Here is a 57,671-nt window from a genome sequence, read left to right as displayed (position 1 = left end):
GATTATCAAAATACTCGAGTTATTCCACATTTTATTCAAGATAAAGAAGATAAAAAGTTAGCACGAGAAGCATATCATTGTGTTTGTGTTGCTCGTTTTGATCAGGTAAAGCGTTTACCTCTTTTAGTTAAAATGTTTAAGCAAATTGTCTTAAATGTACCATTAGCAAAGTTAAGTTTGTATGGCTTCGGAGCTGATGAAATTAATATTAAAAATACAATTCAAGAGTGTGGTTTAGAGGATCATGTCTTTATACAAGGCTTTACTACAGATGTGAATAGCGTATTCCAACAGGCAGATTTAATGCTTTTTGCTGGTTCATCTGAAGGATTTTGTATGGCAATTTTAGAAGCGTTGTCAAATGGTTGCCCTGTTACTTCCTTTGATATTAATTATGGCCCATCTGATATGATTATTCATGGTGTGAATGGAATTTTAATTGAGAACAATCATGAAGAAGCATATATTCAACAAGTCTCAAATTTATTACTCGATCGTGAGAAATTACATCAATTACAGCAAAATGCCAGATCATCTGTAGAGAAATTTAATCGTGATCATATTTTTAAATTGTGGAATGATTTATTATCAGTATCAATTAAAAATTGAGCCGTGTAATTTGTTGCAGAAATGAATGGATCATATTTATGATAGCTCAAAAGGTTCTATGACCATATTTATTTCTATTTAAATTAGGCTTTGTTGCATAAAGCTTTGAAAGACAGAGCTAGCCTATAAGATCTAAATTTAAGATACAATTTAGATATAGGGGCAATCTAATGCTATGACTATGTAGAGTACTGCTACGCGTGCATGAATCTCATTTACCAGACTAGAAAAATTCTTTGTTGTTAATTTATCTCCTAAGCGTTTGACTGTTCCCAATATTTCATTCCGCTCTATAGACCTCGCTTTCCGATCTTTCCAAGGCTTGGCATTCTTTCTTGGTAGAATGATTGCCTATGCATCTCGATTTAAAATAACTCGTTTGTAGTGCTGTGTGTCATAAGCACCAATCGACTGAATCAATTCGTTCTTAAAAGGGGCTTTGTGAAAGTAAAGTTCCAAGTACTCGTACATCACTGACATTATTCGTTGTGAACTGTAAAGCCCATATCTACAGAGCTTTAGCATCGATTCAAGTATAAAGTTTAAACCACTGACGATGATATTCCGGTTGATGCTTTTTACGTTTCCATTCAGCCTGACCAAGAAAATTCAGACTCGTTGAGTCCATGAATAAATATAGTCTATCACTACTTTTTTGATAACTTATCACAATATCAATCAGGTCTTTAAGCATAAATCAATGAACGCTTGGCGCTTGTATGCACCCAGAAATTATATTGCACCATCACTTATATTGATTGAACAATAAGACTTACGATAAATGTAAATAAGGGTTGAAATTTTACCATTTAGTTAATATATTAATTTTTATGAGATATCTAAACTATTTAATTTGAACAAAGATTAAATGCATGACAAAGGACATAACGGAGTAACAACATGGATATGTTGAAAATTAAAAAGGCGATATTCAATACTGTATGTAATCGATACAGGTGATCGCATACCCCGTGGTTTATTCGAAACACAAGTTTGATTAAAAATATTCAAACAAGTTGATTCTATCTTTATACAGTGATTATGTTTTTGCTGATTTTTTTAATTGTATATCACTGCATTGCTCAAAAAATCTCGTTAAAGCAGTGACCACGGTAAAAAAGTAAAACATGGGGAACACAGTGATATGGTGCTTTTGTGAACCTCGAGCTGACCCTTCTATTATGGTAAAAAGAGTTTTGTAGGTTTTATAAAAGCAAAAGTGCTGTGGGTATTTCAAATAGTAATACCAATGCACCGACCATTGTTGTTGCTGAAAAAGGAGTCGAATTGCTCATGCAACGGACTTAAAGTTTCATCGGTTTTCATAGAAAGATCATCCTTTGGGATGAGTTCCAAGCCTAGATTCACCGTTAAAATAGTGTTGATCAGGCTTAATATATAAGGAAATATAAATGAACACAGCTTTAATCATTGATGGACAAAAAATACAGGGCGAAGGTGCAACATTTGCCGTGATTAATCCTGCCAATGAAACTGTACTGACAGATGTGGCTAGTGCAAGTCTCAAGCAAGTGAATGACGCAATAGAGTCAGCTGCCCAAGCATTTAAAACATGGAAAAATACTGAGGATCAGGTGATTCATGCGCTTTTTCACAAAATTGCTGCCGATATTCGTGCAGAAAAAGATGAGATTGCACAGCTCATTACTTTAGAGCAGGGCAAAACCTTAGCCATGGCACAGTTTGAAGTCGAAGCAGGTGCTGGCTGGATTGAATATTTAACCAGTTTAGACATTCCTGTGGAGACCATGACAGAGCCAAATGGTAAAACCATTAAGGTGTATAATCGTCCGCTTGGTGTAGTGGCATCGATTACACCGTGGAATTGGCCATTTATGATTGCCGTTTGGCATATTTTTCCTGCCCTCAAAACCAAAAACTGTGTAGTCAATAAACCTTCTGAATATACCCCGCTGAGCACGATTAAACTGGTTGAAATTATTAATCGTCATTTACCGCAAGGCGCATGTAATATTATTTTAGGTCAAGGCGAGGTTGGACAAGCATTAAGTGAACATGCTGCTGTAGATAAAGTGACATTTACAGGTTCTACACGCACAGGACAAAGTATTTTGAGTCATTCTGTACGTTCATTAAAAAGTGTTGTGCTTGAATTGGGGGGTAATGATGCAGGTATTGTGCTTGAAGATGCCGATATAGAGATGGTGGCAGAAAAGATTTTTGGTTCAGCATTTTTAAATGCAGGTCAAACCTGTGCGGCACTTAAACGCTTATATGTGCATGAAAATATTTATGATGCTCTAGTTAAAAAATTAGTCGAGATCGCAAATCAGCAAGTCATTGGTGATGGTACAGATGCTGCTGTCAGCTTTGGTCCTGTGCAAAATAAAATGCAATATGACAAAGTCAAAGCCCTCATTCAGGATGCTGTTGCACAAGGTGGAACAGTTGTGAGCACAGCGCAAGCTTTACCAGAAACCGGTTATTTTATTGCGCCAACCATTGTGACCAATGTCCATGAAGGCATGGCTTTAGTGGATCAGGAGCAATTTGGTCCAGTTCTACCTGTACTAAAATTTAGGACTATTGATGAAGTATTACAGCGTAGCAATGCCACAGAATTTGGTTTAGGTGGTTCAGTATGGAGTCAAAATTTAGAACTTGCTGAAAATATTGCCAGTCAAATGGAAACAGGGACAGTCTGGATTAATAGTCATTCTGATTTATCTCCTGCAGCCGTTTTTGGGGGTTGGAAACTGTCTGGTTTAGGTTATTCATTTGGTTTAGACGGTTTATTGTTATTTACCCATAAACAAGCGGTTCATATTACGTCATAAAGTTTGATCAGTCCTTTGCAGGAAGCAAAGGACTTTTTGGCGTATATCTTGCTAATCATATTTCCGAACAGGATCGGTGGAAATTATGCTTAATCATCAGTTTATAACAGATTTTACTCAAAATTTTATTCAGCAAGTGAGTCGAGTCTTTGATTTTGATGGCTACTTGTTGTATTCGATTGACAACATTCACCATGCTTATAACTATCAAAATTTTAATATTCCTGCACAATCATTAACAGAATATTTAAATCGTGAAGTCGAAAATGATCCTGTATCATTTATGAAGCATTATCAACATAAAGATCATAATGTTGAACTACTGAGTGAATATACCTGTGATGATCACTATGCGGATTTTATGCAACGTTGGAAATTAAAAGATACTGCTGAAATTTTTTTTAGAAAACGTAATGGTGAACCTATTTTAGGTTTAAGTATTATTCGAGAAAAGAATAGCCAAATCTTTACTGTACAAGAAAAAAATATGTTGGATGCTTTTTGTGAACTATCCAAAAAATATTTTTTTAATCAAACAGATCAGTTAGAAAATAGCGCAATATATGATGTTTATCATTTTACTAAAAAAGAAATCGTAGTGCTTGAATTAATATTAAGAGGTTTAAATAATCAGTCAGTTGCGCAGTATTTAAACTGTAGTTTGGCAACAGTGAAAACCCATGTACAGCATATTTATCAGAAAACAGGAATAAATAATCGTCAAGAGATTATGCTGAAGTTTTTAAAATAAAAATCATCCTTTAGGAGGATTTTTTATCGATTGAATTGCATTACTTTAAATCTATCGTCGTGTTTATTATGGATTTTGACACAATGCAATTTAATCAAATTACACAATCATTAAAAAACTTCGCAACGTTCAATGTTGCAATTGCTGCACTTGCTTTAGGGGTTCAACATCATGCATGGGCACATGGTCAAACAGCCGAAATGGTGTCCTTATATCAAAACATGAGCGATTTTGGCGCAGACGTTAAAAAAGATGATTTTACCAATACCTATACCATTGCAAAGGGGTCTTTAATTGTACGGGCAAAAGCAAATTCAGATACCGTTTTGGTCAATGGTAAAGCTTTCAAAGTCAGTGTGCCGTTGGTTGAAAAAAATGGTCAGCCCGTGGTGAGTAAAGAATTTGCTTCAGAGATTTTTCAGTCAGGTTTAGATCAAACATTTAAAATTGAATCAGTTGCACATCCACTTAATAGCTTAACATCACAAGAGATTACTCAAACATTTAAAGCCATTACACAGTCAGAATATGCTTACCCAAATATGCGTTTTTCAGAAATTAAGTTGAAAGACCCTGAAAAAGAAAAAGTATGGGATGCTTTTATCGGTGGCAAAGCGTTACAAGAGGATCGAATCGCTGAGTTTACTTTGTTAAAAGGTAAGCAAGTGATCGAAGGTTTAGTCGATCTAAAAACACAAAAAGTCACGCAATGGAAAGTTTTAGACAATACGCATGGTATGGTGTTATATGACGATATGGTTGCCGTACAAGAGATTGTCACGCAAGATAAAAATTATAAAAAAGCGCTCGAAAAAAGAGGGGTTAAAGATATTTCTAAAGTTGTGACGACCCCTTTAACAGTCGGTTATTTTGGTGGTAAAGATGGTTTAGACCGTGAACTCAATGTTTTAAAAGTGGTGTCTTATTTAGATACGGGTGATGGTAATTATTGGGCACATCCGATTGAAAATCTTGTTGCAGTGGTCGATTTAGACAATAAGAAAATTGTGAAACTCGAAGAAGGTGCAATTATTCCTGTGCCGATGACGGTAAACTCTATTGCAAATAAAAATGATAAGAACCAATTTAAACCTTTAAATATCGTTGAACCTGAAGGTAAAAATTTTTCCATTACAGGACAAACCATTCATTGGGGACCTTGGTGTTTCCATGTGGGCTTAGATTCACGGGTGGGGCTAAAAGTTTCAACCGTAACTTATAAAGACAAAGGCGATAAACGTAAAGTCATGTATGAGGGCAACCTTGGGGGTATGGTTGTGCCTTATGGTGATCCTGATATGGGTTGGTACTTCAAGTCTTATCTAGACTCTGGTGAATATGGTATGGGGACACTGACGTCCTCAATTGAAAAGGGTGTAGATGCACCTGATAATGCAGTACTGCTCGATGCTGTGATTGCTGATTACACAGGTCAGCCACGTGTCATTCCCAATGCGATTGCAGTTTTCGAACGTTATGCAGGCCCTGAGTTTAAACATCAAGAAATGAATCAACCGAATATTAGTTCTGAGCGCCGTGAATTGGTGGTGCGTTGGATCAGTACGGTAGGTAATTATGACTATATTTTTGACTGGGTATTTAACAACAACGGTATTATTGGCATTAATGCGGGTGCAACAGGGATTGAAGCAGTCAAAGGCGTTAAAGCACGTACAATGCATGATGCAACAGCCAAAGAAGATACGCGTTTTGGTACGCTGATTGACCATAATATTGTCGGGACAACCCATCAACATATTTATAATTTCCGTTTGGATATGGATGTAGATGGAGGCAATAACAGTTTCGTTGAAATGGACCCTGTCGTGGCTAAAAATACCCGAGGTGGTCCGCGTAGCAGTGCGATGGAAGTCAACGAACGCATTGTCAATACTGAACAAGAAGCTGCCCAAAAATTTGATCCATCGACGATTCGTTTAATTTCCAATCTCAACAAAGAAAACCGTATGGGCAATCCTGTATCTTATCAAATGATTCCATTTGCAGGCGGCACACACCCCATTGCCAAAGGTGCGAACTTCTCGCCAGATGAATGGTTGTTTAAACGTTTAAGCTTTATGGACAAGCAAATTTGGGTCACGAAGCGAGATGCCAATGAACTATTCCCTGAAGGTAAATATTCAAATCGTTCTGTCAAAGACACAGGTCTTGGCGAGTTTGTTGCCAACAATGACAATATTAAAGATCAAGATTTGGTGGTTTGGATGACGACAGGAACTACCCATGTCGCACGTGCAGAAGAATGGCCAATTATGCCAACGGAATGGGTATATACCATGTTGAAACCTTGGAATTTCTTTGACAGTACACCCACCTTAAAAAATGACAACGAGCAACAAAAACAACAAATGCAGCATTAAAACTAATGTGCGTTCTGAAAGGATCAGCTTGGTGCTGATCCTTTTTTTAGATTGATCACAATGAGAAAAGACATGAACACAAAAGTATATGCACTCAGCATTTTTACATTGTTGGGGAATGCTGCTGTACAGGCTGACAATGCGCAGATCAATGAAAACTTAAGCATCAAACCGAGTATAGACATGATGTATGGTGCGATGTACAGCAAAAAAAGTTATAACAATCCTGAAGCGCAAGATGATATTTCATGGCAAGAAGCCTATGCGTCTTATGGTGTTGAAGGGCAATATCGCTTAGGTAAAAATGAACTGTATGCCACAGTGAAAGGGCTCAGTTCAGCGACCTTTGGTGATGGCGATGCAGCAGGTTTTAGCGATGGCAGTGAGCGCAAAACAACGGTAGGTGAATGGTCACTGGGCTGGCGAAACGGTGCAGCAGATAAAGCCAAAATTGATCTGAGTATAGGTCGTCAAAGTGTGCAAATTGCAGATGGTTTTTTAGTTGCTGGTGATGCCTTAAATATGGGCAAAGGCATAGCCGATGGTGAACTCAATCGGGGTGGTGGTTATTATATTGCAGCGCGTAAAAGTTTTGATTTTACAACGGTTTTACATTATCAATTGACGGACAGTTTAAAAAGCCATTGGTACTATTTAAAATCGGATAATCAAGCCCAATATCAACCGACTTTATGGGCAACCGATTGGCAGTATCAATTTAAAAATTATGATTTTGGACTGACGTATTTACAGATAGCAGAGCTTGAAGATCCACAGCATGAATCTGTACGTGATGATTTAAAAGATATTGCTGTTAGAGCAAAGACACAAATCAATGATCAGCTTGCTTTTAGTAGCGAATATGTCTATCAAGATCAGCAACATGAAAATGCATGGTATATGGCATTGAATTATCAATTTGAGCACATGCCATTTCAGCCGACTTTGGGGTATCGCTTTTCATCATTTTCAGAAAATTATGATGCATTGTTTTATGGTAATACTGACGCAGGCTTTGGTACATGGTTTCAAGGTGAAGTTGCAGGAAATTATGCGGGGCCATTTAGCAGCAATGCACGTATTCATCAGGTTTCATTGCAAGCTTCCGTTAAGGAAAATTTACATTTAGGCATGTTGGCGTATCAATTTGATACGATTAAAAAAGACACAGAAAATCTAGATGCACATGAGCTTGATATCTTTGCGGTTTGGTCACCGACTCCGCATATCAATGTCATTCCTTTATTGGGGATCTTTAAACCGAAAAAAGCACTTTTAAATGGCGGATCACAAGTAAATGGTACACAGAGCAATACATATGCTCAGTTATTGCTACAGTATGTTTACTAGTTATAAATATAAAAATTAACTCATCGTCATCAAACATCCAAGCAATTTCAGTTGCTTGGATGTTCAATCAAATCAATTATGTCGCAACAGCATCTAAAATCAGCTCAACACCTGTTGCTGCCTTGATTTGTTCTAGCATGACATCTTGAGCAAGTTCGACCAGTTTGACACCTTCAGTACTTATATCCATCATGCCTAAATCGGTGATAATACGGTTGACTACACCTTTGCCTGTGAGGGGTAAACCGAAGTCATCTACTCCAGAATGATTGGAAATACAGGTCAAACCCTTGACCGCTGTATTTTTAAAAGCGTCGATGAATAGTTCAGGAATACACATAAACCAAAGCCACCTGCCAGTTCAGCACTTGCAACCCATTTATTCATGAACGAGATCATCCCTAAAATTAAGCATCCACTTTGGCATCAGCTGCATTGTCATCTAATTCAGCAGCATGGAGAAAGTGGGTATGGTGTGGTGCACGTTTATTTTTAGACCATTCTTCTAACATTTCGTGCTTCATTTCTTCGGTGATCATTGCAATTTTTTGCGGTGCTTTTTCATCGTCATATGCCAATTCCAAACGGTGACCATTCGGATCGAAGAAATAAATCGAATGGAAAATACCATGATTAGTGATGCCTAAAACATTGACACCATTGCCTTCTAAATGCGCTTTTGCTTCTACCAACGCAGCACGATCTTTCACTTTTAATGCAATGTGCTGTACCCATTTCGGTGTATTTTCATCACGTCCCATTTCAGGTTGTGTCGGTAGCTCAAAAAATGCCAAAACGTTGCCATTACCTGCATCTAAAAATAAGTGCATATATGGGTCAAATGCTTTGGTTGAGGGCACATAGTCTTCTGCAAATGCTAAGATAAAATCCATATTGAGATTTTTTTTATACCATTCGACCGTTTCTTTTACATCTTTACAGCGGTAAGCCACATGGTGAATTTTTTCGATTTGAATCGTCATCATTTATATCCTTATAAAAATTTTAATTTGCTTCAGCTTGTGCTTCAGGTGCTGCACGTTGAAATGCATGTAATGTGTTGCAATGTGCATAGATCGATTCAATTTTCGGATATGCAGATAAATCAATATTGAAGCGTTTCGCGTTATACACCTGTGGAATCAGACAACAATCTGCCAATGTTGCCTGTTCACCAAAACAGAATTTGCCATTTGAATGGATTAATTGAGCTTCAAGTGCTTGAAAACCTATCTCAATCCAATGCGCATACCATGCAGATTTTTGTGCATCGCTCAGCTCTAAGGTCTGTGTGAGGTACTGTAAAATGCGCAGATTGTTGAGTGGGTGAATGTCACAGGCAATGCTTAAACTAAATGCACGTACTTGGGCGCGTTGTTGTAAATCCTGTGTGAGTAGACTAGTTTCTGTGTATTTTTCATCTAAGTATTCAATGATGCTGAGCGATTGTGTTAGGGTAAAATCATCATCACAGAGGGTCGGTACAAGTCCACTCGGATTAACTTGACGATATGCAGCACTATGCTGTTCACCGCCATGATTGACCAAGTGTATAGGGATTAATTCTGCATCTAAGCCTTTTAAATTCAGTGCTATACGTACCCGATAGGCGGCTGAACTGCGAAAATAGGTGTACAGTTTCATTTACGCTATCCGTCTTATTCTGCAAAGTTAAATTGAATGGCAGGCAGAATTTTGCCTGATACAGCACCAAAGCCAATACGTACACCTTCTTTTTCACAGAAACCTTTCATCGTGACTGTATCGCCATCTTGAATAAAGGTACGTTGTTCACCATTGGCAAGTGTTAATGGTTTGGTCGCATTCCATGTGATTTCGAGCAGAGAACCGTAGGAGTTTGGCGTTGGTCCTGAAATGGTTCCTGAACCCATTAAATCACCCACTTGCATATTACATCCTGCAATCGTGTGGTGAGTTAACTGCTGTGCCATTGACCAATACATATATTTGAAATTGGTTTCACAAATGACATTTGCTTGCGTTGCACCTTCCGCTTGAATTTCTACAGACAGATGAATGTCATAGCTGTTGTTACTGTGGTCTTCACGTAAATAAGGAAGGGGCTGAGGCTCTTGTATTGGAGAATGTGTTTTAAAAGGTTCAAGCGCTTCTAAGGTCACGATCCATGGGGAGATTGAGGAAGCAAATGTTTTTGCATTGAATGGACCGAGTGGCACATATTCCCATTGCTGTAAATCACGAGCAGACCAGTCATTAAACAGTACCATGCCAAAAATATGATCCCATGCATTTTCAATTGCAATCGGTTCACCTAATGTGTTGGCTTTCCCGACGATAAAACCTGTTTCTAACTCAAAGTCGAGTTTACGGCAGGCTGAAAATTGTGGGCGATCCGCTGTTGGTAATTTAATTTGACCTGATGGACGGACAATGTTTGTGCCACTCACAATCACTGAACTTGCACGACCGTTATAGCCTACAGGTAGCTCAGACCAATTGGCTAAAAGTGCATTTTTAGGATCACGGAACATACACCCCACATTCGTTGCATGTTCTTTGGATGAGTAAAAGTCAGTATATCCCGGTATATGCACAGGAAGATGTAGGCTTACATCAACTTGTTTAAAGAAAACCTGCTCACGTAATGGTTCATTGTCACTGCTTCAGGTTCGTTTACGTGGGTTTGGATCATTTGTATCGTACTGACTATTTTCCTTTATGTTTTTTATTTCTATGGGCTACGTGGTAGCCAAAAGTACCGCAGCGTTGTATGTCCTGAATCTGATTATTCTGCAATAAAAATGCCCACAACGCTTGTGATGGCATCCGAAACAAAGTCTTAAATTTAGTATATATATGACAAGGAGTTCAATATGCATTTTCTAGCACAAGAGCCAAGAAAATCGCTTTACTATCAGTATGAAGTTTTTCCACACTTTCATAGTCAAACAGAAGTTGTGACAGACGAACAAACGGTTACTGTGGTTGGAGCGGGTCCAATCGGGATGACGACAGCACTATTGTTAGCAAAACAGGGGGTCAAAGTCATTTTATTGTCTGCTGAATTACAACTGTCTGAAGGTAGTCGCGCACTGGTTTATACCAAACGTTCGATGGAAATTTTGCAAGCAGCAGGTGCAGCAGAACGGATCATGTCAAAAGCTTTACCTTGGACACATGGTAATTCAATTTATAAAGGCCAAGTTGCTTTTCGCATGGCATCACCCACCAATGAACATGATCAGTTTGCACCCTTAAATAATTTACAACAAAATTGGTTAGAGCATTTTTTATTAGAAACGATTCAAGAACAAGACAATATTGAAGTACGTTGGGGAAATAAAGTCGTCGATCACGTACAAGCACAGGATCAGGTCACTTTAACGATAGACACGCCTGAAGGAACATATCAGCATACTTCCAAATGGGTTGTTGCAGCCGATGGTGGTCGCTCCCCGATTCGTGAAAGTATGAAATTGTGGATGGAAGGAGCGAGTTATGAAGGTCGTTTTGTCATTGCGGATATTCGTATTCAATTGGATTATCCCACTGAACGTTTAGCTTTCTTTTCACCTGATTGGAATCCTGGGAATACGATTTTAATGCATCGTGAACCCGACAATATCTGGCGTTTTGATTATCAATTAGATCCATCGATTAGCCCCGAAGAAGCATTGAAACCAGAAAATTTACATAAAGCTGTCAACGATCAATTAAAAATGATTGGGCAAGATCATCTTGAGTGGGAAATGGACTGGAGTACAGTTTATTCAGCACGTGCATTGACCTTAGATAATTATGTACATAACCGTATTATTTTCGTGGGCGATGCTGCACATTTATTACCAATTTTTGGAGTGCGTGGTGCAAATACAGGTTTTCAAGATGCACAAGATTTAGCTTGGAAATTAGCAGCCGCAGTAAAAGGTTGGGCACCTGAGAAAATCTTACAAAGCTACACTTTTGATCGTGTTGGGGCTGCACGTGAGATTATTGCTGAAGCAGGAAAATCAACGCGTTTTATGGCACCTCCTACGGATGGTTTCCGTTTACTGCGTAATGCTGTACTTTCATTGTCATTAGAACATGAGTTTGTTCGTCCACTTTATCATTGGCGTACCTCACGCCCGCACGCATATACACATTCACCGCTCAACAGTCTGTGTGATGACAATGCACAAATGAATGAGTTGACCGAAAACGGGGCATTGATTCCAAATATCAAATTTGCAGATCATTCATTTTTGTATGATGCAATTTCAGGTAAATTTAGCGTAATTGTATTTACTGAAAAAGGTCAATTACCTACAGCCTTGTCACAAGAAGTTCTGGCATTAAAGCAACAGGGTATTCCTGTACAAATAGTTGCCTTAGCACTTGATCAACACATGGTGGCAGAGGCAGATGTGTGCTTGAATATCCATCCTGATATTGCAACAGAACGTTTCTTTGCATCTGTCGGTACCGTTTATTTGGTTCGTCCGGGGCATCATATTAATGGGCGTTGGCTGAGCTATCGTGAAAATGCATTAACGCAAACATTTAAACAGTTTACTGACGTTGTAGAAGGAGCAGTAGCATGAGTATTTCTATTGAACATCTAGAAAAAGTGTATGATCACTTGGCTGAAACGATTGATGCTGTACCGTTAGAAAAACGTGAATTATTTTTAGTGAAATTGGCATTACTCAGTGCCAATCAAATTCAAGATAGTGCTATTTTTCAACAATTGATTCATCAAGCAAAGCAGTTTGAAGACTAAGATTTTTCGGCTGTGCAAAGCATTAATAGATTCATTTGATGTTGCTTTGCTTATGCTTGCTTAAACTGTTGCACAAAAAAGCCAGATGTTGATCTGGCTTTTTTAATTTTTATTTTAATATTGATTATTTTTCAATGAGATGATCAAAGCTAAATCGACCTGCACCATGCAACATTAAGAAAAATAAACCACCAGCCATGGCAAAGTTTTTCATAAAGTTAATACTATCTTCTGCACCACCATGGAATAAAAATGCAGTAATTAAACTAAATACAGCTAAGCCGAGTGCTGCAAAACGTGCCTGAAAACCAAATAACAAGGCTAAACCACCACCGAATTCAACCAAAATCGTGAGTGGTAACATTGCTCCCGGCACTCCCATAGACTCCATATAACCTACGGTTGCGCTATATGCTGTGATTTTGCCCCAACCCGCAACGATAAAGATATATGCGAGAAGTGCACGTGCAATCAATGCAAGTGTTGCATCAGTATGGGCTTGATGGACGATATTTTTGAGAACAACATTTGGATTTAACATGATGAGACCTAATTCGTATTTTTTAACATGAGCTCATGATAGTACGCTGTGATTTTTGGATAAATATGCAAAAATCAGACTTATCGTTTTATAAATGAAACGATAATAGATGTTTTTATTTACTTTTTAATACTGACTTTCATAACACAGACTGCTAGGATTTGAGCACGACTTGGCTTAGCTTTTATTTCATGAATCTCATTGATTTTATTTTACATGTTGACCAGCATTTATTTGAATTTATAACAAATTACGGTTATTGGGTTTACGGAATTTTATTCCTGATTATTTTCGTAGAAACTGGTTTAGTGGTGATGCCATTTTTACCGGGGGACAGCTTACTTTTTGCCGCAGGGGCATTGGCTGCATCTACAGGGGCAATGGATCCTGTTTTATTGGTGATTTTACTGTTTATGGCGGCAGTATTGGGCGACACATTAAATTACCACATTGGTAAATACATTGGACCACGGGTATTTGAAATCGAATCTCGCTTTATTAACAAAGAACATTTGATTAAAACTTCACAATTCTTTGAAAAGCATGGTGGTAAAACAATTATTTTTGCTCGTTTTATTCCTTTTGCCCGTACTTTTGCGCCGTTTGTTGCTGGTGCAGGCAGTATGAATTATAAATATTTCCTGACGTATAATGTCGTAGGTGCTTTCTGTTGGGTGGGTTCATTTATCACATTGGGCTATTTGTTTGGTGGGCACCCATTGGTCAAAGATAACTTTACTCATTTGGTCTTCGGCATTATTTTCTTAAGTATTTTACCTGGTTTAATCGGTTTTATTCGTCATAAATTTTTCAATAAAGATAAAGTTTAAAAAAATTGAATCACCACAGGCAACATACATAAAATTAAAAACAGTGCTGATCCTTTATAGATACGATCAGCACTGACGCCTTTTATATTTCCTGCCAACACTGTGCGTCCCCAATAAATCCAAAACAAAGAACAGGGGATTAGACATAACACAAATACGCTCATCACTAAAAAATAATGTAAGTAGGAATCCCATGTTTCTACAGGAAAAATACCTGCGGCAAATAAAATCGTTTTTGGGTTTTTTAATGTTGTAATAAATAGTTGTGATGGCGTTAATGTCTTGTGTAATTGACTATGTGTTTTTAAATGTGAAGCTTTCCATAAATGAAATGCCAACCATAAGACGTAAATCGTACTGGCGAAATGTAAAATATCAATCAAAAATGGCCAAATTGGCAAAGTTAAATGAATCAGCAGTGCCCAAATACTGATGCCATATAGATAACCTAAAAGTTGTGCAGGGACTAAAGCAAATGTTTTTGCAATACCTTGATGATGTGCTGAACTGACTAATAATGCATTGGTGGGGCCCGGAATGAGCAGCACAGCCAACATCGCAGCAATAAATAGCCAATTTTCAATCATATAGTGCTTTCAAATAATTTTACAGGGACATACCTTAAACGAAAATATAAAAGCATAACAAGTTTTAAGATGGATTTTGCTTGAATTTTAACCCCTTTATTTAAAGGGATATGATTTAACATTTTATTTTTTATATGATTAATCTTGAAACATTTTGCTAAACATTAAAATGCATACTATGCCAACTGTGGCTCAGTATGCATATATTTGTTACTTTTTCACTTCTTGACGTTTCGGCACATAAGGACAATTTTTAAACTGTGCTGCTTGAGAAATCGCATCCTGCTGGCCATACAGATTAGCAAGCTCAGTGTTCTTGGTATTTGAAGATTGTCCCATATTGACTGAAATACTTGGACCAAAACCCCAACCGCCACGTCCCCAACCACCACCAAGTCCGACACCAACGCCCATACCTGTACGTTTTGCAGGTTGTACACCATTGTTGATGTATTGTTGAATACGTTGGAATTCAGAATTTAACTGTCCACAATTCATCGCTTGATATTGTGTTGGTGACACATAACTTGGTTTGACTGTGGTGGCACATGCGGTTAAAACAGACAGCCCTATACCGAAAGCTGCCCATTTCATTGCATTTAAATAGCTCATTTTCATGCGATATCTCGATCTTATTTTTGCTCAATCTCATTGAACAATGATTGATATGCCTGCGTCAATTTATGATCTGTAGCAAAATAGATGAGAGGTAAGTTTTTATGATGTGACTCTTTCATAATGACTGAAGGCGGCAACATATTTTCTAATACAGGAAGGTTTTCATCTTTGAGCTGCTGTACCACTTCACGTGGTAATTTTGCTTGCGCTTGGAATTGATTGACAATAATTCCTTCAATTTCCAAACGATCATTGTGGTCATCTTGGGTTTCGATGACATTTTCAATCAAAGTTTGTAAGGCGCGTTTAGAAAATACATCGCAGTCAAAAGGAATCAGTACACGATCTGCTGTAATCAATGCCGACAACGTGAAAAAATTAAATGCAGGTGGAGTATCGATAAAAATACGCTCATATTTTCCAGTAAGGGTTTGAATCGCATCACGTAATTTATAGATTTTATGTTTGGCTTCTAATGCATGTTCCAGACTGCCCAAGGTTGGACTTGCGGGTAATACATCTAAATTTGCAAAAGGTGAGTGGTGAATATACTGTTCGAAGCCTTTATTTTTTGATTTTAATAATGACCCGATGGCATTGCCAATCAAGCCTTTTTGTTGGTTATTGCCCAAAACATCTTGGAAGAAATTTTCGATATTGGGTTCAAGTGCGGTTTTGTCTGCTGAATAAGTTGCATCATCACCTAATAGATATTGGCTCGAATTTGCTTGTGGATCTAGATCAATCACTAAGGTTTTTAGACCAGCATTGGCACTCATTGCCGCCAAATTTACTGTAATACTCGACTTACCTACGCCACCCTTTTGGTTAAACACCACACGTGTGATCATAATTCCCTCAAATTCATTATTTTTTGACTTGTATACAGTTTAACCTAGACTGCATACAAGTAGGAAATAAATGTCTGACAATCAACCAAAAACAGGCTTAATTAAAATCAAGGCAAGGATAGAAACAAAGGCAATAGCACCCAATACCAAACCAGCACGACGTTGTGCCAATAGAATGGCTTCATCTTTTTTATAAGCTTTAATTTGCGATGATAACAACACAAAAAAGAGTAATATTTTTGCGTAAAACCAAGTTTGTACTTGGAAATGATTCATAACCAATAAAGCCACACCTGTGATTACGAGCAGTGTATAAGAAAAGTGCTGTACAGCAACGAAGGCAACACGACCTTTGGGGTTTGGTTGTTGGTTTTGTGTGCCAACAAATAGTGTAAATGCACGTAAAACAAAGACCAGCATTGCCAGTGCTGCACTCGACATGTGGATGATTTTAACAATTAAATGCGTATCCATACTCTACCTTATGCTTTTGGTGCATGTGCACATTCAGGGCTAGCAGGCGCTTGACCTTGCCATTCACTTGGAAGATAAGCGTGGATGGCTAAAGCATGAATTTTACCAGGACTGAGTAAATCTTTAGCTTCAGCATAGATTTTTTGATGACGTTGTACCAAACGTAAACCTGCAAAAGCTTCACTGACGATGATCACTTTGAAATGTGACTCTTTTCCTGGAAAATAGCCACCATGACCAGCTGACTCATTGACGACTTCTAAATGGGTTGGATTTAAAGTTTGTAACTGTTCAATCAATTGTTGTTCAAGGCTCATTTCACACTTCCTCAAGATTTAACTTAAACGGAGTATAACGGATTATATTTTTTGCCCCTAATCTCTATATGAAAGATCAGAAAATGAGCTTAATTGCTTTAAAGCCTATTTGTTTTTAGGCAGAATTAGCAAAAAAATAAGTCATCTGTGTTAATTTTATGCAAATGAGCGATTTTATAACAAAAAATTGTTGACCCTGATTTTTCTTAATGTATTATAAGCCCCATGCGGGAATAGCTCAGTTGGTAGAGCATAACCTTGCCAAGGTTGGGGTCGGGAGTTCGAGTCTCCTTTCCCGCTCAAAATTTTTTTATTCAGTTTTTTATTTAAAAAATTGGACAGACTCCGCGGGAATAGCTCAGTTGGTAGAGCATAACCTTGCCAAGGTTGGGGTCGGGAGTTCGAGTCTCCTTTCCCGCTCCAAAATTTTTTTATTCAGTTTTTTATTTAAAAAATTGGACAGACTCTGCGGGAATAGCTCAGTTGGTAGAGCATAACCTTGCCAAGGTTGGGGTCGGGAGTTCGAGTCTCCTTTCCCGCTCCAGATTCAAAAAGCCCTCATCGAAAGATGGGGGCTTTTTTATTGTTGATTTTATTCATATTTTTCTAGCTGGTTCAAATTGTTTACTAGAGTCTACTTATAAATTTTATTAGCCGTTCCCATGTTTGGTGACCAAAATGTGACCATTGTGTGCCACACTTTGTATAAAGTACTTTAAATGACCTCAAATTTCACTCAATCACTTGTACTTTTTAGCCCCCCTAAAGCTAAAATACTGGGTCTATAAAATAGAATTATATTCCCAGTTTTAACTTATTTTACGAATTTGTGACCAATCACTTTTCTAAAGTGACCATCGGTGACCAAAATTTTTCCCTAAAAAAGCTCATTTTTAGATATTCATCTAGGTTTTAAATAAAGCAATTCAAATTTGATAGATAAATTTTAACGATCGTTCAAATTTAATGTCTGCTTTTGTGACCAATCACGATTTCAAAGTGACCATCGGTGACCAAACTACTCTTCATTTATTTGATTAGTAAGATTTTTTTCAAAAACAAATAAATCACCTACTTGAATGTCTAAATATTCACAAATACGGTCAATCGTTTCTAAGTCGATGCGAGTTAAGTCACCGTTGTATAGCTTATGCAAAGTCGTTTTATTGATGCCAGTCCCTCGGATAAGATCTGCAACCCTCATTTTTCGTTCAGCTAACAAAATTGGTAATTTACAAATAACCATTAATTTTTCCTCTAATACAATGAAAATTTAATTGCATTTAATTAAATTTGAGGTTATTTTACGTTTAAGGATGAAAAACTACTTACATCCGATGAATTAATATGGGAATACAATTATGACATATACATACTTAACGGCACAGCAACTCGCTGAAAAAATTCAATACGACGCTCGCACCATTCGCAATCAACTTAAAGATAGCGTCTTCATTGAAGGTGTTCACTATATTCGTCCTTTTGGTGGTCGCAAGATTCTGTTTGTTTGGGAACGTATTGAAACTGAAATGCTTAAGTTCACAGGACTGAGTATGGATGCTCTTCAATAATTCATTAGAGGATCTATCACTATGGCTACTATCCGTGAACGAAATGGCAGACTCATTGCAGACTTCCGCTATATGGGCATTCGATGCAGAGAGACAACGAGTCTTGAAGATAATCCCTATAACCGAAGGGTATTAAAGAAGCGTCTAGAACAACTAGAAGCGGAAATAACGCTAGGTACTTTTGAATACGAAAAGTATTTCCCTAAAAGTAAAAAAATTGATGATTTCAAAGAAAAACGAAGTCAGCAAATTGCAGTGCAAACACGAGTACCACTTTTTAAAGATTTTACAGCTTTGTGGTTTAAACAGAAACAAATCGAATGGAGAGGTTCTTATCAACAAAAAGTGGCGATTGTCATTAAAAATTACTTGTTACCAGCTTTTGGTAATCAGGTATTAACAAAAATCAAGAAGTCAGACTTGCTGAACTTCCGTGCCTCTCTCGCCAAAGTGACACACGGAAAAGATCAAACAAGTCTGAAAGCATCAAGGATCAATCAAATCATGACACCTTTGCGTATGATACTGAATGATGCGGCCGAACGGTATAGTTTCGAGTCGCCTTATAAAAATATTAACAATTTGAAAGAAAGTAAAATTGAGGTAACTCCATTTTCTCTCGAAGAAGTACAGCAGATTCTCACGACTGTGCGTGACGATTTTAAACCGTATTACACCATCCGATTTTTCACAGGTATGCGTACCAGTGAAATTGATGGATTACAGTGGAAAAATGTGGATTTTCAACGTAGAGAAATCCATATTCGAGAAGCACTTGTAAATGGTGTGCTCGGTGGTACCAAAACGTATGGCTCTGATCGAACGATTCAAATGAGTGAACGTATTTATCAAGCTTTTAAACAACAAAGAAGTTTGAATAATGGTAAATCGGATTTTGTCTTCTGTAATCGAAATGGTGGTCCTTTAGACTACCGTCTTGTTAACAAACGTGTTTGGCATCCTCTGTTACGATTTCTAGAGCTCAAATCACGTCGTGCATACCAAACACGCCATACTGCTGCAACGCTTTGGCTATCTGCGGGTGAAAACCCTGAATGGGTTGCACGACAGCTTGGTCACTCAACCACAGAAATGCTATTTAGGGTCTACAGTCGCTATATTCCTAATGTTACACGCCGCGATGGTAGTGCATTTGAAGCAATGCTTGAAAAACTCAATGAAAAGGAGTTTTCACATGAATAGCAAATCATTTTTTGGTGGTGTTGTTGTGAGTCAAGAAGCTGATGATGTTGCTCGATTATTGATTCAAGAGTTACATATTCCAAAACTGCATAATTTGGCTTTCTTACTCAATATCAATAAATGCTTTGATGATCATCAAGCATTACGTCTATGGCTACAAAAGTTGATGGATGAAGAGTTTATTAATTTTGATGACTTGGCTCTACAAGCCCGCATTCGCCTTAGTAATTTAATTTAGACATGCCAAAAGATTTGAGGTCATCTGAATCAGGTGACCTTCGCCTTCTTATACTTAAAAATGGTGAAAAAATGAATAAAGATGCCTCTATTTGGATGCCAATTTATATTGGTGATCTGCAATCAAAGTTTGCAAGAATGAGCCCAGAACAAATTGGAGCCACATTTCTTTTAATGATGGATTTTTGGAAAAATGGTCCAATTCCGAACCAAAGTGCCATTTTGGTCAGCATTACTAAACTTCCTCAATCCAAAATTAAATTATTGATTCAAACCATAACCAGCTTAGGGATGTTTGAAAGTACGGCTGATCATTTACAATCTCGTTATCTTTCTGCATTGAAAGAGCAGGCGACTTTGAATCAAAAAATGAAATCAGATAAAGCCAAACAAGCTGCTCAAGCACGCTGGAGTAAATCCTCAAGCCATGCTCAAGCATCGCCGAAGCTTATGCCAAATGATGCTCATGTAATGTCTGAGCAAAGTTTAAGTAGTACTTTGGCAAAGCCTGAGTTATACCCTTCACCTTCACCTTCACCTTCACCTTCACCTTCACCTTCACCTTCACCTTCACCTTCACCTTCACCTTCAGACGTAGAAGGTTGTAATCAAAGTAAAAACTGGGTTTAGGAGGGAAACATGAAGTGCTTTCTCAATTTAATCAATGACTCATCATCTCCAGCAGAGCAAGTCTGTCCTATTCATGGTCAAACAATATGGTTGATTGCAGGACATTTGATTTGTAAGGAGTGTGCTAAAACTTTGGTGTCTGCAGCACAACAGTTACATGAAGATGAAATTCGTCAAAATTTAATTGATGTCAAAATCAAAAAATCTGGTTTATTAAAACGTTATGTAGAAAGTGGATTTAAAAACTATCAGTGTTTGTCTTTTGGTCAGGAAAATGCAGTAAAAAATTGCCAAAATTTTGCTCAGCAGATTATAGCAGGGCAATATCCTAATTTAATTTTATATGGACATCCTGGTACTGGGAAAACACACCTAAGTGCATCAATCATTCGCAATATTATTTTAAATAGCCCTTTAACAGCTCGATATTATACCAGTGCTCAGATTGCACAATTGATGATGGATACATGGAGTGATCCTACAAAATCTGAAGCTGAAATCATCCAGCATTTGGCTGGTTTTGATCTGTTGGTAATTGATGAATATGGCTTACATGATCGTCATGAAAAGCGTTTAGAAATGGTACATAAGATTTTATACAGTCGTTATGACAGTATGAAATCAACGTTATTGATTTCTAATTTTGATATCAGAATGTTGGAAAAAGATTTAGGTGTACGTTTGTGGTCTAGATTACATGAAAATTCACTATTTTTAATTCCTTGTTATTGGGAGGATTGGAGAAAAACATGTGATATAAGATATTGATTTATATTTATTTAAATGTTTTTAAAGAGACTTTAAATGTAATTATTATTTAACGTTAAAATAGTCATAGTGAGAGTGAAATTGAGTTTAGTCATTTGATTTTTCATTCTCGCTATTTTTTAGGCATAAAATATGAATAAGACCCTAAGAAAACTAAGAGTTTATTTTTAATTGTAGGTTTAAAAGTAAAGTGCACTATTGTATTTTTAATGGGTTGAGAAAATTAGATGAATTAAAAATCAAATTTTAATTCTGATAGACATAACCTGTCATTTAGAAAATTTATACTTAGAAAATTGTTAATAAATATATTTTATTAATTTTTATTGATTTTTTTTAAAAATATTGTATTTTAAAGAAAAATTTTTGCTTACTTGAGTTGGAATGCTCATATGGTATTTACACAGCATGATGAAGGGAATCATGAGCGTTTAGCTGATCGTTTAGCTAATATTCTGACCAAATTAAATGATGGACAACATTTGCAAATCAAGACTTTAGCAGAAGAATTTAAGGTCAGTACAAGAACAATTTCTCGAGATTTTGATCGTTTAAGTGCTTCAATACCTTTACTGAGAGATGAAAAAAGTAAAAAATATTATTTACAAGAGAACTATTTAGGTAAAATTACGGCAAAAGACATCATTAATTTTGCTCAGATTTCTGGAATAAGTGATTTATATCCATCATTGGATACATCTTTTTTACGGGAAATTTTAGATAGTCGTGCGCATAAGATTTATAGTACTAAAAATTATTCTGTCGAAGATGCTAGTCAATTTAAAGAGCTTTTCAAAATTATTAGAGAAGCCATCCAAGAGCATTACGAAATTAGTTTCTTGTATAAAGGTGTAACTAAAAATGTTCAACCTTATCGTTTAATCCATCATCATGGAAATTGGTACTTAGCTGCTGTATATAAAAATAACTTAAGAGCATATCGTTTAAGTCGAATTGAGATGTTATCTCATTCATCTGAAGTGATTTATTTTGTCATAGATCCTGCTGTTATATCACAATTGGATAAAGAAGATACCATTTGGTTTGGGTTAGAAAAAATAGAAGTTATTTTAACTGTTCATGCTGAAGTTGCAGAGCATTTTCAAGCTCGTTCTCTTTTACCTGAGCAAAAAATCATAAAGAAATTGAATGATGGTAGTTTGCTGTTATCGAGTCAAATCACTAATGCAAAACAAATTTTACCTTTAGTTCGTTATTGGATTCCTCATCTTAAAATTATTAGTCCTGAAAAATTGCAAGATGAAATGGAACAAGAGGTTAAGAGGTATTTGGGTATCTAATAAACTTATTATTTGAAAATGAGGAAATTATTGAATGCAGATAAATTGTTTTAAATAAAAGAGGAAATATAAGCTTTATTGAGAACAAGGCTGAATGATGTGTGCTGTCATCCGTTCACTTAGAGCAACGAGATCAGGTGAATATTGTTGTGTACCTACTAATGTCCCTGCTTTTGCTTTGTTGTAACAATTTGAAAGGGTCTGCATAGAAATGCCAAGCTATCGCGCTGTTTCTGAGACATTACCTTTGTTTGCTTCAATGGCTCTTATTGCTTCAGCCTTAAATTCTGTCTTATAAATCTTTTGTTTTTTGCTCATGGTAAACTCCTAATGAGTGTGTAGTTTACCAAGTTAAAGTCTCTGTTTTTATCAGTACACATCATTTTATTAAAGTATTATTAATCTATTTTAGGTGGTGACATAACCTGTCTAACCCTCATGTTACTTTTGCATAAGAATAAACAGGTAAGCGTATTATTTACCTTGTTTAAGTATATAAAATCAGAGGGTTAATCATGAAGTTATTAAAATTTTTTGCACTTGTGATAATGAGTTGTTTTGCACTTCAGAGTTACGCAGCAAGTTTAGATGTAACAGATACATTGTATCATTTTGCAAAAAAATGTAATACTCAAGGTAAGGCTGCTTATTTTTTAGATGATACAGGCAGATGGCAAGCTTATTCAGCAAATCAAATATATCAAGAATATAAATATATGCTTGATATGTCTTCTTTTGGATCATTGAATAGTGACTCTGCACCCTCTGTATCAAGTAATGATGTACAGGTATATTTGAAGAATACTAGAGCAAAACGTTTAGCTGCTGCTCAAAATCATTTGATGTGTAAGTAATTAATTTTTTTTAAGTTATGTTTCTTTTTGGTTTCTAAAGATGAAACTACTATTGGTTTGTCCTGCATTAGAAGTGATAAATTAAATGTTAAAATGTTTAGCAACCTTTAAGATATTTTTACGTAGTGATTGTTTATTCATCGATATTGGGCAGAAAAACTAGTTATTTCTAGCTTCATTATAGAGTCAGCAACTCGCAGCTCATATTTTGAATCGCCTAAAATTTAATTTTAGGCTTTCCAATACAAGCTAAATGCAAACAGAACTTAAAAACACCCAGTGCTCTTTGCTTATTTTTAGAAAAAAGCTGCAACCGAACATAGTTATCACGCAAAGTGGGTGCTAATACTTTTTGAGTTCTTAATACTTTAAATAGTAAAGGTTGATTTTTACGTGTAATTAAATCACTTAAATCATTACCGGTAATATTCCAGTATTCCGTTGGGAATAAATTGTGAATTTTGCTATAAAATGCTTCAAGCTGATCCACCTTTTTGCGTGGAAAATGAATTCCTGAGTGAGATGCTGTAACACGCTCTAAAAATAACTGCAGCGCCTGAAGAATCAGTGTTGGATTGTTTTCATATTCACCCTGAAGTTTGTCGAAAAAATATGTATAGATTTTAATTTCCTCCTGTGTATCGACCTTTGCAGGTTTTAAGCCGTTCAGACGTGGCAGTCCTTTTTTTGAGGTCAGTTGCCTGAGCTTTTTGGCATTATTGAACCAATAATCAACGAGTGCAAAAGGCAGACCATATTCGGCAGCGACCTGTTGAGAATCCTCTAAGGTTTCGAGTCGATTTAAGCATTGATAAAACAGTTTAAATGATACTTTTGACTGCGGTGTACCTGCAAAAAATTGAAAATAATCATGTGGTTTATAATTGAGAACTGAAGGATCTACAAAAATAGATTCGAAATTGCTTTTTGACCATTCATTCTGTTGATTTAATAAAAGCTGACTTAATTTTTCAGCATACTGATCAAAATTAAAGGGTTTATTGGGATGAACAGAATTAAGAAATTTAAAACAAGTTAATGCAGGGTTATAGCCCATGATTTTCATGGCTAATTCAGCAGAGATATCAGGTTGATGTTTGAGTAATTTTGTACCTGCAATAAAATAGCCGAGGTGGATGTAGCTTCTAAAAGTTTCAGTTGGGTCAATATGCCCCAGAAGATGGGCGATGATGAACCAATGGTTTTGGTCATGTGAATTGCGCAAAAGTTCTTGCCGAATATGATGATATTCTTCTAAAGAATAATCTGTGAGCCTTTCCACCCAAGGTGAATATTCACAATTTAAAATCAGAGCAAAATGATTTGCGGCACTATGCCTGAATGAATGAAAGGAATAATCATGGCTTTGCAAAAGTTGATTGAATAGTGTAATCAAAGGCACAGTCACAGTATTTTTTTGCAACTTGGTCTGTTGATTCCACTCAGCAAAAATGTAATCGTTTTTAGTACCTGACAGACGTTTTTCAATCATAAATTGGTGGAATAGCTCATATTCTTTCTGCTTTAACAAACAGTAGATTGGAATAATACGCTCAGAACTGTCCGTTTTTAACTGATGCAAATTCCCTTGTTTTTTTGAACCGTAAGGCTGAATCCAAATAGATAGTTTTTCCAATCCTTCCACATCACGAATGCGTAAACCCAAAATTTCATTGATACGCATCCCTGTACGATAGGCCAATATATAAATTAATTTAAGATATTGATATTGGGTATGTTCAATGAGATGTTCGGCATTCTGTTGATCTAGTGTATTAAGTAACAATGTTAAAGTTTGATGTCCAATGATTCTTGACCGAGGGCGTGTTTGTGTGGCAATCATTTCAATTTCAAAAGAATCAGCATTAAATACAATTTGTTGAAACTTATGGAACCTTTTGAGCATTTGGATAATTTGCGATTTAGATTTTTTAGCTTCGTTTTGACTCGGTTCTTCTTCTGTTTCAGTAATAGACTCATCTGGAATGAGTGTATTACTGATGATTTGTTCGTAAAGCTTATTAAGCAAGATATTCGGATCATCTTCACTACTTATATATTGTAGAGAATGGCTTAACCATGGCTCAGCAATACGTGTGTAATAGGTATAAATGGAATGCTCAGATAATGGATTATTGTTTTGGAATGACTTTTGAAATAGAGCAGCATCGACATTTAAAAGTGCTAAAAGAGGTGAAATTAAAGCGTTAGCGGGTTTATATAAGCTGATTAACCACAATACGATTCTTTGACTATATTCATTTAAGTTAGCATGATTCAACATGATATATTCAATGATTGAATGTTCAGTCGCTTGATCACTTTGCGTAGAACGAATAAATTTTAAAAGATCTTTATGCAGTTTAAGTGTTTGTTTCCTGGCTTGATCGGATTGGACAAATGCAGGTTGAGCGGGTGCTGCACTAGATTTATGCGGATCTGGAGGTTGAGTATTTGTAATAAATTGAGGGCGATAAAAGTTTTGAAACTCGTGTTTGGATAATCCACAGGTTTGTATATTTTCAATTAAGCATTGTGACAAAGCAGGGTCAATATCGGCATCTTTCAGTTGAGTCCAATGAAAGTTAGAATGATCTCTTAATAATTTATATGTTCTACGATTAAAACTAGAATTCATCTTTGAAAAAATGAGCTGTAAATATTCGTCAACGGTTAGATTGATTTTACGAATCTGCCGCGTATTAAAATGAATTAACCATAAACGGGTAATATGATCAGGAATAAAATTACGAGACTTTCGGATGGTTTTTTCATCGATAAATAAATCCCCATAGCCCGGTGAGAGGGGAGTTAGAAATATAATATTAGTTTGATCAATACTTTGAATATGGGTTGGATTTTTTAGATATTCTAGCAAGGCATTTAATGAAGATACTTGATTGAGTCCAGCAAATAACATGGATGAAATCAGTATATTTGCAATAATTTCATCATCTGAAAAAGATTGATGATCCTCAGCCAACTCCCAATAATCCCAAAGCTTTTCGATGATCTCATCAATTTTATACCCAGATTGAAACCATTCAGCATTTCTGACCAAGGCATCCCGTTGCATAGTAAAAGGAAGATAAGGTATTGGAAAAGGATCTAAGCGATTTTGATTTTTCTTTGAAATAAAATTTTTAAAAAATTGATGCGCTTGGATTTTCCAGGCATTACAAGTTGCATGCTGTTGGATAAATTTATAAATTTCATCATATTGATGCTCAAATTGTTCTAAATGTTTCTGATACAGTTGAGTGATATAGGGATGTAGTATTTTCTCAACATCTACTTCAATACGCTTTTTATCATCGAGCCGTTTTTGTTTTCGGCGATCTTCTGCAAATGATATTTTTTTAATTTTCTTAGAGGATGACATCAATATTAATCTCTGGAATTTGAAAAGCCGCTTTCATTTGTTGTAATACATCTGCAATTTTTGAATATTGTGAAAAGGATAAACTAGAAAAAGGATGTGCTGCCTCTTGCTGCATTTGTTCATGACCGAAGAGTGCTAAAATTTCAGGTTCAGAAATTTTATCTGTTAAAAATGCACGTGCAGTATGTCGATGCCAATTGGCATGATTTAAACCGAGTTCTAAATGAAAATTTTTGACAATAGCGGGGCTAAGACTTTTCCATACGCCATCTATACATAAAGATAATAGTGGCTTTTTACTGTCGAGAATATCTTGGATATGTTGACCCATTTGCATCTCATTTTTCCCCAAATAATGTTTTATATTATTGAGAAAGCATACGAAGTTTTGAACTTCTTGAACTAAGAAATCACAGAGTGGAATGATCCGACCATCACCTTGTCGTCCTCCCACTTCTTTGTCTGAAACATAGAAAATCTTCCTTTTTAAATTAAAGTTTTTCAGAAAACCTGGAAAATCAGCAACAGGTCGGGCAGATGTAAATAGCAGTAAAATATTCCACATCCAAATGCTGTAGTGATTAAACTTTCCGATCCAATCCTCATCTGCACATTGATACATCTTCGTGGCAAGCACATTGAAAATATGTTGAATAATATGAGCTCTTGGTGCTTTTCGACTTCCAAAATTTAAAGATGAATCTAGGCGAATTTCTGCATATCGTTTTCCTAGATCTTGATTGAGTTGTTGAATAATAGAAATATATTTTTGCTGAATTTTGAATATATTGTGATGACAATATGAAATAGCGGAAGCTTGATTGGCATCAATGCCTAAGAGAATATTTGCGAGTTGTTGATCTCCTGTGAGCTCGTAAATTCTATGGTGTAATAAAGAATTTGTTTTCAATAGTGATAACTTAGGAATAAACAACTTGTTTTTTAATAGATTAATTTTTTTATAAATGGCTTCAATTTCAATCTTTTCGCCAGCCCGTAACCCGTCTATAAGCTCGTTGGCAATGGGAAGATCAAAATAAATAGTATCATTTAATAAGCCTTTGAAAGGGAATTCTTTATTCTCAAAAATGGTAAATTTTGTGGAAAGGTAATATTGCTGATTTTTATATATCAGGGTTTGTCGTGTTGTTAGATTTTTAACCCGACGACTCTGTGCTTTGATCCAATGATCCGCAGAATTTCCGGTCAGAAACATGAGCAATAAAATCAGACTTTCTTTTTCGCCACGAAGAAAGCCTTGATATAACTCTTTTAGTAAATATTGAATACTGGATGGATTGGGATACAAGCTACTACTTGTCAGTAAATGTTCTTTTCTCTGAATATGTTTAGCAATAACCAAATGAAAGTAGTTTTGGCTACTGGTTGAATAATTTGCGATGGGTGAAATATGACTTGGATTTGTGCTAATCACTCTCGCTTCTGGTTCATCAAGTTGATTTTCAAGATTAAGTGCTTTGCTTTTAGAGACGGTGACTAGGTCAACAGTTTCTTCAATCAGTTGATCTTCATCTAAATAACGCGTTTGGATTTGTCGTTGAACATTTGCACGAGCAATTTTAGCCTTATTCTGTAGAACATAATTAAAAGGAATGCGAATGTCATTGATGAGGTGTTGATCAAATTCATCAAGTTGATCTGAATCAGTAAGAGACTCAAGATAAGTAACAAGGTCTTCTAATGAAAGTGTGGGTTCGGGTAAATACTCCGCAAAGAGTTTCAGATAATTATCAGTATTTTGGTGCTTACGTGAATGGCTTAACACCTTATTGGCATTGCGCATACGATGAAATAAGCGTTTTACGGTATTGAAATGTTCTGTGTAAGCTTCTTTAAATAAATCAGGTCGAAGCGCAGGTAAAGCCATTAAATAAATTGCAGCTTTGATCGATAACACATTCCATATCATCGCTTTATGGTGAGAATCGTTTAGCTGAGCGATAGAGTTAACATACCAAACAATAGGGGTATCACTGACTTTGCGTTTTCGGGTAGGTGCAATTATTTCAAGTGAAAATTCATCTTGAAATTGAATATCAAAATCAATTTGTTCGAGTTGTAATCCCGTTAAATAGCCCTCTGTGTTGACCGAACTAAGAAGATTAGCGACATACTGAATATGTTCTGCAGTTTTTAGATCTTCATCCGTAAACAGTTTATTCAAAATATGTTTTAAGGAAATAATCAGGCTATTGGGATCTTCAAAATCTAAACTTTCTTGGGTCATGAGGAGGTCCAAATTAAGTCAGGTGTTAATACAAAATTGGGATCATTCAACATCGCTTTTGCTATCGCACTATTTTTCTCTAAATCATCGAGTGTTTGCTTACGACGCTTTTCGATGCTTTTGATTTGTCGTTGTAATTGCTGATCTGATACCTTGAGCTCTTTGGCTAGTACCTCTAGTCCCATAGTTTTATGTGCTTTATAGGAGTATTGTTTATTGAGCTTCAGTAAACACTCGCTTGGAATATATTGATTAATAAGGGCTTGTAGTCGTTTAGGATTGAGTTTTGTTAACTGATAGGGGTATTTGCGCAGATCATTTAAAAACTCATTCCCTACATAGACTTTAAGTGCATCTATATCTTCTGCATTTTCAGGATATTGATAAACATGAAAATGAATAAATCGATCTGATTGACTAAAATAATAAAAACGTGTGAGATGATGTACGCAAACGTAACTATCATGCTGAGGGGCTTTGCAAACAGCCAAATATAGGTTTGAATCAAATGATGATTCTAAGTTGAAATTTAAGCCTTTAAATAATTCTGTATAACAATTATAGATCCCAGTAAAGTCTGGATGAATTTGGTGTTTAATCAGACTGATTTTTTTATCTTTAAGTATTTTGTGTTCACCTAAAATTTGATTTAAATCTATTTGAAAGGCCATCTCAAAATCCATATCTCGTTATTTACTTATATATGGATACGATTGTTTTATATACAAATGCAAGTAGTGTTTTCAATATATAGTTATTTTTTACAATAAAAATACAATATCTTGTGTTTTTTATAAAATATGATCTTTGTACAGTATCGAATATCAATCTTTTGAATCTATGATGTGTGCTGATAAAAACGGAGGCTTTAACTTGGTAAACTAGACATACTCATCAGGAGTTGACCATGAGCAAAAAACAAAAGATTTATACGGCAGAATTTAAAGCTGACGCAATAAAAGCCATTGAAGAAAACTAAGGTAATGTTTCCGAAACAGTACGACAACTCGGTATTTCCATGCAAACTTTGTTAAATTAGTACAAGAGAGCAAAGGTTGGAATAATTAGCCGGCACACATCAACATATATTCTCGATCTAAGGATAGTTTACTACTTGGTATAATATTGTGATGAAATTAAAGCTTTGACAGTTACGATTTCTGCTTGGCCTTTTGGTTTAAGAAATGCAAATATAAGTTTTCTACTTTTGCTTGTGCCCATGGTGTGATACGCAAGAATCACAATGATGATTTAGTATTTGGATATATGCGAAAACATCTAATTTCAATTTTACGACTCAAACCTTCGAAGCCACCATAGTAATCAAGCAATTCATCGAAAATATCAGCAAGTTTTTTATCATGTGAAAGGGCATTGGGGATGCTCGTATTGGATCAATCGTAGTTAGGAAGGCATGTATTATAACCTAGGTCAAATTGAAAAATTCTCAGATGGAGTATTGGTGATGATCATCAAAGGAACACCTTCTGTTAAGTCCGCACATATCAGTAAATATTGGATAGGCTCTAAGATTTTTTCTATAGAGTACGTAATATCAGTTATTAGATCAAGAAGTTCTTTAATAACAATGATATAATATTAAGGAATTATTATGCTTTAATACACGGTGCTTTTAAGTAAAGTTTAAGATTGTCTTGTTTGGCTTATCCATTGGGTAAAACTCACTCCAAAACCTCTTTTTTTATGGTTCTACATGTTTAGGCATAGGAATACGCTTATTCTTTATTTCAGTAGGAGTAGTTATCCCCTTGTCTTAGGTTCAAGTTCTTATTGAGGATTTGTTGATATATCAGACTCATTTTTTGACTGGTAGTAGTTGTACTAGATTTTTGGAGCTTCATTTCAATGGGTATAAAGAAGTGTATCTAAAGCCTTAATGAAATTTCGTTAAGACTTTATTTTTAGCTTATATAAAATTAAAAATTTGTATAAGATAATTAAGTTGTTAATTTAATTATATTTTTATTATTTTAAATAATTTTAAGGAAAATAAATGAAAGAGTTATTGAATACGCAAAAATCATATATTCAATATTTGAATGATATTGAAAACCTTTTTCAGGGAGATAATTTTGATTTCAATCTATTGAAGCAGTTAAAAGATCAGATATATGAACAAGAGCTACTTTTACCTATTATTGGTGCTTTTAGTGCAGGGAAAAGTAGCTTGCTCAATAAATTTTTGGGACGAGATGTATTACCTGTTGGAATTGCACCAGAAACAGAATTAGCAACAGAACTTCGCTATGGTGTAAATGAGCATATTCTAGCAATACGCTTAAATGGTACAGAAGAGAAATTTGATATTAGTGACTTTGATGTAATTAAAATGAGGTCAGCAGAATTTTCTCATTTGAAATTATATTTGAACAATGAGTATTTAAAAGCAGTTGCACCATTTGTTGTTGTGGATATGCCAGGCTTTGGTTCTTCATTAGAAAATCATAATAAGGCGATTAATTATTATTTGCCAAGAGGAGCACATTTTGTTGTGGTTGTAAGTGTAGAAGAGGGAAATATAACTCGCTCTATGCTAAGACAATTACAGGAATTACAAAATTTAGAACGCAATTTTATGGTCTTGGTGAGTAAAGTTAATCTCCGTGCGGAACACCAAGTAAATGAAGTTTTAGATTTGGTTTCTGAACAATTACAGATATCATTTAGTAATGATTATCAAGTTTTACCTGTTGGTGAAAGTTCAGAGGAACAATTTAGAGAAATTTTAGCCAAAGTAGAACCAGAAAAAATATTTAAAGATATTTTTATTAAGCATTTGAAAGATCTGACTTTTGATATTTTGGGGAAAATTAATATTGCAAAATCAGCGATGAGTAATAGTCATGATGATAATGAAAGGGTGATTCAAGATTTAAGCTCTGGCATGCAGCGAATAGAGGAAAAACGTAATCGACTGATTGAGGATTTACAAGATCGTTATTCAGAACGAGTAGTGAATAATTGTGTGGAACATGTGGGACGGAAGTTAAGTGACAATATTGATGAATTACTAGTAGCAATAAAAAATAATAGTGATCTCAATCAGACGATTATTGAAATTGTTAGATTAAGTTTTGCAGATAAGCTCAAATCAGAGATTGGAGAATTGAGTGGGGATATTATCGAAGAATTTAATATAGAACTGAGATCATTAAATACGTTGATGACCAATTATGCAGGTTCAGAGTGGGTAGATGATTTATCTGAAAAAATTAAAGGTAAAATTGAAGCCACAAATAGCCTCTTGACTAAATTAAGTGAAACTTTTTCTACAAAAACAGATTCAGGTAAAGTCTTTAAAACCATTGCAACTGTTTTAGCAATTACAACTGGTACACTTGCTCCATTGATTGAGCTTGTGATTGTATTTTTGCCAGAAATTGTTGGTTTTTTTGGTAAACAGCAACAACAACGAGAAATTAAAAATAAGATTCAATCTGAAATTATTCCATCTATTAAACGGGAGTTACGTAAGGAATTACCAAAAGTTATTAACGAACAGTTAAACCAAATGATTGAAAATATTAGTGAATCATTTGAAACAGATTTATCTCAAAAACGTGAAGTCATCAAGCAAATGCAAAAGGAACGAGATGAAAAATTACATAATATTGAAGAAGAAATCAATAAGCTAAATGCAATTGAAAAAAGTATCATTTCATTATCTGAAAATACAATTTATGCATAAGGAAAAATCATGCTAAGTAAAAAAAATATCTATCAAGATTATTTAGATGATCTTATTCGGCTGTTATCAGATACTTCTATTGTTATAGATACTACAACTAAAATGAAGAAAAAAATTGATAATATGCAATTTTTTATGCCTGTCATTGGTGAGTTTAATTCGGGTAAAAGTAGTGCTCTCAATCAATTTTTAAAAACCGAAGTTTTACCTGTTGGTATTACCCCAGAAATAGAACTTGCAATAGAGTTATATAGTGCTGTTGAAACCAAGATGTGTGTCCAGAAAAAAGATGGGAATCTCATTACATATGCTGAGATTGAATGGGAAAGCATTAAAGCAGATGCCGAACAGACACAAGTTATACAGCTTTATTTCAATAATATAATACTTGATAAAATAAAGCCTTTTATTTTAGTCGATATGCCAGGAATCAATGGATCTTTACCAGAGTACCATCATTTTATTAATAATGAGTATTTGCAAAAAGGCGTTTATTTTCTAGTTGTTATTAGTGTTGAAAATGGTGCGATAAGCAAATCATTATCTGCTTATTTAAGCCAGTTAAAAAAACTGGATAAGCCTTTTGCTATTCTGATTAATAAAATAGATCTTAAATCTGAAAATGAAATAAAGGAGATTGCTGAATATATTCGTGAACAAGTCACTCATGAATTTGGTAAAAATTACCCGGTGACTATATTAGATAAGGATAATAAATCACAGTTGTCTAATTTTATTTCATCACTGGATATAAATAAAATTATGGATGACTTATTTTTAAATGACTTGAAAGACCATGCACATGAGATTTTAAATAAAATAAGTGCTTTAAAACGTGGTTTGAAAAATAGTAGTGAAGAAAATCAAACTGATATTTTTAAGTTAGATGCTGATTTTCAGCAGTTGCAGTATAATTATGAGCGAATATTGGCAGATGAAGATAATTTTGATGCGGTTAAAATTACCCAAAGATGTGCAAAAGATTTAATTAATCAATTAAAGCAAAAAAGCAATGATTTAGCTTATCTTGCTATTGAAGATAAAAATCAACAAGCATTTTTAAATGAAGTATTTAGAATTGGTGAAAAAAGCATTAATAGTACATTAAAACAGCAGCTTGAGTATGTCAATGAAGAGGTTGCAGAAAGTTTTAGTTTGAACCTCACAAGTTTTCAGTTTTTAAAAATGCAGAATACAAATTTTGAATCTAAAGGTTTAAAGAAAATTGTTTTTGGCATATTAAGCAAATTGTTGGAATATATTGCAATGATTATTCGCCCACTAAAATCTTTTATACAAGATTATCGTGTTGAGCAATTTAATATTAAATTTCAACAAGATTTGATTCCTGAAATTAAAGCTCAGATAGAAATGCTTTTACCTGAATGTATTGAAAAAGAATTTCACCAGTGTATTCAACAAATCAAAAATAAACTTGAAAATGAATTACAAAAGACTAAAAGCATTATTGAAAACATTGAACAGGAAAGACAACAACAGAATGTTGATAGCAATGTAGCGATAGCTCAATTGAATGAGGTTGAGCAAAAAATCAAACAACTTACTGAAAATGTTTTATATGTAGGGGTGTAATTATGAGTAATGTGGGTACAAAATTAATTCATAGTAGTGAAACTTTAGATGAAATTACACAAAAATATGACAGTGCATTGAGTTTGGACATTGCCAATTTAAAGACACGTCATTCGATTGACAAACCTGATGCTTTAAAAAAAGCAATTCAGGATGCGCAACAGAAAGACCGTTTAATGTCAATTGGTATTGTTGGGCGAGTAAAGGCAGGGAAGTCTTCATTATTAAATGCACTGTTTTTTGATGGAAAAGATATCTTACCAAGTGCAGCAACGCCAATGACTGCCGCATTAACAACATTGAGTTATGATGAACAATTCTCAGTTGAAATTGAGTTTTATCAAGATGAAGATGTTCAAAATATTCAGAAAGCAGCAGAGTTTTATGAAAAAAGATTAAATGAAGAAATTAAAACTCTAACCGAGCAGCGTAAGCCTAGAGAAAATGAAAATCAGAAAGAAGTTAAAGAAAGAATTCAACGAAGTGCAAAAAGGAATTTAATACAATACGATACGCAGGCCGCAGCATACGATCAGTATCAACGTATGAAAGCATCGGGATTATTACATAAGAACTTGAGTGATTATTCGAAAGTCCCAGCAGATAGTGTTGAACAATTGGCAAACAAATTAGTCAATTATGTTGGTGCAGATGGGCAGTATATGCCTTTTACCAAAAGTGTAAATATTTATCTGCCTTTTGAACAATTAAAAGATATTCGTGTGATTGATACACCAGGATTTAATGACCCTGTACAATCACGAGAGGCTCGTACCAATGAATTATTGAAGTCTTGCGATGTGATTTTTATTGTCAGCCCCGCAGGGCAATTTTTAAGTTCGCAAGATTTAGACATGATGGGGCGAATCACCAAAAAAGAGGGTATACAGGAAATCTTTGTCGTCGCAAGTCAGATAGATACACAATTATTTGGTAGTGAAAAGAGAGATACTTTACAGGAAACTTTAGAAAATATTAGCGATAAATTAGGTCAGCACATGGTGACGACTTTACGTAAGTTTAAAAAGGACAGCCCTGAAATTGGGATAACTTTTGATGGGTTGATTGAATCAGGGTATGTTTTATTTTCTTCAGGCATTAGTCATGCATTATCAAAAAAAGAAATCCAAATGGAACAATGTAATGACGGTGAAAAAACAGTATGGTCGAACCTGGAACGCTTTTTCCCAGACTATTTTAGTCATTCAGATATTCAACTGTCATTAAGCAGCTTGGGTATATTGGCAAATATCGAGGTTTTAAGTCGAAAACTTAGTGATGTACGTTTGGAAAAAGAACGTATTATGCAACAACATATAGAAAACTTGGTAAATACGAAACAAAATGTTTTAAACGATTATATTAAAGGTTTAATAAAAGCGATTGATGAAAAGGCAGATGAAATCAATAAGGCAGATATGAATGACCTTAAATCTCAGATTAAGGAAAATGAAGATAGTAAGTGGCGAGTAAAAGAAAAAGTTGATGATGCTTATGAAGATTTAAAAATTTCTTTGGAAAAGGAAATTTTAGATAAGATGATAAAAGTCATTGATACTTGCTATAAAACCGCAAGTAGTGGTATGGCGAGTAGTACCAGCGAAGAATCAGAAATACATACCAGAGAAAAATCAGGTATAGGCTCTTGGTTTGCAAGAAAATTATGGGATGGTGGTAAAGAAAGTTATAGTGTACAGGTCACGAAGGTCATGACCATACAAATTGTAAGCAAAATGGAAGAGTTTTTGGATAGCGTTCAAAATCCTTTAACTGTGGAATCAAAAGAGATTAATCAGCGTTTTAGAAAAGATTTATATGCAAAGCTTTTTAAAGCATATCGTGGCGCTTTAAATGATGAAAGTAAAGCCAATGAGACACTGGTTCGTAAAACCTTTGAAGATATTACCAACAAACTGCCTATTTTAGATTTTGGTTCAAATATTAAAGTTCCATCAGGATTTAGAGGAAAAGGCACATTAAAAGGTAGTGAAGCTGAAAGCTATCTTAATGATGCTTATTCAGAAGTAGCACGCTTTAAAACTAAGTTTAAAGATGAAATTGATAAATACAAACGCAGTCTTATACAAGGATTACCCAAAGATATTGCGACAAAGTTTGTTCAGACCTATGACGAAGAGTTGCAAAAACTCAATGATGAAATTAGCAATAAACGTATGAGTCTTGACCGCCTTGACCGGTTTAAAGGTGAATTGGCTAAAGTTAGAGTATAAGGGAAGGACGTAAAATGAACGATTCTAATAACTCATCGTTAGTCTTAACTTATGTAGAAAAACTTTCTCGCTTTTTTCTTTGGCGTAGAAAGTATTTTTCTAACTTGGTAAAGGAATGTATTGTAGCTTTACAAAGTTCTTACCAAAAGTTAAAACAGAATTATGAACAGACACAACAAAAACTGGAACAAACATCAGTAGAGTTGGTATCTGAACAAACCCTGAGAAAGAGTTCGGAGCAACTCGTACAGCAAAAGCAAGCAGATTTAGAACGTTTAAATGCGTTGCAACAACAAATTGTACAAGAATTATCGTCCGAACAAATGCTGAGAAAAAATTCGGAGCAACTTGTACAGCAAAAACAAGCTGAGTTGGAGCAATTGAATGTGTTACAACAGAAAATTGAACAAAATTTGCAGCAGAAAGTGCAAGAATTAACAACGTTAAAAATTGAATATGATAAAAATTTAAAAAATTATTCTGCTTTACATAATAAACATATTAAAGAAATGCAGGATAAGCAAGTTATTACCCAATTGCTTTCTGCAAAGTGGGTGAAAAATAATGGTTTATCCTACTTTAGAGATTTGATTGAAAATCACTATATTAAATTTGCCAATGAAGTTGCTTTAGAAAATGAAACAGAAGCATTTTTAAAGCTAAAATTTATTGAACAAGAACTAGAGCTTATCAATAGGTGTCATTTTATTTATGTAAAAAACATTATTGGCATTTCTGGTGGGTTTAGTAGTGGTAAATCTTCATTTATTAACAGCTTTATTAAAGATAAAGCTATTCATTTGGCTGAGGGAATAAATCCCGTTACAGCAATTCCAAGCTATGTGGTATGTAGTCAAAATCATAAAAGTATTATTAAGGGATATACAAAAAATGGGGCAAATATTGAATTAGATGAAGGTATGTATAAGCAACTTAATCATGATTTCATTAAAAATTTAAAAATTGACTTAAAAGGAATTATGCCATTTATGTCAGTTGAAGTAGAAATGGGTTATCAACAATTTAAGTTTGAAAACATTTGTTTTATTGACACGCCAGGTTATAACCCAAGTGATAACGGCTTTACTGCTAGTGATAAAAATATAGCCTTGAATTTTGCTCAACAATCAAATAACTTAATTTGGGTGATTGGTTTAGATGCTAATGGAACAATTGGTACATCAGATATCGAATTTATTAAAAAAATTCAAATGGAAAACGCAATTTATTTTGTATTAAATAAAGCAGACCTAAAATCAGATAATGACATAACAGATATTATAGATAATATTTATGATATTTTAGAAGATGAGCAAATTGAATTTGCTGGTATTAGTGCATATAGTTCTTTACATATTGAAGAAAAACAGTATAGAAAACTTTCCCTGCTAGAATTTTTAGAGATGAATAATCATCAAATGAATGTACAAGCTAGGATTGATAAGTCTATTCATGATGTGTTTAATATCTACGTAGAAGCCTTAAATAAATCGATTCAAAAATATCGAGAAAACAACCGTGAACTAAAATCAATTACGCTTGATATCCTTGAATCTGGTGATTTAGATTTATATGACAAAATAAATCAACGCTTTGCAAAAATTTTACCTGCATTAGATACAACACATTTAGAAAATGCATTAAAGACATCAAATAACTTAGAGCATGAGTTTAAAAATGCGGCACAATTAACACTTAGAGAGGTTATGAATGGTACTTAAAAACACCCTAACCTTGTCAAAATTTCAGATTATTAGCAAATAGGTGTATCGAGTTTAGACTTAGGTAAGCATCCACTGAACCCCACTTGAACTCAAGCAGGCTTCCATTTATGAGGCAACAAGTCTTCGATGTCTTTCATTTTATGTGTCGGCAATCTTTTCAGCACATCACTGAGATAGGCATACGGATCAAGACCATTGAGTTTAGCTGACTGAATGAGTGTCATGATATTGGCTGCACGTTGACCACTACGCAGTGATCCTGCAAACAACCAGTTTTTCTGCCTAAAGCCCACGGACGCATCTGATTTTCCACCCCTTGCGAAGCAGTGCTTCTCATACAAATAGGCAAATTGCCATCATCCAAATAGCGGCTTAAGGCAGACTGAACCGTACCCGGTTTGTCGGAGACCACTTTTCTTGAGAGAATGTTCCGATGGAAAAATCAAACTACACCCATGAAATCAAAGAACGTGCAGTTCAACTTGTTCTTGAATCTGAAAAAGATTATCCATCGAATTGGGCTGCGATCACTGCTATTGCGCCTAAAATTAGTTGCACTCCTGAAACTCTACGTGTTTGGTATCAAAAATATTTAGATAAACAGAATCCAATCAAAGTACAGCAGCTCTCAGACCAAGAGCGCATTAAACAACTTGAACGCGAAAATAAAGAACTGCAACGAGCCAATGAAATTCTACGCAAAGCAGCCGCTTTTTTCACCTAGGCGGAGCTCGACCGCCCACACAAATAATGGTGGATTTCATCCATAGCAATAAAGACTTATATGGTGTTGATGCGATTTGTAGGATTTTACCAATCGCAACTTCGACCTATTATCGAACTTTAGATCTCGCGGACAATCCAGAACATCGAGTGAAACGAAATTTACATGACGTTCATCATGCTGAACAAATTCAACGAATTTGGAAAGAAAGTTCAGGTCGATATGGTGTGCGTAAGGTCTGGCAACAATTGAAACGCGAAGGTTAGAGGTGTTCAATATCTTTCCATTCGCTATACCAATCGTTTAGAAGCAGCAAATTTACGAGCATCAGTCGGTACAACTGGTGATTCATACGATAATGCTTTGGCCGAAACAGTGAATGGCTTATACAAAACAGAGGTGATTGAATATTTAAAAGCAGATTGGCAAGGTTTAGCAGATATACAACTTGCGACACTAAACTGGGTAGATTGGTTCAATAAAGAGCGTGTACATAGTGCACTGGGTTATGTATCACCTTTTGATTTTGAAGCAATGTACTATGATAAGATTAACCTGTTAGGTCAAGTGGCCTAACATAAATAAAAAGTCTCCGACAAACCTGGTACGGTTCAAGCACAGGATATACAGAATGAGCAAGGTGAAAGCGGAAACAGTCAGACTAACTCGAATATCATTTAAGGAGGAGTTTCAAACCTTAACACAACAGGAACAGAAGGACAATCAACACGTTCTACAAGAACTGGACGAAGCACAGACGTTAATGGATCTTCTGCGAGTAATGAGTCAAGTTTGGGATCTGACAGCAACAGCCAAGAGGGTAGTAGCTCGACAACCGCTACAGAAACAGAAGTAACCAAGAATGAACCTGAAGCATTAGTTCCTGTACTTCAGAATATTATAGATCAATTACGAGAAATAGAACAACGTAAACCATTCAAGCTGCGTGATATGATTAAAGCCTACTTTAACCAAAAAGTAGTGAAAGGTAATCCTCTTGTTTCATTGAAAGATTTTGCAACTCAATTAAAAGAAAATTTGGATGGAATGTTGCAACGTTTTTCTAATAAAGAAATGACTGAAAAACAAATACAACAGTTAAATGATTTCCTGAGTTTGAATGATGCTTTGAGTCAAATGATCAAAGACACTTTTAAAGCTTGACCTGAGCAGTATCGCCATTTAGATTTCACCAATTATCTTGTGAATGATCAGTACATTCGATGACAATACTTTAAATCAGGTAAGGTTTACTCCTGAGAGCAGGAATATTATAAAAAAATTTTAAAAGAGCTTCAGAAAATTGAGAAATTACAGGTTGAATAAAAGCTATCTATACCTAGTAAATTTAAAAATATCTTTAAAATTAGCAAGAAAGGAAGTTGCGATGTTAAATCTTAAGACGGTATGTACATTGGCTCTATCAGAGATATTTTTGACTGGTTGTATGTCTACAACAGTAAGTGGCATACAGGTTCTATGACTAAAATTAATGCTACTGATGATGAATTAGCAGCACTAATCGGTCATGAAATTTCTCACGCATTAAGGGATCATGGTCGAGAGAAAATGAGTAAGAAGCTTTTAACAAGTTTACGGATCCTAGCTGCAAGTTCAGCTGGCTTAGGAGATATTGCTGTTTCAGGTACTAGTCTTGTTGGAGATTATGGAATCAATTTACCAGGATCTCGTAAGTTAGAAACAGAAGCTGATTTATTAGGCTTGGAAATTATGGTGCGAGCTGGATATAACCCTCAAGGTACAGTCAGTTTTTGGAATAAAGTTTTAGCTCAAGAAAAAGCAGGGACTAAAGTAGACTTTCTTTCAACTCACCCAGCATCTGAGAAACGTATAGTTGCAATTCAAGAGCACATTAACCAAATGAATAAATAGCACATGTATAATTCTAATGAGTGTTGAATCAAACCAATTTTTATTTTAAATGAGTATAATCAACGACAAAATTTGACGCTAAAAAATTCAACAATCTATATTTTTGGGTTGTAGTCATATACATTAATCTCCTTAGGGGAGCGATGCTATGATGACCACATTAGATTATTACAATAAAAATGCTGAATTATTTTGTACGCAAACAATAAATGTTGATATGGAATCTTTATATCAACCGTTCCTACGTTATCTGCCTGAACATGCCAAAATATTAGATCTAGGCTGTGGTTCTGGACGTGATAGTTTGGCTTTTAAAAATAAGGGCTATCAAGTTGAGGCGACAGATTATTCTGAAAAATTGGTAGCACAAGCTAAAAAATTAACGGGTATTCAGGTCCGTTTAGAAAGTTTTTATGAATTAAATGATTGGGAAAAATACGAAGGTATTTGGGCATGTGCTTCATTACTGCATTGTGAAAGAGGTCGTTTAACAGAAGTTATCGGAAGAATTTTAAATGCATTAAAACCTGATGGTATTTGTTATATGTCCTTTAAATATGGTGAGACAGAGCGAATTAAAGATGGACGCAGTTTTACGGATTTAGATGAGCAGCAAGCCCAAGCTTTATTGGATCAGTTAGATGGCATTGAAAGCCTAGAGCAGTGGATCACAGTAGATAAACGACCTGATCGTGATGAAGAATGGCTGAATGTTCTTTGGAAAAAGAAATAAAATAATAAGGAAATTATCTTAATGTCTGAATTTTATGAAATAGAGCCATCTTTAGAAAACTATTGGCGTGCAGTGATTCTGTTTGGACGTAATGTTGCTTCCTATAAGTTTGCGTTAGCTAAATCACTTTATGATCTAAAAGCTGGAGGCAGTACGATCATCACCCTTGATCAATTAGCAGAGCCTTTTAGCCAGCATATTTGTGAACATTTAAAACTCGTAGATAAACAAGCTACTTCAAGCTCAAGTCGGTTTTTAGATTTTTGCCGTTCTTACAATACAGGTGAAATTGATCAGCAAACTTTGATTGCAAAAACGGTGCAGTATGGCTTCGCAAATGTTATTGATGCTTTTCATAATGTACATGGGCAAGAGTTACCAAAAAGATTTTTCATGGACGCTCGTAAAACACATGGTGGCATCATTCTTACTGATGAAGTATTCCAACTCTTTGAAGCACAAAATGCTCATGATTTAGTTGATGAAACCGAAGCAAGATGGCGCTTGGTTGAGACTGCTTGGGATATGAATTTACCTAAGCATTTAGTACAGATTGAGCATGATGATCAGGGTATTTTGGTTGCAAACAATAAAATAAGACGCGTAAATGTTACCTCTGCAAAATCAGCGTTGAATGGTTATCAAAAGAGTCGGTGTTTCTATTGTTTTACACCGATCACAATTGAACAGTTATTTGAACATTCGGCGGATGTGGATCATTTCTTTCCACATAAGTTGCGTGAGTGTGATATTCAAAAACCAATCAATGGCGTAGCGAATTTGGTGTTGTCTTGTTCAAATTGTAATCGAGGACAACAGGGCAAGTTTGATCGCTTACCATCGGTGAATCTATTAGCACGTTTACATAAGCGTAATGAGTACTTAATTACGAGTCATCATCCTCTTCGAGAGACCTTAATTTCACAAACGGGCTTTACTGAATCTGCACGTCGTGGTTTTTTACAAGATGCGTATAGCTGTGCTACGTTGACGATGGGTGGAGGGAAGAAATGGGAACCAACACGGAGTGGGAATAGCATTTTTTAGCAAAGTATTAACTTTCATTATTTTTAAATAATAATATGACGATCTAATACTGTAGATGTTTTGATCGGGCTACAAGGCTGCAAATGCTTCTACTGCGATATATGAGCAAGCAAAAGAAAATGGCTATTTGATGTGGAGTTTAAATACAGTGTAGATATCTAAAATTTATTTATATCTTAGTTTTTTTCTTAAAGTATTTTTTGAAAACTGCTATGCTTGACTCAGGGTGGCTTTTAAAAAGCATAATAAAATACAGATATTTAGTTGCATATAATGATGAATGATATAGTTGAATCTCAGTTTGAATTTGTAAAAGAAATTGATCCTTTAATGCATGCATTATTGAGCAGTGCAGAAGCTTCATATTACTCAGCACCTGCGCATACTTTAGTACAGACACGTAAGTTTGCTGAGCGTTTGGTCAATCAACTCACCATTGCAAATAAGATTGAATTTACAGAACAAACTGACTTTGCAGCACGCATTCGTCGTTTAGAAAATACAATTGATATCAAAGCTGATTTTATTTCTGTGTTGCATACTCTACGTAAAAATGGGAATAAAGGAGCACACGATCTACAAACGAGTCATAGTGATGCATTAGCTTCATTGACACTTTCCTACAAAGTTGCTCAGTGGCTATATTTGGTGACTCAAAAAAAATCTAAAGTGTTTAAGCCGTATCAAGCACCCAAAGACCCAACCTTAGAAACACGCCGTATGAAAGTTGAGGTGATGGAGCTTCAGCAACAATTACGTACAGCTTATGATAAACAAGCCGTAAATCATGAAATTCAACAAAAAAATGCAGAATTAGAAGCTGAGAATCAAAAGTTAAAACAACAACAGTCAGAAGAGGCTGAAAAGTTAAAACAGCAACTTTTACAACTTGAGCAAAAAGTTAAAGAACTCGAACAGCAACCTACCGCACCTGTAGTTGAGGTGATTGATCCGTCACAACTAAAAGTTGCCAACCAAACTTTCGAATTGTCTGAAGCAGAAACTCGATTATTAATCGATAAACAATTGAATCAGGCGGGATGGATTACGGATACTGAGTTGTTGACTTATGCCAAAGGTGTACGCCCGCAAGAGGGTTTAAATTTAGCGATAGCAGAATATCCAACATTATTTGATGGAAAAAAAGGTGAAGCTGATTACATTTTATTTGTAGGATTAATCCCCGTTGCAGTGGTTGAAGCGAAGAAAGAAAACAAGACTGTGAGTGCTTATATTTCTCAGGCAGAACGCTATTCGCAAGGTTTTCAATTTACGGATGAAATTAAACCAGCTTATCTTTTAGAAGATCGTACACAAGCATGGCAGTCAGAGGATAAAACCTTCCACGTACCTTTTGTGTATTCCTGCAATGGACAGCCATATTCACAGCGTTTAGTCGATGAAGGTGGTATTTGGTATCGTGATGTACGTCATGCCTCCAATTTGCGTCGTCCCTTACAAGGTTTCCATTCACCTCAAGGCTTAGTCAGTAAGCTTAAATACAACGCCTATCCTGCAGATCAGTATTTGGAAAAAACGGAGATATTGCCATTTAATGACCGACAATATCAACGTGAAGGCATTAAAGCGGTTGAACGTGCGATTGCTCAGGGCAGTGACCGTTGTTTATTGGCGATGGCGACAGGTACAGGGAAAACCCGTTTAGCAACAGGGTTGATGTATCGATTGTTAGAAAGTAACCGTTTTCAGCGTGTTCTATTTCTCGTCGACCGTTCATCACTTGGAACTCAGGCTTTTAAAGCTTTTGAATCTGAAGTGATTAATCAAAGTCAGACTTTGGCGCAGATTTATACCATTTCTGATTTGGGGATTGAGTACGACACCGACATTGATGTACAGGTTGCCACTGTACAAAGTCTAGTACACCGCTTATTTAACAGTGATGATCCATTACCAATCGATTATTTCGACTGTATTATTATTGATGAAGCACACCGCGGTTATACCTTAGACAAGGAAATGACCGAAGGTGAAGATAGTATCCGTGATGAGGCACAGTATCTGTCGACCTATAAACGAGTACTGGAATATTTTGATGCGACCTTGATTGGTTTAACGGCTACACCTGCGCTACATACCACCGAAATTTTTGGCAATCCTGTATTTACTTACAGTTTTACCCGTGCGGTCGAAGAAGGCTATTTGGTCAACTATAATGCGCCGATTCGCTATATTACCCAATTGAGTCAGGCAGGCATTGAGATTCCAAAAGGTGAAACCGTTCAAGTGGTGACCAATAAAACAGGTCAGAAAAGTACGGCACAGCTTCAGGATGATATGGCTTTTGATGTCGCAGACTTTAACCGTCGTGTGATTGCACCTGAGTTTAATCAAGTCATTTGTCAGGCATTGGTTGAGGATTTAAATCCATTGTCTGATGAAAAGACCATGATTTTCTGTGTGACGGACCGTCATGCCGATCAAGTTGTATTGGTCTTAAATGAATTGTTCAAAAAGAAATACGGTAAAGATTGGAACAATGATGCAGTTGCTAAAATCACGGGCAATGCAGAACAGCCTGATAAACTGATTGAAAGCTTTAAAAAGAATAAATTCCCGAATATTGCTGTAACCGTTGATTTGCTTACCACAGGGATCGATGTTCCAAAGATTTGTAATTTGGTCTTTATGCGTAAAGTCCGTTCTCGTGTGCTCTTTGAGCAGATGCTTGGTCGTGCAACTCGCCTTTGTTCTGATATTGGTAAAACTGAGTTCCGTGTATTTGATGCCGTTGATATTTTTGCAACTTTACAAGATGTAAATACCATGAAGCCAATCGTGGTGCGTCCAAACATCAGTATTGATCAGCTCGTCAAAGAGTTAACCGATGCTGATTTGATGCAAAAAGCCAAAGCCGTTTTAGTTCCCTCGGATGATGGTGTGAAGCGGACACAAGCCGATTTAGTCTTAGATGAATTGGTGCAAAAAATCACTCGAATTTTAGGTAAAGCTGAAAAGTTTAAGCATCATCCTGATCAAGGTAAACTTCGTGAAGCCATGGCTAAGATTAAGGAAAATTTTGGTGTTGACTCGCATAAAGTCCCGCAAATGTTACGTGAAAAAGGTGTAGATGGTTTGGGTGAATGGCTCAAACAAAACAGTGCAATTTTAGAAGAGCGATTATCAGAAGTGCGTTCTTCGCTCGGGACTTTGGACTTACCGATTATTTCTACGGAAAAAGATGCATTGGTCGAGCGTGTTGTGGATACAGCACATCAAAGACCTGAAGATTATTTATTGCAGTTTGATCATTTCATTAAAACTGCTGTGAATGATAATGCTGCGATTAAAGCAGTAGTGACTCGTCCTGCCGATTTAACCCGTGTGCAATTGCGTGAATTGGAAAATTTATTTGCCAGTAAAGGTTTTACCCAAACTAAGCTTTCACAGGCATTGGGTGGCAATGCAAGCACTCAAAGTTATGCCTCACAGATTATTTCTCAGATTCGTCGTGCGACTTTGGGGGAAGATGTGACTTCGGTGGAGGAGCGCTATAAACGAGGTTTGGCGAAAATCCTGAAAATGCGTAACTGGACAGCGGATCAACAACAATGGCTTGAGCGTTTAACAATGTTTATTGCCAAAGAAATCATTGTCGATAAAAGCATGATTCATCATCAGTTTGCTAAAGCGGGTGGGGTTAAACGGTTGAGTAAACTTCTGGACACAGATGTCGAAAAACTGGTTGATGAGATCAGTGATGGCGTTTGGAAAGCATCCTAAGCTCTCGCTAACTGTTACAATACCACGCATTTATTTTTTAATTTTTTTGATGAAGTAGACAACATGACCCAAAACGATATCGTACAAAAACTCTGGAATCTTTGTGATGTGTTAAAAGATGACGGGATTAACTATAGCGACTATGTTTCTGAATTGGTCATGTTGTTGTTTGTCAAAATGGTCGATGAGTTGGATGATGAGTTTTCCACACTCGCTAAAATTTATCCTGAACAATATAAGTGGGCACATTTTAAAGATCATAATGGTTTAGCTTTACTGACTTTTTATAAGCAAATGTTGCTTGATTTGTCGCAAAGTAAACATGAGTTAATCGCTTCGATTTATGCCAATGCGCAAACACGTCTACGTGAGCCACGTCATTTACAACAGTTGATCAATGCGTTTGATCAACTCGATTGGTTCAGCATTAAAGCCGATGGTTTGGGTGATCTATACGAAGGTTTGTTGGAAAAGAATGCCACCGAAACCAAGTCAGGTGCAGGGCAGTACTTTACCCCACGTCCACTCATCAACAGTATTGTGCGTTGTGTTCAACCACAGCCGAACGAAGTGATTCAAGACCCTGCTTGTGGTACAGCAGGTTTTTTGATCGCGGCTGATGCTTTTATTAAACAGCATCATGACTTGTATGATTTGTCTGAATCGGAAACGCAGTTTTATACCTTAGAGGCATTTACAGGTGTAGAGCTTGTACCGAATACTCGTCGTTTAGCGCAAATGAACTGTTTGTTGCATGATATTGGTGGGGAAAACGGTGCGATCAAACTCGGTAACTCACTTGGTCCTGTAGGTGAAAACCTTGCCAAAGCCGATGTGATTTTAGCCAATCCGCCATTTGGGACATCTAAAGGGGGTGAAGCGAGTATTACCCGTGACGACTTGCCATTTACCACATCAAACAAGCAATTGGCATTTTTACAGCATATTTATAAGAACTTAAAACCAGGTGGTCGAGCAGCAGTTGTATTGCCAGATAATGTATTGTTTGAAGCAGGGCAAGGTACGTCTATTCGTCAAGACCTGATGAATAAGTGTAATGTACATACCATTTTACGTTTACCGACAGGGATTTTCTATGCGCAAGGCGTAAAAACCAATGTGCTGTTTTTTACTAAAGGTACAGAAGCTAATCCACTTCAAGATGAAAACTGCACCACGGAAACGTGGGTGTATGACTTGCGTACCAATATGCCGAGTTTTGGTAAGCGCACGCCATTTACTGAAAGCCATTTAAAAGGTTTTGAAGCTGTCTATGGCACAGACCCGAAAGGTTTATCAGCTCGTACGGAAGGTGAATGGTCTTTAACGGAAGAAAGCCAAGAGCAAACGCTTGAAAATAGCCGTTGGCGAAAGTTTAGCCGTGAATGGATTAAAGAACAAAAAGGCGATTCTTTAGATATTTCATGGTTAAAAGATAATGATGCGGTAGATGCTGCGAACTTACCTGAACCGCATGTGTTGGCTAGTGAAGCCATGTCTGAATTAACTCAGGCTTTGGTTGAGTTGGATGCGTTAATGCAGGCTTTGGGTGAAACAGAGCAAGTCAATACGCAAAAACAGTTTTTGGCAGATGCTTTAGGTTTAGGTGGTGAGGAACAGGCATGAGTTTAGATAATTTGCCTGTTGAGTGGTTATTAGTCACACTTGAGCACATATGCAAAAAAATCCAAGATGGTAATTATGGCGGTGATTATCCGAAAGCTGAGGAATGGATGGAAAGCGGTATTCCTTTCATTACTGGAGCAGCTTTAACAAATAGTGGTATTGCTAAAGAAAAATTGAAATATATTTCAGTTGAAAAAAATTCGTTGCTAAAAAAAGCACAAACAACAGAAGGCGATGTTATTTTTCCAAATCGTGGTGCTACAGAAGCACAGAAATTTGGGGGTGCGAAAATTGCATATACATTGGGAAAAGATTATGAAGTATCCAATATTAACCCTCAGATAACATTGTTAAGAGCTGAAGAAGGGATATTACCTAAGTATATTGAATATCTAGTAAGTTCCCCGTTGTTTCTAGAAGCTTATAGAGAGAGTGCAAAAGGCAGTGCTTTAGGTTTCATGAATCTCTCAAAGACAAAAGCTATTAATGTTCCGTTAACTACAACTTTAGAACAACAAGAAATCGTTCGTCAGCTTGATGTCATGCTTGCACAAGTCGAGCAGATTAAAGCCCGTTTAGATGTGATTCCAGCCATTCTTAAAAAATTTCGTCAGTCGGTTTTGGCGGATGCAGTGAGTGGGAGGTTAGTTGAGAAAAATCATTCTATTTGGGTCGAAAAAAATCTTTCTGAGTTAACATTAAAAATCACAGATGGGGAGCACTTAACTCCACCGATAGTAGAGAGTGGTGTACCTTTACTTTCTGCAAAAGATGTACATGAGCAATATATTGATTTTAGTAATTGTAAATATATTGAACGAAGCATCGCTGACAAAGCATTATCCAGATGTAATCCTCAGTACCATGATTTATTAGTTGTAAGTAGGGGGGCAACTGTTGGTAGAACGCACTATTTAAAAAATTCTAGAGAATTTTGCTTAATGGGGAGTGTGCTATTAATACGTGCTAATATGGCGTTAATACAACCTGCATACCTTGATATATTTTTTAAGAGTGAACTGGGTCGTAAACAATTGATTTCTAGTTCGGGGGCTTCAGCACAGCAGGCTATTTACATACGTGATGTAAAAAAAATGAAGGTCAGTTATCCGAGTATTGAAGTACAAGAAGATATTATTGTGCAAGTGAATACATTATTTAAGTTTATAGAAAAGATTGAATTCACAGTCCAATCAGCCCAAAAACGAGTGAATTTACTGACCCAATCTATCTTAGCCAAAGCCTTTAGTGGTGAACTCACTGCCGAATGGCGTACGCAGCATCACGACCTTATTACAGGTATAAACAGTGCGGAAAGCTTACTTGCTAAAATTCAGGCAGAACGAGAAGCGAATAAACCTGTGAAAAAAACACGGGCGAAGAAAGACGCATAAACAAAACGCACTCATGGGGATGAGTGCGTTTTTACGATCTACAGCGCATAGACAAGGAGGTGGAACGCTATGCAACCACCAAAAAATATTTATAAAACATCTACGATCAATTACTTAAGTAAAAAACTACATATCAATGTTGATCAAGCCGAAGAGTTTCCACAATGCTTTCATGAGGTTGTAAAGGCCAACATTGCATTTATAACAAAACTCGAAAAATTTAAACAATTCATTGACTGTTTAAGCGCAGATCGTTGCTTTGCACTTTGGATTCAAGAAACAGAAGAAGTCATTCAAAAATCAGAAGATTGCCTACAATACTTTGCCTATAGAAGTATGACAGATGAACAATTTATTGCAGAGCATAGGGAATTGGCTGAAAGAATGATGGATTTGGCGGGACGTGTGTACGAAGGACATTGGGAATATGGTGTAACTCGGGAAGCTGATCGGCAATTTGATGATCTCACTGAGCTGTGTAGACGTATTTGGTTAAAAGAAAACAAGGCTTGGTTGAACTTGGCAAAGACTTGGGGACGGTTATAACTCATTGAAAAATTACTTAATTTTCTGTTGAAATAGACGCCCATAACCATTCTAATCACACATCCAAATCACCAGCAAGGCTTGCTTATGTGAAATGAAACTATCAATTTTACATAAGCGGAAAGCTAAATATGGCTATATAGTTTTGCTGTAAGTATTTGAAAAATACAATTTATAAAATTTTATAAGTGTAGTGAGTATCTTTAGTCATAATTGATATCTGTAGCAAAATAAACCAATTCCATAACACTTTGTTGATACTGCTCAAAGTCAAAAACCACATGTCCAAACTGAGTAAAGAATTCTATGTTCGGGTCATTTTGGTGAAGTAAAATAATTTTAGGGAATTTAGCTTGCAGTAAATCCTGATCAATTGCTTCTATGTTTGGGTAATACAAGCCATAGCCCAACCAGTACTTCACAGCTGTTTTAAGGACTGAATTATTTTCAGCACAATCTTCCGCCATCAATGATGTGTCTGACGATTCTAATTCCTCAATTTGACTTTCAAAATCGTCATTCATTGAGAAAGTCAAAGTTTGAATATTTGATGGATTTTCAGCAAGTTCTAATGTCGTGAATATTTTCATTAATTCGATCTCATATGTATATTTTTCTTCACTTGGCTTATAGATCACCCATCACCGATGATGATCTATAAAACTAAAATATGTCTAAAAAAATCCTAGCGATTAAATGAGTTCTGAAAATAATAAGGCTTCTTCCTTTCTAAAATTTTCAATCGCTTGATCAAGTTGAATATACTGTTGTTCATTGAGTGTAAGATATTGAATATGTTGGTCGGCATCGGATTTTTCCCAAACATTCGCTTGCTGGATTAAGCGCTCATGTTGATCGAGCTTTAAACGCACAGTGGAGCCAATATTTAAGGGCAACTCAATATGTGTATCGTCTGCTCTCCATACGTGTTCAATGTCCTCGACAGAAAATACCGTTAAATCTTCTAAGTACGGAATAAAACTGCGTGGAAAATAAATATTAGTGGGTGAATTTTTAAATAATGGGCCAATTTGATTGACGTTATAATTGGCAAAACCACAACCAATCTCTGTAAGATAAAACTCAAGATCAGGATTACTTTTTGCATAGTGCTTGAAATTCTGAATGTAGTTTTGAATGAGATTTAAATCTAAAACTTCACCATTTTGAGCAATGGTAGGAATTCCATAAGATTGACCTTGTCTTCCTTCGCCTTGACCTAATTTTGCACCAAAATGATGTAGAGCCGTTTGTGCATATCCAGAGTAATGCTTACCTAATTCATGACAGCCAAATACTAAAATTTGATTTTCGGGAAAGTTGTAGTCTTTAATTGCTTCATAATAGTGATAAATCATAAAAACTCCTTGTAAAATAATGTTTCTGAGATAAGTGTGTATTTATATGACTCAAATCTACGATAGAAATGAAAAATATATAAATACTGAATAAATAAATGAAGTAAAGTACTTAAAAGATTGGTTTAATTTTCCATTAAATGCTAACACGGAATGATTTAAACAGAAGGGTTATGAGTACAATAGAGAATAGTTGAACGACAAATAATGTCGCAAAGCTGCTTGATAGGTTTGCCAATGCAATATTTAAATCGTAAAGTTAAATGTAAAATAAATCCTTATAAACCAAACAACTATAATCCAATGATCGTGAGGTAATTATGGGTGCACAACAATTTAAAAAATCAGTTCAAGATTTAGAACTGATCAATCAATTAATAAAGAATGATATTTTAAATGGAAAAGCAGGAGTTTATATCCTGCCTGTTTTAACTAAAAAAATTGAAATTGCAACGTCTTTATTTGGTTTGAAATATACCTTTGAGCAACTGAGCTTGCATGATGCCAATGTGAGCGAAAATGAACAATTATTTTTTTGGGTGAGACAACCTAAGGATTGTGAAGATTCTTTGTTTAATCAAAATATTCTAAAAATTTGTCATCACTATCAAATCACATTGAAGTGTGCAGTCAGCATTCAAAATACAGACTTAAAAATTAAACTTTACGTCAATAAAGAGTCTTCAAAAAGCACAGTGGAAGTGAAAGAAGCCGCAGAATGGCTCATGTCATCATTCTTTGAAAAATTCAAAAATAAATCTCTAGAAACATTTGTGCTGACTCACGCAAATGAATCTTCAGCCGTGGCTGAACCGCAAACCAATATGGGCAGAATGGCAAGAAAATTGAAAGCTGATCAACTTATACAACAAATAGACTTAACCAAAACAATCTAGTCTAACATTACGACATAATTTGACGTACTACCTATGATTGAGCTGTACTCATTCGCTGTAATTGATTAATATAATTGAAGAAAAATGGTTAAAATAAAAGAGGAATATCATATCGCAACTTTAGAAAAAGCAATTTCACTCGCTACTGAACGTCATTTAGGTCAATTGGATAAAGCAGGGCAGCCCTACATTGATCATCCCTTGCGTGTTATGCAAAATGCACAGCATCCAGATGCTAAAATTGCAGCTGTATTACATGATATTTTAGAAGATACAGCAACATCGGTAAGTGATTTAAGATCGCTAGGTTTTAATGAAAATGTTATTCAAGCAGTATTAGCAGTCACTAAACAAGATGGTGAAAGTCGCTTTCAAGCGGTGCAAAGAACGGTAAAAAATGCGATTGCGTGTGACGTTAAGCTCGCTGATTTACGTGACAATATAGATTTATCACGACTTCAACAAATCACACGGAAAGATTTGATTCGCTACAAACAATATCAAAAGATTCAATCAATACTCAGAGAGGCTTTCACAATTCATCAGCATATCAATTCTTTAAAATTAGATGCTGATTATCCTAAGTTTGAATATTGTAGTATGCAATTTAATTTTCAATATTTACTCAATGCGCGCTTCGATCAATTACATCCCATCGGTGGGATTCAAATCGGTAGTCCACAAGAGTGGTGGATTTTATTCGAAGATGCGAGTAAATATTTTGCTTACTGTCAGCGAAAAAAACTAAAGCCTACCCAACAATACTTTATTCAATTGTTGAATTCGACGGATCGTGAGTTTTTTGGCAGTGCTTTTCAAACATTACTCGATCAAGAGATTTTGATGGAGATCTATAACACGTTTATGCAACGACATTTTACTAAGGATATTGCATGATTTTAAAAGAGGATTTAATGATTGATGGATTACATTACATACTCAAATTTGATCATTATAATTTTTCTTTTTCATTGAATAGACCACCACGTGCTAGAGTTCAAATTAATTATCGCAAGCACCCAGAATTAGCTTTATTTAGAGATGACCCTATATATGAAGACGTCAATTTGAAGTTACCTGCGATGAAAGTTTTTAACGTGATTAGTCAGCGCGTTGAAAAGCTGATTTATAAGCATGGAATTCATTATTGGTCTTTTAGTGCGACCTCAACCAAAAAGGCAAATATATATGAAAAGCTTTTAAAGCGATGGATGGGTCGTAACACTTTAAGCTTTAAATATGATCGTGTGGGGAATGATTTTTATGTGTATGTAGAAAATAATTTTGGTGATTGATATCGTTAATATAGCGAGTAATTTAATAAAGAAGCTTATTTGTTAGTTTGTGTGGATGTGGATGATGTGAAATTGAAATATTGGGAAGTCTCACGTGTATTTATGTCGTATATACAAATAATGAGAGCGCATTTTTGATTAAAAGAAAGTAAGGCTTGGTTTGCCTTAGCTATAATTTAGGGAGAGCTAAAGCCAAGTAATGTCTTGTAATAAGCAGTGAAGAAATAAAATCTTTAAAATTGAAATCGTTTTAAAGGAAAAATCAAACAGCAGAGGACTTTTACAAGTTGGCTGCGTAGAATCTCCCAAGTGGAAGTATCCTATTATTTCAGCACATATCAGTAGCAGGTGAAGCAGGAAAATGTAGAAATTAAACGTGTTTAATTAGTCTTGTTATAGCAGATGTTTGTTTAAGTTTTTAAAGCCAAATTCTTTAGAAAATTTGGTATTTTTTAATAATGATATGAGAGGGTATGATGAAAAATGCATGGTTAATTGGGGTGGCTGGTGTTGTTTTAGGTGGTGCTGGTGCTTTTGGCTATGTGTCCTATCAGAATAAAAATGTAGGTACGACGGTAGGGGTAATAAAAGAAGCATCTCAGCCCAAAACGACTGAACAATCCAATGAATCTAAAAAATCTAGTTTTCTGAGCCAAGAGTTAGTAGATGCCCGTTTAAATGAGCTCAGTTTTAAAGAAATTATGCGACTTTTCTATAAAGATAATATGCGTAATGTCTACGTCAATGAAGATGAATTAGAAACAGAAAATTTCATTGGTCTAGGTGCAACGAATGAGTCTGGGGAAGATACAGTTGCATTGATGCATCCTATTATTAACTATCGCAATGTCGAAGGTGATGCACGTTTCTTGGTGATTATTGAAAAAGTTCAGGTAATGGATAATGGCAGTGTTGTGAGTTGTCATGCATGTGTGGGAAGTGCTGATTTATATACCTTTAAAAAACTTAAAAATGGTCAGTATCAAGTCGTAAGTATCACACATAAAGACCAGGAGTTTGGTGGTAGTTATGGGCGTGTACACTTAGATCGCGAAGAAATTTTAAATAATATGCAACCTATCGGAAAAAACTTAATTGGTAGTTTTTACCAAAGTGGCTATAGCAGTACGGGGGAAACTTCAATCTCATGGAATGTTATTCATTTACCTGAAGATGATTTTATAGGCGCTTATGGTGTAGCTGAAAAGGCAGGAGATAATGGTGGGAATCATGAAGAAGGCTCTCCATTGCATTATAGTTTTGATAGTCAAATTCAGGTGATTGATAATAATGAAAAATATTATCCAATTCAGGTGAGCTATTTCGGGGAAAAATATAATACAGATTACACAGAGATCATTCCTGCTGATCAAAAAGTTGTCTTAAAGTTTGATTCAATTAAAAAAGAATATGAATAGTGAACCGTACCGGGTTTGTCGGAGAGTCGATATTCTGAGAAACTACCCCGATGAAAAAATCAAACTATACCCATGAAATCAAAGAACGTGCAGTTCAACTTGTTCTTGAATCTGAAAAAGATTATCCATCGAATTGGGCTGCGATCACTGCTATTGCGCCTAAAATTGGTTGCACTCCTGAAACTCTACGTGTTAGCAATATCAAGCGCTAGTTAAAGGCATCAATAGTACGAAAGATTACTTGCTAAAATTCAGACGGAACGAGAAGCGAGTAAACCTGAAAAAAGGGGAAGCAAGCGAAAGTGGTATAATCACTTTTTTGACTTAAATTCTCCTTTAGGTGCAGGGTGACCTGCATTGATATTTTTGTGTTTCTGGGGGATAGTCATGGAAATCATTGTATTTATTGTTATTGCACTTATTTTTTATATTGTGGTTTTACCATTTATCAATAATTTTGGTGGAAATAGTAAGCATAAAGACAGTGGGAAAATTACCAAAACTAAAGAAGCATTCAAAGGAGTAGGGAACAATTATCGAGAAACGAAAGAGGCTATATCCAAAGGATTCAGTGCTTTAGAAAAAGGACTTGACGCTTTAGAAAAAGAGACTAGAGCTTGGCCTGAAAAAGCTGAAAGATTCCGTTTAGAAGAACAGGAAAAAGGTTATCAGCGTGGTAAACAAAAAGTTGAAGAAGTCAATGTAACATATAGAAAGCTAGGGTTGTCCCTGTAAAGCATTGGTGACTACATGAGCAAAGTACTGACAAGCTTCAATACACTCAGTAGATGCATGTGTGGTTTGTGAACTTAATGCAGCGTAACGATATAACAGAGTTAAATCGTGTTGATAATATAAAATAATCGGGGCTAGACGCATTAAAGACCCATTACCGGAATAGTGTGATTCGGTACGACCACTATAAACTTGCCCCGTCTTATGATAGCGAAATAAAGCATTCAAGATGGTTTTTCCAACTCCAAAAGCATGAGGCAAACAGGAGTTATAGCCTTGGTCTAGCCACAACCAATAACGATCCATTTGATCTTGTGCATTAAAGCCTTTGTGAATAATCAAACTTTCAGCCAAACACAAAGTCATTGCAGTGTCATCTGTCCACATGCCTGCTTTGAGTTGAAATTTTCCGCCTCCGATCATGTCCGTAACAGGCTTAAATCGGCCTCGGGGCAAAAACTCAACGGTAGTACCAACAGCATCACCACATGCGAGCCCAATCAGGCAACCGAGCGCTTTATCTTTAAAATTAGAGGTTGTAGGGTTCATCATAAAGTGGCCTTTTATATTATTGCCATATTTATAGCTCTATAGAAATATGAATTTTCCAATCGGAGAGTTAGGTCTGATAAATACAATTTTCATTTTCTTTACATTTAATATCAAGTTCTAAATACTGCATCGGTAAATCATTTAAGTCTGCAAGGCTTTGTTGCACAAACATATAAAGGCCATTTTTTCTTGGGTTTACCAAATTTAAGATGTAACTTGGGTATGTGGTCTCGACCTAATTCGATAAATTTATTCAATACAGTAATACGTACATGAACCTTATTTACCTGACTTTTAAAAGTTCCTCATACTTAGTTTATCGCTTAATAATTTGATGCAGTGTATCTTGGTTTCAACCAAACTTCTTCGATGATACCCTGACCATTTTTCCATATTGCTCTGCCCAAGCGCTTTACTGTATCAAGTAGTCTATTACGTTCAATTGAACTTGCTCGTTTGTCTTTCCAAGGCTTGGCATTTTTCTTGGGCGGAATGATTGCATGTACATTTTGATCTGTAATCACTTGTCGACAGCGTTTCATGTCATAAGTACCATCAGTATACACGGAATCTATTCGCTCATCTGATGGGATCTGATCCAACAAATCACCAAGCACTTGTGAGTCGCCCACGTTATTTGTAGTGAGTTGAACTGCCCGTATTTGTAGAGTTTCTGCATCAATGTCTATATGTAATTTACGCCATTGTCGACGATATTCAGGCTGATGTTTCTTCCATTTCCATTCACCCTCATCCAAAACTTCAGCTCAGTGGAGTCGACGAGTAGATGAAGCCCATCATGACTTTTCTGATAGCTAATTGCGATATCAATATGTTTTTGGCGACGACACAGCGTAGAATAATCAGGTACTGTCCAATCTAAGTCTGACAATTTAATCAAACTTCGCACAAAACCTGTGACCATACACAACGTAAGTCTGAATAGAGATTTAATCCTTAAACAACATTGTATTGCAGCATCCGAATCGGTTGGGCTAAGACCTTGTTTGCCATTTTTCTTAGCATACCACTGAGTATTTGGATCAAACCAAATGGTGAGATTGCCATGATTAATTAAGGCTTGGTTGTACGATAGGTTTTTTTGGGACTTCTTCATTCGAAAATTATATTGCTAAAGGAGCATTGAAGAGCAGGTTTGTGCAACAAAGCCAGTTTAGCAAAAAATACGGCTCTTAAAATAGGACGTGATCCTGCAAATGCTATTGAGTTAGCATTGAAGCAATTAGGACAAGATTTCAATAACATGAGGTAATAATTTATGAAATCTTTAAAAATTTATGAGTATATTACGGCTTTGTTGCACAAACCTATCTGTAAAGGCTTTTTCAGCGATATAATTTTCAAATGAAGAAGCCTACACACAAAA

Annotated in this window: 46 protein-coding genes, 3 tRNA genes, 10 pseudogenes and 1 other annotated feature (1 of these 60 running past the window's edge); of the genes and pseudogenes, 37 read left to right on the top strand and 22 right to left on the bottom strand. The window is 35.7% G+C overall.

The window, feature by feature from the left end:
- Nucleotides 1-609, top strand: partial view of a glycosyltransferase gene (locus HX129_RS14870; protein ID WP_286436320.1) — the end only. 876 nt of this gene lie to the left of the window's left edge; 609 of the gene's 1,485 nt are visible here — the last part of the coding sequence; its start codon lies off the left edge, out of view; its stop codon occupies nucleotides 607-609.
- A 150-nt stretch (nucleotides 610-759) separates the two neighbouring features.
- Here the strand turns inward: HX129_RS14870 and HX129_RS14865 are convergent.
- Nucleotides 760-1,288 (bottom strand): annotated as a pseudogene (locus tag HX129_RS14865) (transposase); the annotation flags it as partial.
- 733 nt (nucleotides 1,289-2,021) lie between these two features.
- Here HX129_RS14865 and HX129_RS14860 point away from each other — a divergent pair.
- From HX129_RS14860 to HX129_RS14845, 4 genes are all read left to right on the top strand, one after another.
- A complete protein-coding gene (locus tag HX129_RS14860; protein ID WP_286434417.1) occupies nucleotides 2,022-3,428 on the top strand; it encodes an aldehyde dehydrogenase family protein in 1,407 nt (468 codons plus the stop codon).
- A gap of 85 nt (nucleotides 3,429-3,513) precedes the next feature.
- A complete protein-coding gene (locus tag HX129_RS14855; protein WP_130072459.1) occupies nucleotides 3,514-4,179 on the top strand; it encodes a helix-turn-helix transcriptional regulator in 666 nt (221 codons plus the stop codon).
- Between the two features lie 83 nt (nucleotides 4,180-4,262).
- On the top strand, nucleotides 4,263-6,560 hold the full coding sequence (tynA, locus tag HX129_RS14850) for a primary-amine oxidase (RefSeq protein ID WP_286434415.1): 2,298 nt from the start codon (nucleotides 4,263-4,265) through the stop codon (nucleotides 6,558-6,560).
- A gap of 72 nt (nucleotides 6,561-6,632) precedes the next feature.
- Complete coding sequence (locus HX129_RS14845; protein WP_286434413.1) at nucleotides 6,633-7,910, top strand: hypothetical protein; 1,278 nt, start codon at nucleotides 6,633-6,635, stop codon at nucleotides 7,908-7,910.
- A gap of 76 nt (nucleotides 7,911-7,986) precedes the next feature.
- On the opposite strand, the pseudogene HX129_RS14840 reads toward HX129_RS14845, so the two are convergent.
- The 4 genes and pseudogenes from HX129_RS14840 to fahA all read right to left on the bottom strand — a co-directional run.
- Nucleotides 7,987-8,169 (bottom strand): annotated as a pseudogene (locus tag HX129_RS14840) (hypothetical protein); the annotation flags it as partial.
- A gap of 148 nt (nucleotides 8,170-8,317) precedes the next feature.
- Nucleotides 8,318-8,893, bottom strand: coding sequence for a VOC family protein (locus HX129_RS14835; protein ID WP_286434412.1), 576 nt, complete (start codon nucleotides 8,891-8,893; stop codon nucleotides 8,318-8,320).
- 22 nt (nucleotides 8,894-8,915) lie between these two features.
- Complete coding sequence (gene maiA / locus HX129_RS14830) at nucleotides 8,916-9,554, bottom strand: maleylacetoacetate isomerase (RefSeq protein ID WP_286434411.1); 639 nt, start codon at nucleotides 9,552-9,554, stop codon at nucleotides 8,916-8,918.
- A gap of 14 nt (nucleotides 9,555-9,568) precedes the next feature.
- A pseudogene (fahA, locus tag HX129_RS14825) lies at nucleotides 9,569-10,549 on the bottom strand (fumarylacetoacetase); the annotation flags it as partial.
- Between the two features lie 216 nt (nucleotides 10,550-10,765).
- On the opposite strand from fahA, the gene HX129_RS14820 reads away from it, so the two are divergent.
- Entirely contained in the window at nucleotides 10,766-12,475 is a 1,710-nt protein-coding gene (locus HX129_RS14820) for an FAD-dependent monooxygenase (RefSeq protein ID WP_286434410.1), read from the top strand.
- On the top strand, nucleotides 12,472-12,654 hold the full coding sequence (locus HX129_RS14815) for a hypothetical protein (protein ID WP_130072450.1): 183 nt from the start codon (nucleotides 12,472-12,474) through the stop codon (nucleotides 12,652-12,654). Before HX129_RS14820 ends, HX129_RS14815 begins: the two co-directional genes overlap by 4 nt.
- A gap of 124 nt (nucleotides 12,655-12,778) precedes the next feature.
- Here the strand turns inward: HX129_RS14815 and HX129_RS14810 are convergent, their stop codons facing one another.
- Complete coding sequence (locus HX129_RS14810) at nucleotides 12,779-13,195, bottom strand: DoxX family protein (protein ID WP_130072449.1); 417 nt, start codon at nucleotides 13,193-13,195, stop codon at nucleotides 12,779-12,781.
- A gap of 191 nt (nucleotides 13,196-13,386) precedes the next feature.
- Between HX129_RS14810 and HX129_RS14805 the strand changes: the two genes are divergently transcribed.
- Entirely contained in the window at nucleotides 13,387-14,025 is a 639-nt protein-coding gene (locus HX129_RS14805) for a DedA family protein (RefSeq protein WP_130072448.1), read from the top strand.
- Here HX129_RS14805 and HX129_RS14800 read toward each other — a convergent pair.
- The 5 genes from HX129_RS14800 to HX129_RS14780 all read right to left on the bottom strand — a co-directional run bounded on the left by HX129_RS14800 (nucleotide 14,022) and on the right by HX129_RS14780 (nucleotide 16,872).
- Nucleotides 14,022-14,612 (bottom strand): LysE family translocator, encoded by a 591-nt coding sequence (locus tag HX129_RS14800; protein ID WP_130072447.1) that lies wholly within the window; start codon nucleotides 14,610-14,612, stop codon nucleotides 14,022-14,024. The genes HX129_RS14805 and HX129_RS14800 overlap by 4 nt on opposite strands.
- Before the next feature lie 210 nt (nucleotides 14,613-14,822).
- Entirely contained in the window at nucleotides 14,823-15,206 is a 384-nt protein-coding gene (locus tag HX129_RS14795) for a hypothetical protein (RefSeq protein WP_130072503.1), read from the bottom strand.
- 38 nt (nucleotides 15,207-15,244) lie between these two features.
- Nucleotides 15,245-16,081 (bottom strand): ParA family protein, encoded by an 837-nt coding sequence (locus tag HX129_RS14790; RefSeq protein WP_286434407.1) that lies wholly within the window; start codon nucleotides 16,079-16,081, stop codon nucleotides 15,245-15,247.
- A gap of 81 nt (nucleotides 16,082-16,162) precedes the next feature.
- Complete coding sequence (locus tag HX129_RS14785) at nucleotides 16,163-16,555, bottom strand: SirB2 family protein (protein WP_286434406.1); 393 nt, start codon at nucleotides 16,553-16,555, stop codon at nucleotides 16,163-16,165.
- Nucleotides 16,556-16,563: 8 nt separating this feature from the next.
- Nucleotides 16,564-16,872, bottom strand: coding sequence for a BolA family protein (locus HX129_RS14780; protein WP_286434404.1), 309 nt, complete (start codon nucleotides 16,870-16,872; stop codon nucleotides 16,564-16,566).
- A gap of 227 nt (nucleotides 16,873-17,099) precedes the next feature.
- Here HX129_RS14780 and HX129_RS14775 point away from each other — a divergent pair.
- The 3 genes from HX129_RS14775 (at nucleotide 17,100) to HX129_RS14765 (ending at nucleotide 17,416) form a co-directional block, all read left to right on the top strand.
- A tRNA-Gly gene (locus tag HX129_RS14775) sits at nucleotides 17,100-17,172 on the top strand.
- A 47-nt stretch (nucleotides 17,173-17,219) separates the two neighbouring features.
- A tRNA-Gly gene (locus HX129_RS14770) sits at nucleotides 17,220-17,295 on the top strand.
- A gap of 45 nt (nucleotides 17,296-17,340) precedes the next feature.
- Nucleotides 17,341-17,416 (top strand) — tRNA-Gly (locus tag HX129_RS14765).
- 474 nt (nucleotides 17,417-17,890) lie between these two features.
- On the opposite strand, the gene HX129_RS14760 is transcribed toward HX129_RS14765, so the two are convergent.
- Nucleotides 17,891-18,118, bottom strand: coding sequence for a helix-turn-helix domain-containing protein (locus HX129_RS14760; RefSeq protein ID WP_286434402.1), 228 nt, complete (start codon nucleotides 18,116-18,118; stop codon nucleotides 17,891-17,893).
- 115 nt (nucleotides 18,119-18,233) lie between these two features.
- Here HX129_RS14760 and HX129_RS14755 point away from each other — a divergent pair, with 115 nt between their 5' ends.
- The 6 genes from HX129_RS14755 (at nucleotide 18,234) to HX129_RS14730 (ending at nucleotide 22,582) form a co-directional block, all read left to right on the top strand.
- Nucleotides 18,234-18,443 (top strand): hypothetical protein, encoded by a 210-nt coding sequence (locus tag HX129_RS14755; RefSeq protein WP_005403933.1) that lies wholly within the window; start codon nucleotides 18,234-18,236, stop codon nucleotides 18,441-18,443.
- A 21-nt stretch (nucleotides 18,444-18,464) separates the two neighbouring features.
- Nucleotides 18,465-19,646, top strand: coding sequence for a tyrosine-type recombinase/integrase (locus HX129_RS14750; RefSeq protein WP_286436319.1), 1,182 nt, complete (start codon nucleotides 18,465-18,467; stop codon nucleotides 19,644-19,646).
- Nucleotides 19,639-19,884 carry a hypothetical protein gene (locus HX129_RS14745; RefSeq protein ID WP_130072434.1) on the top strand — a complete coding sequence of 82 codons (246 nt, stop codon included), beginning with the start codon at nucleotides 19,639-19,641 and terminating at the stop codon, nucleotides 19,882-19,884. The genes HX129_RS14750 and HX129_RS14745 overlap by 8 nt, the downstream gene beginning before the upstream one ends.
- Before the next feature lie 71 nt (nucleotides 19,885-19,955).
- Nucleotides 19,956-20,513, top strand: a complete 558-nt coding sequence (locus HX129_RS14740) for a hypothetical protein (protein ID WP_286436318.1) — start codon at nucleotides 19,956-19,958, stop codon at nucleotides 20,511-20,513.
- A 9-nt stretch (nucleotides 20,514-20,522) separates the two neighbouring features.
- Nucleotides 20,523-21,281, top strand: coding sequence for an ATP-binding protein (locus HX129_RS14735; protein ID WP_286436317.1), 759 nt, complete (start codon nucleotides 20,523-20,525; stop codon nucleotides 21,279-21,281).
- Between the two features lie 392 nt (nucleotides 21,282-21,673).
- A complete protein-coding gene (locus tag HX129_RS14730; protein WP_286436316.1) occupies nucleotides 21,674-22,582 on the top strand; it encodes a helix-turn-helix transcriptional regulator in 909 nt (302 codons plus the stop codon).
- A gap of 114 nt (nucleotides 22,583-22,696) precedes the next feature.
- Here the strand turns inward: HX129_RS14730 and HX129_RS14725 are convergent.
- Nucleotides 22,697-22,900: pseudogene (locus tag HX129_RS14725) on the bottom strand (transposase); the annotation flags it as partial.
- Between the two features lie 197 nt (nucleotides 22,901-23,097).
- Between HX129_RS14725 and HX129_RS14720 the strand changes: the two are divergent.
- Nucleotides 23,098-23,436 (top strand): hypothetical protein, encoded by a 339-nt coding sequence (locus HX129_RS14720; RefSeq protein WP_286436315.1) that lies wholly within the window; start codon nucleotides 23,098-23,100, stop codon nucleotides 23,434-23,436.
- Between the two features lie 217 nt (nucleotides 23,437-23,653).
- Here the strand turns inward: HX129_RS14720 and HX129_RS14715 are convergent, their stop codons facing one another.
- From HX129_RS14715 to HX129_RS14695, 4 genes and pseudogenes are all read right to left on the bottom strand, one after another.
- Nucleotides 23,654-26,818: a tyrosine-type recombinase/integrase gene (locus HX129_RS14715; RefSeq protein WP_502872678.1), complete on the bottom strand. Its 3,165-nt coding sequence runs from the start codon at nucleotides 26,816-26,818 to the stop codon at nucleotides 23,654-23,656.
- On the bottom strand, nucleotides 26,805-29,066 hold the full coding sequence (locus HX129_RS14710) for a hypothetical protein (RefSeq protein ID WP_286434385.1): 2,262 nt from the start codon (nucleotides 29,064-29,066) through the stop codon (nucleotides 26,805-26,807). Before HX129_RS14710 ends, HX129_RS14715 begins: the two co-directional genes overlap by 14 nt.
- A complete protein-coding gene (locus tag HX129_RS14705) occupies nucleotides 29,063-29,737 on the bottom strand; it encodes a hypothetical protein (RefSeq protein WP_286436313.1) in 675 nt (224 codons plus the stop codon). The genes HX129_RS14710 and HX129_RS14705 overlap by 4 nt, the downstream gene beginning before the upstream one ends.
- 480 nt (nucleotides 29,738-30,217) lie before the next feature.
- Nucleotides 30,218-30,448: pseudogene (locus tag HX129_RS14695) on the bottom strand (VF530 family DNA-binding protein).
- A 632-nt stretch (nucleotides 30,449-31,080) separates the two neighbouring features.
- Between HX129_RS14695 and HX129_RS14690 the strand changes: the two are divergent.
- From HX129_RS14690 to HX129_RS14675, 4 genes are all read left to right on the top strand, one after another.
- Entirely contained in the window at nucleotides 31,081-32,775 is a 1,695-nt protein-coding gene (locus HX129_RS14690) for a dynamin family protein (RefSeq protein WP_286436312.1), read from the top strand.
- 9 nt (nucleotides 32,776-32,784) lie between these two features.
- The gene (locus HX129_RS14685) at nucleotides 32,785-34,368 is read left to right on the top strand and encodes a dynamin family protein (protein WP_286436311.1); all 1,584 of its coding nucleotides are present in this window, start codon (nucleotides 32,785-32,787) and stop codon (nucleotides 34,366-34,368) included.
- Between the two features lie 176 nt (nucleotides 34,369-34,544).
- Nucleotides 34,545-36,599: a dynamin family protein gene (locus tag HX129_RS14680; RefSeq protein ID WP_286436310.1), complete on the top strand. Its 2,055-nt coding sequence runs from the start codon at nucleotides 34,545-34,547 to the stop codon at nucleotides 36,597-36,599.
- A 14-nt stretch (nucleotides 36,600-36,613) separates the two neighbouring features.
- On the top strand, nucleotides 36,614-38,320 hold the full coding sequence (locus tag HX129_RS14675; protein WP_286436309.1) for a dynamin family protein: 1,707 nt from the start codon (nucleotides 36,614-36,616) through the stop codon (nucleotides 38,318-38,320).
- Between the two features lie 92 nt (nucleotides 38,321-38,412).
- Here the strand turns inward: HX129_RS14675 and HX129_RS14670 are convergent.
- Nucleotides 38,413-38,702: pseudogene (locus HX129_RS14670) on the bottom strand (transposase domain-containing protein); the annotation flags it as partial.
- 54 nt (nucleotides 38,703-38,756) lie between these two features.
- Between HX129_RS14670 and HX129_RS14665 the strand changes: the two are divergent.
- From HX129_RS14665 to HX129_RS14625, 9 genes and pseudogenes are all read left to right on the top strand, one after another.
- Nucleotides 38,757-39,623: pseudogene (locus HX129_RS14665) on the top strand (integrase core domain-containing protein).
- Nucleotides 39,032-39,148: a sequence feature (AL1L pseudoknot), on the top strand. It overlaps the preceding pseudogene by 117 nt.
- 216 nt (nucleotides 39,624-39,839) lie before the next feature.
- Nucleotides 39,840-40,211, top strand: a complete 372-nt coding sequence (locus HX129_RS14660; protein ID WP_286436308.1) for a hypothetical protein — start codon at nucleotides 39,840-39,842, stop codon at nucleotides 40,209-40,211.
- A gap of 315 nt (nucleotides 40,212-40,526) precedes the next feature.
- Nucleotides 40,527-40,940 carry a M48 family metallopeptidase gene (locus HX129_RS14655; protein ID WP_228721884.1) on the top strand — a complete coding sequence of 138 codons (414 nt, stop codon included), beginning with the start codon at nucleotides 40,527-40,529 and terminating at the stop codon, nucleotides 40,938-40,940.
- A gap of 148 nt (nucleotides 40,941-41,088) precedes the next feature.
- The gene (locus HX129_RS14650; protein ID WP_286436307.1) at nucleotides 41,089-41,673 is read left to right on the top strand and encodes a class I SAM-dependent methyltransferase; all 585 of its coding nucleotides are present in this window, start codon (nucleotides 41,089-41,091) and stop codon (nucleotides 41,671-41,673) included.
- Nucleotides 41,674-41,694: 21 nt separating this feature from the next.
- Nucleotides 41,695-42,720, top strand: coding sequence for an HNH endonuclease domain-containing protein (locus tag HX129_RS14645; RefSeq protein ID WP_286436306.1), 1,026 nt, complete (start codon nucleotides 41,695-41,697; stop codon nucleotides 42,718-42,720).
- Between the two features lie 276 nt (nucleotides 42,721-42,996).
- On the top strand, nucleotides 42,997-46,464 hold the full coding sequence (gene hsdR, locus HX129_RS14640; RefSeq protein ID WP_286436305.1) for a type I restriction-modification system endonuclease: 3,468 nt from the start codon (nucleotides 42,997-42,999) through the stop codon (nucleotides 46,462-46,464).
- Nucleotides 46,465-46,527: 63 nt separating this feature from the next.
- A complete protein-coding gene (locus HX129_RS14635; RefSeq protein WP_286436304.1) occupies nucleotides 46,528-48,090 on the top strand; it encodes a class I SAM-dependent DNA methyltransferase in 1,563 nt (520 codons plus the stop codon).
- Nucleotides 48,087-49,484, top strand: a complete 1,398-nt coding sequence (locus tag HX129_RS14630) for a restriction endonuclease subunit S (RefSeq protein ID WP_286436303.1) — start codon at nucleotides 48,087-48,089, stop codon at nucleotides 49,482-49,484. Before HX129_RS14635 ends, HX129_RS14630 begins: the two co-directional genes overlap by 4 nt.
- A gap of 69 nt (nucleotides 49,485-49,553) precedes the next feature.
- Nucleotides 49,554-50,030: a hypothetical protein gene (locus HX129_RS14625; protein WP_286436302.1), complete on the top strand. Its 477-nt coding sequence runs from the start codon at nucleotides 49,554-49,556 to the stop codon at nucleotides 50,028-50,030.
- A gap of 203 nt (nucleotides 50,031-50,233) precedes the next feature.
- Here the strand turns inward: HX129_RS14625 and HX129_RS14620 are convergent, their stop codons facing one another.
- Together HX129_RS14620 and HX129_RS14615 are read right to left on the bottom strand one after the other, a co-directional pair.
- Nucleotides 50,234-50,620 carry a hypothetical protein gene (locus HX129_RS14620; RefSeq protein WP_286436301.1) on the bottom strand — a complete coding sequence of 129 codons (387 nt, stop codon included), beginning with the start codon at nucleotides 50,618-50,620 and terminating at the stop codon, nucleotides 50,234-50,236.
- 102 nt (nucleotides 50,621-50,722) lie between these two features.
- Nucleotides 50,723-51,388: an A1S_2505 family phage non-structural protein gene (locus HX129_RS14615; RefSeq protein WP_286436300.1), complete on the bottom strand. Its 666-nt coding sequence runs from the start codon at nucleotides 51,386-51,388 to the stop codon at nucleotides 50,723-50,725.
- Nucleotides 51,389-51,708: 320 nt separating this feature from the next.
- Here HX129_RS14615 and HX129_RS14610 point away from each other — a divergent pair, with 320 nt between their 5' ends.
- From HX129_RS14610 to HX129_RS14585, 6 genes and pseudogenes are all read left to right on the top strand, one after another.
- On the top strand, nucleotides 51,709-52,284 hold the full coding sequence (locus tag HX129_RS14610; protein WP_286436299.1) for a hypothetical protein: 576 nt from the start codon (nucleotides 51,709-51,711) through the stop codon (nucleotides 52,282-52,284).
- Nucleotides 52,285-52,395: 111 nt separating this feature from the next.
- Nucleotides 52,396-52,806 (top strand): annotated as a pseudogene (locus HX129_RS14605) (HD domain-containing protein); the annotation flags it as partial.
- Nucleotides 52,807-53,177: 371 nt separating this feature from the next.
- Nucleotides 53,178-53,579: a hypothetical protein gene (locus HX129_RS14600; RefSeq protein WP_286436298.1), complete on the top strand. Its 402-nt coding sequence runs from the start codon at nucleotides 53,178-53,180 to the stop codon at nucleotides 53,577-53,579.
- Between the two features lie 473 nt (nucleotides 53,580-54,052).
- A complete protein-coding gene (locus HX129_RS14595; protein ID WP_286436297.1) occupies nucleotides 54,053-54,997 on the top strand; it encodes a hypothetical protein in 945 nt (314 codons plus the stop codon).
- 50 nt (nucleotides 54,998-55,047) lie between these two features.
- Nucleotides 55,048-55,191: pseudogene (locus HX129_RS14590) on the top strand (IS3 family transposase); the annotation flags it as partial.
- 193 nt (nucleotides 55,192-55,384) lie between these two features.
- Entirely contained in the window at nucleotides 55,385-55,732 is a 348-nt protein-coding gene (locus HX129_RS14585) for a hypothetical protein (RefSeq protein WP_286436296.1), read from the top strand.
- Here HX129_RS14585 and HX129_RS14580 read toward each other — a convergent pair.
- Entirely contained in the window at nucleotides 55,715-56,284 is a 570-nt protein-coding gene (locus tag HX129_RS14580; RefSeq protein WP_286436295.1) for an ADP-ribosylglycohydrolase family protein, read from the bottom strand. The two genes, HX129_RS14585 and HX129_RS14580, sit on opposite strands and share 18 nt — an antisense overlap.
- Before the next feature lie 204 nt (nucleotides 56,285-56,488).
- Nucleotides 56,489-57,401: pseudogene (locus HX129_RS14575) on the bottom strand (IS5 family transposase).
- Nucleotides 57,402-57,671 lie beyond the last annotated feature (270 nt).

The sequence above is a fragment of the Acinetobacter sp. 251-1 genome (assembly GCF_030329305.1).
GTDB lineage: Bacteria > Pseudomonadota > Gammaproteobacteria > Pseudomonadales > Moraxellaceae > Acinetobacter > Acinetobacter piscicola_A.
This window is presented reverse-complemented; position numbering and strand designations above follow the sequence as displayed.

What these genes read in the sequence shown, in the direction of transcription:
- HX129_RS14580 (WP_286436295.1), bottom strand. Translation starts at nt 56,284, where the DNA reads ATGATGAACCCTACAACCTCTAATTTTAAAGATAAAGCGCTCGGTTGC.
- HX129_RS14740 (WP_286436318.1), top strand. Translation starts at nt 19,956, where the DNA reads ATGAATAAAGATGCCTCTATTTGGATGCCAATTTATATTGGTGATCTG.
- HX129_RS14585 (WP_286436296.1), top strand. Translation starts at nt 55,385, where the DNA reads ATGGAAATCATTGTATTTATTGTTATTGCACTTATTTTTTATATTGTG.
- HX129_RS14745 (WP_130072434.1), top strand. Translation starts at nt 19,639, where the DNA reads ATGAATAGCAAATCATTTTTTGGTGGTGTTGTTGTGAGTCAAGAAGCT.
- HX129_RS14815 (WP_130072450.1), top strand. Translation starts at nt 12,472, where the DNA reads ATGAGTATTTCTATTGAACATCTAGAAAAAGTGTATGATCACTTGGCT.
- HX129_RS14690 (WP_286436312.1), top strand. Translation starts at nt 31,081, where the DNA reads ATGAAAGAGTTATTGAATACGCAAAAATCATATATTCAATATTTGAAT.
- tynA (WP_286434415.1), top strand. Translation starts at nt 4,263, where the DNA reads ATGCAATTTAATCAAATTACACAATCATTAAAAAACTTCGCAACGTTC.
- HX129_RS14735 (WP_286436317.1), top strand. Translation starts at nt 20,523, where the DNA reads ATGAAGTGCTTTCTCAATTTAATCAATGACTCATCATCTCCAGCAGAG.
- hsdR (WP_286436305.1), top strand. Translation starts at nt 42,997, where the DNA reads ATGAATGATATAGTTGAATCTCAGTTTGAATTTGTAAAAGAAATTGAT.
- HX129_RS14835 (WP_286434412.1), bottom strand. Translation starts at nt 8,893, where the DNA reads ATGACGATTCAAATCGAAAAAATTCACCATGTGGCTTACCGCTGTAAA.
- HX129_RS14600 (WP_286436298.1), top strand. Translation starts at nt 53,178, where the DNA reads ATGATTTTAAAAGAGGATTTAATGATTGATGGATTACATTACATACTC.
- HX129_RS14650 (WP_286436307.1), top strand. Translation starts at nt 41,089, where the DNA reads ATGATGACCACATTAGATTATTACAATAAAAATGCTGAATTATTTTGT.
- HX129_RS14655 (WP_228721884.1), top strand. Translation starts at nt 40,527, where the DNA reads ATGACTAAAATTAATGCTACTGATGATGAATTAGCAGCACTAATCGGT.
- HX129_RS14610 (WP_286436299.1), top strand. Translation starts at nt 51,709, where the DNA reads ATGGGTGCACAACAATTTAAAAAATCAGTTCAAGATTTAGAACTGATC.
- HX129_RS14720 (WP_286436315.1), top strand. Translation starts at nt 23,098, where the DNA reads ATGAAGTTATTAAAATTTTTTGCACTTGTGATAATGAGTTGTTTTGCA.
- HX129_RS14620 (WP_286436301.1), bottom strand. Translation starts at nt 50,620, where the DNA reads ATGAAAATATTCACGACATTAGAACTTGCTGAAAATCCATCAAATATT.
- HX129_RS14680 (WP_286436310.1), top strand. Translation starts at nt 34,545, where the DNA reads ATGTCAATTGGTATTGTTGGGCGAGTAAAGGCAGGGAAGTCTTCATTA.
- HX129_RS14760 (WP_286434402.1), bottom strand. Translation starts at nt 18,118, where the DNA reads ATGGTTATTTGTAAATTACCAATTTTGTTAGCTGAACGAAAAATGAGG.
- HX129_RS14780 (WP_286434404.1), bottom strand. Translation starts at nt 16,872, where the DNA reads ATGAGCCTTGAACAACAATTGATTGAACAGTTACAAACTTTAAATCCA.
- HX129_RS14615 (WP_286436300.1), bottom strand. Translation starts at nt 51,388, where the DNA reads ATGATTTATCACTATTATGAAGCAATTAAAGACTACAACTTTCCCGAA.
- maiA (WP_286434411.1), bottom strand. Translation starts at nt 9,554, where the DNA reads ATGAAACTGTACACCTATTTTCGCAGTTCAGCCGCCTATCGGGTACGT.
- HX129_RS14675 (WP_286436309.1), top strand. Translation starts at nt 36,614, where the DNA reads ATGAACGATTCTAATAACTCATCGTTAGTCTTAACTTATGTAGAAAAA.
- HX129_RS14710 (WP_286434385.1), bottom strand. Translation starts at nt 29,066, where the DNA reads ATGACCCAAGAAAGTTTAGATTTTGAAGATCCCAATAGCCTGATTATT.
- HX129_RS14730 (WP_286436316.1), top strand. Translation starts at nt 21,674, where the DNA reads ATGGTATTTACACAGCATGATGAAGGGAATCATGAGCGTTTAGCTGAT.
- HX129_RS14705 (WP_286436313.1), bottom strand. Translation starts at nt 29,737, where the DNA reads ATGGCCTTTCAAATAGATTTAAATCAAATTTTAGGTGAACACAAAATA.
- HX129_RS14860 (WP_286434417.1), top strand. Translation starts at nt 2,022, where the DNA reads ATGAACACAGCTTTAATCATTGATGGACAAAAAATACAGGGCGAAGGT.
- HX129_RS14845 (WP_286434413.1), top strand. Translation starts at nt 6,633, where the DNA reads ATGAACACAAAAGTATATGCACTCAGCATTTTTACATTGTTGGGGAAT.
- HX129_RS14595 (WP_286436297.1), top strand. Translation starts at nt 54,053, where the DNA reads ATGATGAAAAATGCATGGTTAATTGGGGTGGCTGGTGTTGTTTTAGGT.
- HX129_RS14810 (WP_130072449.1), bottom strand. Translation starts at nt 13,195, where the DNA reads ATGTTAAATCCAAATGTTGTTCTCAAAAATATCGTCCATCAAGCCCAT.
- HX129_RS14795 (WP_130072503.1), bottom strand. Translation starts at nt 15,206, where the DNA reads ATGAAATGGGCAGCTTTCGGTATAGGGCTGTCTGTTTTAACCGCATGT.
- HX129_RS14630 (WP_286436303.1), top strand. Translation starts at nt 48,087, where the DNA reads ATGAGTTTAGATAATTTGCCTGTTGAGTGGTTATTAGTCACACTTGAG.
- HX129_RS14635 (WP_286436304.1), top strand. Translation starts at nt 46,528, where the DNA reads ATGACCCAAAACGATATCGTACAAAAACTCTGGAATCTTTGTGATGTG.
- HX129_RS14790 (WP_286434407.1), bottom strand. Translation starts at nt 16,081, where the DNA reads ATGATCACACGTGTGGTGTTTAACCAAAAGGGTGGCGTAGGTAAGTCG.
- HX129_RS14820 (WP_286434410.1), top strand. Translation starts at nt 10,766, where the DNA reads ATGCATTTTCTAGCACAAGAGCCAAGAAAATCGCTTTACTATCAGTAT.
- HX129_RS14800 (WP_130072447.1), bottom strand. Translation starts at nt 14,612, where the DNA reads ATGATTGAAAATTGGCTATTTATTGCTGCGATGTTGGCTGTGCTGCTC.
- HX129_RS14645 (WP_286436306.1), top strand. Translation starts at nt 41,695, where the DNA reads ATGTCTGAATTTTATGAAATAGAGCCATCTTTAGAAAACTATTGGCGT.
- HX129_RS14805 (WP_130072448.1), top strand. Translation starts at nt 13,387, where the DNA reads ATGAATCTCATTGATTTTATTTTACATGTTGACCAGCATTTATTTGAA.
- HX129_RS14750 (WP_286436319.1), top strand. Translation starts at nt 18,465, where the DNA reads ATGGCTACTATCCGTGAACGAAATGGCAGACTCATTGCAGACTTCCGC.
- HX129_RS14685 (WP_286436311.1), top strand. Translation starts at nt 32,785, where the DNA reads ATGCTAAGTAAAAAAAATATCTATCAAGATTATTTAGATGATCTTATT.
- HX129_RS14855 (WP_130072459.1), top strand. Translation starts at nt 3,514, where the DNA reads ATGCTTAATCATCAGTTTATAACAGATTTTACTCAAAATTTTATTCAG.
- HX129_RS14785 (WP_286434406.1), bottom strand. Translation starts at nt 16,555, where the DNA reads ATGGATACGCATTTAATTGTTAAAATCATCCACATGTCGAGTGCAGCA.
- HX129_RS14755 (WP_005403933.1), top strand. Translation starts at nt 18,234, where the DNA reads ATGACATATACATACTTAACGGCACAGCAACTCGCTGAAAAAATTCAA.
- HX129_RS14715 (WP_502872678.1), bottom strand. Translation starts at nt 26,818, where the DNA reads ATGTCATCCTCTAAGAAAATTAAAAAAATATCATTTGCAGAAGATCGC.
- HX129_RS14625 (WP_286436302.1), top strand. Translation starts at nt 49,554, where the DNA reads ATGCAACCACCAAAAAATATTTATAAAACATCTACGATCAATTACTTA.